The 57,671-nt window shown below is 34.0% G+C and carries 70 protein-coding genes (1 of these 70 running past the window's edge); 63 read left to right on the forward strand and 7 right to left on the reverse strand.

Annotation, left to right across the window (positions count from 1 at the left end; all coding sequences use genetic code 11):
• Positions 1 to 34 precede the first annotated feature (34 nt).
• On the forward strand, positions 35 to 1,678 hold the full coding sequence (locus SJY24_RS00590; RefSeq protein ID WP_377863365.1) for a peptide ABC transporter substrate-binding protein: 1,644 nt from the start codon (positions 35 to 37) through the stop codon (positions 1,676 to 1,678).
• A gap of 103 nt (positions 1,679 to 1,781) precedes the next feature.
• Here the strand turns inward: SJY24_RS00590 and SJY24_RS00595 are convergent, their stop codons facing one another.
• From SJY24_RS00595 to SJY24_RS00625, 7 genes are all read right to left on the reverse strand, one after another.
• Positions 1,782 to 2,111: a hypothetical protein gene (locus SJY24_RS00595; protein WP_016099541.1), complete on the reverse strand. Its 330-nt coding sequence runs from the start codon at positions 2,109 to 2,111 to the stop codon at positions 1,782 to 1,784.
• A gap of 26 nt (positions 2,112 to 2,137) precedes the next feature.
• Complete coding sequence (locus tag SJY24_RS00600; RefSeq protein WP_016099540.1) at positions 2,138 to 2,425, reverse strand: ArsR/SmtB family transcription factor; 288 nt, start codon at positions 2,423 to 2,425, stop codon at positions 2,138 to 2,140.
• A 13-nt stretch (positions 2,426 to 2,438) separates the two neighbouring features.
• Complete coding sequence (locus SJY24_RS00605) at positions 2,439 to 2,642, reverse strand: hypothetical protein (protein WP_016099539.1); 204 nt, start codon at positions 2,640 to 2,642, stop codon at positions 2,439 to 2,441.
• A 30-nt stretch (positions 2,643 to 2,672) separates the two neighbouring features.
• A complete protein-coding gene (locus SJY24_RS00610; protein WP_377863366.1) occupies positions 2,673 to 2,900 on the reverse strand; it encodes a hypothetical protein in 228 nt (75 codons plus the stop codon).
• Positions 2,901 to 2,926: 26 nt separating this feature from the next.
• Complete coding sequence (locus SJY24_RS00615) at positions 2,927 to 3,154, reverse strand: hypothetical protein (protein WP_085313462.1); 228 nt, start codon at positions 3,152 to 3,154, stop codon at positions 2,927 to 2,929.
• Positions 3,155 to 3,351: 197 nt separating this feature from the next.
• Positions 3,352 to 3,732: a hypothetical protein gene (locus tag SJY24_RS00620; RefSeq protein WP_377863367.1), complete on the reverse strand. Its 381-nt coding sequence runs from the start codon at positions 3,730 to 3,732 to the stop codon at positions 3,352 to 3,354.
• Positions 3,725 to 4,591, reverse strand: a complete 867-nt coding sequence (locus tag SJY24_RS00625; RefSeq protein WP_016099536.1) for a ParA family protein — start codon at positions 4,589 to 4,591, stop codon at positions 3,725 to 3,727. The genes SJY24_RS00620 and SJY24_RS00625 overlap by 8 nt, the downstream gene beginning before the upstream one ends.
• Before the next feature lie 916 nt (positions 4,592 to 5,507).
• Here SJY24_RS00625 and repS point away from each other — a divergent pair.
• From repS to SJY24_RS00935, 62 genes are all read left to right on the forward strand, one after another.
• Complete coding sequence (repS, locus tag SJY24_RS00630) at positions 5,508 to 7,049, forward strand: replication initiation protein RepS (protein WP_377863368.1); 1,542 nt, start codon at positions 5,508 to 5,510, stop codon at positions 7,047 to 7,049.
• Positions 7,050 to 7,252: 203 nt separating this feature from the next.
• The gene (locus SJY24_RS00635; protein ID WP_016099534.1) at positions 7,253 to 8,011 is read left to right on the forward strand and encodes a hypothetical protein; all 759 of its coding nucleotides are present in this window, start codon (positions 7,253 to 7,255) and stop codon (positions 8,009 to 8,011) included.
• A gap of 203 nt (positions 8,012 to 8,214) precedes the next feature.
• Positions 8,215 to 9,432 (forward strand): AimR family lysis-lysogeny pheromone receptor, encoded by a 1,218-nt coding sequence (locus tag SJY24_RS00640; RefSeq protein ID WP_377863369.1) that lies wholly within the window; start codon positions 8,215 to 8,217, stop codon positions 9,430 to 9,432.
• Complete coding sequence (locus SJY24_RS00645) at positions 9,429 to 9,584, forward strand: hypothetical protein (RefSeq protein ID WP_377863370.1); 156 nt, start codon at positions 9,429 to 9,431, stop codon at positions 9,582 to 9,584. Before SJY24_RS00640 ends, SJY24_RS00645 begins: the two co-directional genes overlap by 4 nt.
• An 879-nt stretch (positions 9,585 to 10,463) precedes the next feature.
• On the forward strand, positions 10,464 to 10,766 hold the full coding sequence (locus tag SJY24_RS00650; protein WP_016099531.1) for a hypothetical protein: 303 nt from the start codon (positions 10,464 to 10,466) through the stop codon (positions 10,764 to 10,766).
• A gap of 485 nt (positions 10,767 to 11,251) precedes the next feature.
• Positions 11,252 to 11,776, forward strand: a complete 525-nt coding sequence (locus SJY24_RS00655; RefSeq protein WP_377863371.1) for a hypothetical protein — start codon at positions 11,252 to 11,254, stop codon at positions 11,774 to 11,776.
• On the forward strand, positions 11,766 to 11,954 hold the full coding sequence (locus SJY24_RS00660; protein ID WP_016099529.1) for a hypothetical protein: 189 nt from the start codon (positions 11,766 to 11,768) through the stop codon (positions 11,952 to 11,954). Before SJY24_RS00655 ends, SJY24_RS00660 begins: the two co-directional genes overlap by 11 nt.
• Before the next feature lie 98 nt (positions 11,955 to 12,052).
• A complete protein-coding gene (locus tag SJY24_RS00665; RefSeq protein ID WP_016099528.1) occupies positions 12,053 to 12,544 on the forward strand; it encodes a DUF5512 family protein in 492 nt (163 codons plus the stop codon).
• Between the two features lie 381 nt (positions 12,545 to 12,925).
• Positions 12,926 to 13,168 (forward strand): hypothetical protein, encoded by a 243-nt coding sequence (locus SJY24_RS00670; RefSeq protein ID WP_016099526.1) that lies wholly within the window; start codon positions 12,926 to 12,928, stop codon positions 13,166 to 13,168.
• Between the two features lie 146 nt (positions 13,169 to 13,314).
• Positions 13,315 to 14,151 (forward strand): type IV secretory system conjugative DNA transfer family protein, encoded by an 837-nt coding sequence (locus tag SJY24_RS00675; RefSeq protein WP_377863372.1) that lies wholly within the window; start codon positions 13,315 to 13,317, stop codon positions 14,149 to 14,151.
• 187 nt (positions 14,152 to 14,338) lie between these two features.
• Positions 14,339 to 14,509 carry a hypothetical protein gene (locus SJY24_RS00680; protein WP_377863373.1) on the forward strand — a complete coding sequence of 57 codons (171 nt, stop codon included), beginning with the start codon at positions 14,339 to 14,341 and terminating at the stop codon, positions 14,507 to 14,509.
• Positions 14,496 to 14,648, forward strand: a complete 153-nt coding sequence (locus tag SJY24_RS00685) for a hypothetical protein (protein WP_377863374.1) — start codon at positions 14,496 to 14,498, stop codon at positions 14,646 to 14,648. Before SJY24_RS00680 ends, SJY24_RS00685 begins: the two co-directional genes overlap by 14 nt.
• Positions 14,649 to 14,651: 3 nt before the next feature.
• Positions 14,652 to 15,080, forward strand: a complete 429-nt coding sequence (locus SJY24_RS00690; protein WP_377863375.1) for a hypothetical protein — start codon at positions 14,652 to 14,654, stop codon at positions 15,078 to 15,080.
• A gap of 66 nt (positions 15,081 to 15,146) precedes the next feature.
• Entirely contained in the window at positions 15,147 to 15,284 is a 138-nt protein-coding gene (locus SJY24_RS00695) for a hypothetical protein (protein ID WP_377863376.1), read from the forward strand.
• A gap of 16 nt (positions 15,285 to 15,300) precedes the next feature.
• Positions 15,301 to 15,969, forward strand: coding sequence for a hypothetical protein (locus SJY24_RS00700; protein ID WP_377863377.1), 669 nt, complete (start codon positions 15,301 to 15,303; stop codon positions 15,967 to 15,969).
• 189 nt (positions 15,970 to 16,158) lie between these two features.
• Positions 16,159 to 16,560: a hypothetical protein gene (locus SJY24_RS00705; RefSeq protein WP_377863378.1), complete on the forward strand. Its 402-nt coding sequence runs from the start codon at positions 16,159 to 16,161 to the stop codon at positions 16,558 to 16,560.
• 9 nt (positions 16,561 to 16,569) lie between these two features.
• Positions 16,570 to 16,956, forward strand: a complete 387-nt coding sequence (locus SJY24_RS00710; RefSeq protein WP_377863379.1) for a hypothetical protein — start codon at positions 16,570 to 16,572, stop codon at positions 16,954 to 16,956.
• A gap of 105 nt (positions 16,957 to 17,061) precedes the next feature.
• The gene (locus SJY24_RS00715; protein ID WP_265176846.1) at positions 17,062 to 17,187 is read left to right on the forward strand and encodes a hypothetical protein; all 126 of its coding nucleotides are present in this window, start codon (positions 17,062 to 17,064) and stop codon (positions 17,185 to 17,187) included.
• A gap of 1 nt (position 17,188) precedes the next feature.
• Complete coding sequence (locus SJY24_RS00720) at positions 17,189 to 17,638, forward strand: hypothetical protein (RefSeq protein WP_377863380.1); 450 nt, start codon at positions 17,189 to 17,191, stop codon at positions 17,636 to 17,638.
• A gap of 1 nt (position 17,639) precedes the next feature.
• Positions 17,640 to 17,909, forward strand: coding sequence for a DUF6440 family protein (locus tag SJY24_RS00725; RefSeq protein WP_377863381.1), 270 nt, complete (start codon positions 17,640 to 17,642; stop codon positions 17,907 to 17,909).
• Positions 17,910 to 17,924: 15 nt separating this feature from the next.
• Entirely contained in the window at positions 17,925 to 18,146 is a 222-nt protein-coding gene (locus tag SJY24_RS00730) for a hypothetical protein (RefSeq protein ID WP_377863382.1), read from the forward strand.
• Between the two features lie 68 nt (positions 18,147 to 18,214).
• Positions 18,215 to 18,790, forward strand: coding sequence for a hypothetical protein (locus SJY24_RS00735; RefSeq protein ID WP_377863383.1), 576 nt, complete (start codon positions 18,215 to 18,217; stop codon positions 18,788 to 18,790).
• A 69-nt stretch (positions 18,791 to 18,859) separates the two neighbouring features.
• A complete protein-coding gene (locus SJY24_RS00740; RefSeq protein ID WP_377863384.1) occupies positions 18,860 to 19,072 on the forward strand; it encodes a DUF8088 domain-containing protein in 213 nt (70 codons plus the stop codon).
• A gap of 115 nt (positions 19,073 to 19,187) precedes the next feature.
• Positions 19,188 to 23,441 carry a fusion protein (includes pXO2-28-29-30) gene (locus SJY24_RS00745; protein ID WP_377863386.1) on the forward strand — a complete coding sequence of 1,418 codons (4,254 nt, stop codon included), beginning with the start codon at positions 19,188 to 19,190 and terminating at the stop codon, positions 23,439 to 23,441.
• A gap of 18 nt (positions 23,442 to 23,459) precedes the next feature.
• Positions 23,460 to 23,834, forward strand: coding sequence for a hypothetical protein (locus SJY24_RS00750; protein WP_137057409.1), 375 nt, complete (start codon positions 23,460 to 23,462; stop codon positions 23,832 to 23,834).
• An 89-nt stretch (positions 23,835 to 23,923) separates the two neighbouring features.
• Positions 23,924 to 24,073, forward strand: a complete 150-nt coding sequence (locus SJY24_RS00755) for a hypothetical protein (RefSeq protein ID WP_002198600.1) — start codon at positions 23,924 to 23,926, stop codon at positions 24,071 to 24,073.
• A gap of 40 nt (positions 24,074 to 24,113) precedes the next feature.
• Positions 24,114 to 24,263 (forward strand): hypothetical protein, encoded by a 150-nt coding sequence (locus SJY24_RS00760; RefSeq protein WP_002198600.1) that lies wholly within the window; start codon positions 24,114 to 24,116, stop codon positions 24,261 to 24,263.
• A gap of 87 nt (positions 24,264 to 24,350) precedes the next feature.
• Positions 24,351 to 24,734: a hypothetical protein gene (locus SJY24_RS00765; RefSeq protein WP_264541488.1), complete on the forward strand. Its 384-nt coding sequence runs from the start codon at positions 24,351 to 24,353 to the stop codon at positions 24,732 to 24,734.
• Positions 24,735 to 24,750: 16 nt separating this feature from the next.
• Positions 24,751 to 26,094: an ATPase, T2SS/T4P/T4SS family gene (locus SJY24_RS00770; RefSeq protein WP_377863387.1), complete on the forward strand. Its 1,344-nt coding sequence runs from the start codon at positions 24,751 to 24,753 to the stop codon at positions 26,092 to 26,094.
• Between the two features lie 34 nt (positions 26,095 to 26,128).
• Positions 26,129 to 26,962: a hypothetical protein gene (locus tag SJY24_RS00775; RefSeq protein ID WP_377863388.1), complete on the forward strand. Its 834-nt coding sequence runs from the start codon at positions 26,129 to 26,131 to the stop codon at positions 26,960 to 26,962.
• Complete coding sequence (locus SJY24_RS00780) at positions 26,959 to 27,708, forward strand: hypothetical protein (protein ID WP_137057405.1); 750 nt, start codon at positions 26,959 to 26,961, stop codon at positions 27,706 to 27,708. The genes SJY24_RS00775 and SJY24_RS00780 overlap by 4 nt, the downstream gene beginning before the upstream one ends.
• A gap of 41 nt (positions 27,709 to 27,749) precedes the next feature.
• The gene (locus SJY24_RS00785; protein ID WP_137057404.1) at positions 27,750 to 28,112 is read left to right on the forward strand and encodes a hypothetical protein; all 363 of its coding nucleotides are present in this window, start codon (positions 27,750 to 27,752) and stop codon (positions 28,110 to 28,112) included.
• An 18-nt stretch (positions 28,113 to 28,130) separates the two neighbouring features.
• A complete protein-coding gene (locus SJY24_RS00790; RefSeq protein ID WP_377863389.1) occupies positions 28,131 to 28,277 on the forward strand; it encodes a hypothetical protein in 147 nt (48 codons plus the stop codon).
• A gap of 19 nt (positions 28,278 to 28,296) precedes the next feature.
• Complete coding sequence (locus tag SJY24_RS00795; RefSeq protein WP_377863390.1) at positions 28,297 to 28,572, forward strand: hypothetical protein; 276 nt, start codon at positions 28,297 to 28,299, stop codon at positions 28,570 to 28,572.
• 65 nt (positions 28,573 to 28,637) lie between these two features.
• A complete protein-coding gene (locus tag SJY24_RS00800) occupies positions 28,638 to 28,916 on the forward strand; it encodes a TrbC/VirB2 family protein (RefSeq protein WP_377863391.1) in 279 nt (92 codons plus the stop codon).
• 84 nt (positions 28,917 to 29,000) lie between these two features.
• Entirely contained in the window at positions 29,001 to 30,929 is a 1,929-nt protein-coding gene (locus SJY24_RS00805) for a coiled-coil domain-containing protein (RefSeq protein ID WP_377863392.1), read from the forward strand.
• A 26-nt stretch (positions 30,930 to 30,955) separates the two neighbouring features.
• Positions 30,956 to 33,580, forward strand: a complete 2,625-nt coding sequence (locus SJY24_RS00810; protein WP_377863393.1) for a VirD4-like conjugal transfer protein, CD1115 family — start codon at positions 30,956 to 30,958, stop codon at positions 33,578 to 33,580.
• A 34-nt stretch (positions 33,581 to 33,614) separates the two neighbouring features.
• Positions 33,615 to 37,076, forward strand: a complete 3,462-nt coding sequence (locus tag SJY24_RS00815; protein ID WP_377863394.1) for a pLS20_p028 family conjugation system transmembrane protein — start codon at positions 33,615 to 33,617, stop codon at positions 37,074 to 37,076.
• Positions 37,073 to 37,351 (forward strand): hypothetical protein, encoded by a 279-nt coding sequence (locus tag SJY24_RS00820; RefSeq protein WP_085313522.1) that lies wholly within the window; start codon positions 37,073 to 37,075, stop codon positions 37,349 to 37,351. The genes SJY24_RS00815 and SJY24_RS00820 overlap by 4 nt, the downstream gene beginning before the upstream one ends.
• 111 nt (positions 37,352 to 37,462) lie before the next feature.
• Positions 37,463 to 38,227 (forward strand): hypothetical protein, encoded by a 765-nt coding sequence (locus SJY24_RS00825; RefSeq protein WP_000939229.1) that lies wholly within the window; start codon positions 37,463 to 37,465, stop codon positions 38,225 to 38,227.
• Positions 38,228 to 38,289: 62 nt separating this feature from the next.
• Positions 38,290 to 38,604, forward strand: coding sequence for a DUF5592 family protein (locus tag SJY24_RS00830; protein ID WP_085313519.1), 315 nt, complete (start codon positions 38,290 to 38,292; stop codon positions 38,602 to 38,604).
• A gap of 64 nt (positions 38,605 to 38,668) precedes the next feature.
• The gene (locus tag SJY24_RS00835; RefSeq protein ID WP_085313525.1) at positions 38,669 to 39,337 is read left to right on the forward strand and encodes a hypothetical protein; all 669 of its coding nucleotides are present in this window, start codon (positions 38,669 to 38,671) and stop codon (positions 39,335 to 39,337) included.
• Positions 39,338 to 39,353: 16 nt separating this feature from the next.
• Positions 39,354 to 41,288: a VirB4 family type IV secretion system protein gene (locus SJY24_RS00840; RefSeq protein ID WP_215596514.1), complete on the forward strand. Its 1,935-nt coding sequence runs from the start codon at positions 39,354 to 39,356 to the stop codon at positions 41,286 to 41,288.
• Between the two features lies 1 nt (position 41,289).
• Positions 41,290 to 42,420, forward strand: coding sequence for a bifunctional lytic transglycosylase/C40 family peptidase (locus SJY24_RS00845; protein WP_377863395.1), 1,131 nt, complete (start codon positions 41,290 to 41,292; stop codon positions 42,418 to 42,420).
• Positions 42,421 to 42,443: 23 nt separating this feature from the next.
• On the forward strand, positions 42,444 to 43,052 hold the full coding sequence (locus SJY24_RS00850) for a hypothetical protein (protein WP_377863396.1): 609 nt from the start codon (positions 42,444 to 42,446) through the stop codon (positions 43,050 to 43,052).
• A gap of 88 nt (positions 43,053 to 43,140) precedes the next feature.
• Positions 43,141 to 43,416, forward strand: a complete 276-nt coding sequence (locus SJY24_RS00855) for a DUF5513 family protein (protein WP_000926960.1) — start codon at positions 43,141 to 43,143, stop codon at positions 43,414 to 43,416.
• Positions 43,413 to 44,270: a hypothetical protein gene (locus tag SJY24_RS00860; RefSeq protein ID WP_001010349.1), complete on the forward strand. Its 858-nt coding sequence runs from the start codon at positions 43,413 to 43,415 to the stop codon at positions 44,268 to 44,270. Before SJY24_RS00855 ends, SJY24_RS00860 begins: the two co-directional genes overlap by 4 nt.
• Positions 44,271 to 44,545: 275 nt before the next feature.
• A complete protein-coding gene (locus SJY24_RS00865; RefSeq protein WP_377863397.1) occupies positions 44,546 to 44,833 on the forward strand; it encodes a hypothetical protein in 288 nt (95 codons plus the stop codon).
• 11 nt (positions 44,834 to 44,844) lie between these two features.
• Positions 44,845 to 45,441, forward strand: a complete 597-nt coding sequence (locus tag SJY24_RS00870; RefSeq protein ID WP_377863398.1) for a hypothetical protein — start codon at positions 44,845 to 44,847, stop codon at positions 45,439 to 45,441.
• Between the two features lie 18 nt (positions 45,442 to 45,459).
• Complete coding sequence (gene mobP2, locus SJY24_RS00875) at positions 45,460 to 47,004, forward strand: MobP2 family relaxase (protein WP_377863399.1); 1,545 nt, start codon at positions 45,460 to 45,462, stop codon at positions 47,002 to 47,004.
• A 69-nt stretch (positions 47,005 to 47,073) separates the two neighbouring features.
• On the forward strand, positions 47,074 to 47,550 hold the full coding sequence (locus SJY24_RS00880) for a hypothetical protein (RefSeq protein WP_377863400.1): 477 nt from the start codon (positions 47,074 to 47,076) through the stop codon (positions 47,548 to 47,550).
• 19 nt (positions 47,551 to 47,569) lie between these two features.
• Complete coding sequence (locus tag SJY24_RS00885) at positions 47,570 to 47,998, forward strand: DUF5514 family protein (RefSeq protein ID WP_085313513.1); 429 nt, start codon at positions 47,570 to 47,572, stop codon at positions 47,996 to 47,998.
• 48 nt (positions 47,999 to 48,046) lie between these two features.
• Positions 48,047 to 48,703 (forward strand): hypothetical protein, encoded by a 657-nt coding sequence (locus SJY24_RS00890; protein WP_377863401.1) that lies wholly within the window; start codon positions 48,047 to 48,049, stop codon positions 48,701 to 48,703.
• Positions 48,704 to 48,739: 36 nt separating this feature from the next.
• Entirely contained in the window at positions 48,740 to 48,949 is a 210-nt protein-coding gene (locus SJY24_RS00895) for a DUF5511 family protein (RefSeq protein WP_085313511.1), read from the forward strand.
• Complete coding sequence (locus SJY24_RS00900) at positions 48,946 to 50,118, forward strand: ArdC-like ssDNA-binding domain-containing protein (protein ID WP_377863402.1); 1,173 nt, start codon at positions 48,946 to 48,948, stop codon at positions 50,116 to 50,118. Before SJY24_RS00895 ends, SJY24_RS00900 begins: the two co-directional genes overlap by 4 nt.
• Positions 50,119 to 50,182: 64 nt before the next feature.
• Positions 50,183 to 51,814, forward strand: coding sequence for an ArdC-like ssDNA-binding domain-containing protein (locus SJY24_RS00905; RefSeq protein WP_377863403.1), 1,632 nt, complete (start codon positions 50,183 to 50,185; stop codon positions 51,812 to 51,814).
• Between the two features lie 63 nt (positions 51,815 to 51,877).
• Positions 51,878 to 52,864, forward strand: a complete 987-nt coding sequence (locus SJY24_RS00910; protein WP_377863404.1) for a hypothetical protein — start codon at positions 51,878 to 51,880, stop codon at positions 52,862 to 52,864.
• Positions 52,865 to 52,885: 21 nt separating this feature from the next.
• A complete protein-coding gene (locus SJY24_RS00915; protein ID WP_377863405.1) occupies positions 52,886 to 53,437 on the forward strand; it encodes a metal-dependent hydrolase in 552 nt (183 codons plus the stop codon).
• 81 nt (positions 53,438 to 53,518) lie between these two features.
• The gene (locus SJY24_RS00920) at positions 53,519 to 54,544 is read left to right on the forward strand and encodes a DUF3991 domain-containing protein (RefSeq protein WP_377863406.1); all 1,026 of its coding nucleotides are present in this window, start codon (positions 53,519 to 53,521) and stop codon (positions 54,542 to 54,544) included.
• 255 nt (positions 54,545 to 54,799) lie between these two features.
• Positions 54,800 to 55,411 (forward strand): hypothetical protein, encoded by a 612-nt coding sequence (locus SJY24_RS00925; RefSeq protein ID WP_377863407.1) that lies wholly within the window; start codon positions 54,800 to 54,802, stop codon positions 55,409 to 55,411.
• Positions 55,412 to 55,554: 143 nt separating this feature from the next.
• Entirely contained in the window at positions 55,555 to 55,926 is a 372-nt protein-coding gene (locus SJY24_RS00930; RefSeq protein ID WP_377863408.1) for a hypothetical protein, read from the forward strand.
• 131 nt (positions 55,927 to 56,057) lie between these two features.
• Positions 56,058 to 57,671, forward strand: partial view of a type IA DNA topoisomerase gene (locus SJY24_RS00935; protein ID WP_377863409.1) — the 5' portion only. 531 nt of this gene lie beyond the right edge of the window; only the first 1,614 of its 2,145 coding nucleotides appear in the window; it begins with the start codon at positions 56,058 to 56,060; its stop codon lies beyond the right edge, outside the window.

Below are 57,671 nucleotides of genomic sequence, written 5' to 3' on the forward strand. Positions count from 1 at the left end.
ATGAATCCGTACATTTAGAGAGGAAGAAAGTAAGATGTTTAAAAAAGTTAAACCAGTTATGGCTTCTATTATAGGAGCTAGTCTTTTACTATCAGCTTGTAGTAGTGGGGGGGAAGAGACTGGAAATACAGCGAAGGCAACTGACAAGAATGAAAGAAATCAATCCATTAATTTACCGTATATAGCGGAGATCCCAACAATGGATGTAACAAAGGCAACTGATAGTGAATCAATGAATGTAATGCGTAATGTGTTTGAAGGTCTGTATACGCTAGGGGAAGATAACAAAGTAATTCCTGGTGTGGCGAAATCTTATGATGTGAGTGAGGATAAAAAAACGTACACATTTCATTTGAGAGAATCGAAATGGTCAAACGGAACGCCTGTAACAGCTGAAGACTTCGTGTTTGCTTGGAAAAGAGCTGTGAATCCTGATGCGGCAGCAGAATACTCGTTTTTATTTTTTGATATAAAGAATGCAAAGAAAATAAATAGCAAAGAGTTACCTGTAGGTCAGTTAGGGGTAAAAGCAGTAGATAATAAAACATTAGAAGTACAATTAGAACAACCAGTTCCTTACTTTATAAATTTGACAACGTTTCCAACGTTTTTACCAATAAACGAGAAGTATTTTAAATCAAAAGGGAATCAATATGGTCTAGAAGCGGATCAGTTAATTTATAATGGAGCATTTACGTTAGAAAATTGGAAGCATGAGCAAGGTTTTCAATTTAGGAAGAATAAATCCTATTGGGATGCTCAAACAGTTAAATTAGACGAAATTAACTTTGATATTATAAAAGATAAGTCTACAGAAGTGAATTTATATGAATCGGGTCAAATAGACCGTGTAGGGTTAACAGGAGATTTTGTAGACAAATATAGAAATAGTCCTGATTTCAAGGAGCGCCCTGAAGTAACTATGCAGTTTTTACGTTTGAACCAAAAGAATGAAGTGTTAAAAAATAAATACGCAAGATTGGCAATCAGTAAATCGTTTGATAAAAAGGCTTTTACAGAAACAGTTCTAAACAATGGCTCGCTTCCAGCGGAAGGGATTGTACCGCTTAATTTTGCAAAAGGATCGGACGGAAAAGACTTCCGGAAAGAGAATGGGAACTTAGTGAAGTATGATGTGGATGCAGCGAAGGAAGACTGGAAAAAAGCCAAGCAAGAGTTAGGGAGAGAAGAAGTAACATTAGAATTGCTAACTAGTGATAATGCATTAGCAAAGAGAAATGCAGAGTATTTAAAAGGTGAGCTTGAAAAGAATTTGAATGGATTAACTGTGAATGTTAAACCGCAGCCACGTAAACAACAAATTGAATTGCTGTTAAGTAGCGATTATGACATAGGTGTTGATGTATGGGGGCCAGACATCCCTGATCCTATTACGTTCTTAGATTTATTTACGACAGATAGTACATATAACTTTGATAAGTATTCAAACAAACAATATGATGAACTTATTCATAAAGTGAAAACGGATTTAGCTAGTGATGAAAAGGAACGTTGGAAAGCGATGAAACAAGCAGAGAAAATCTTATTAGAAGATGGAGCGGTCGCACCTTTCTATCAGCAGGGGCGCTCTTATTTACAACGTTCTTCAGTCAAAGGAATAGTGACAAATGATTTTGGTGGGGAATTTAACTATAAGTGGGCTGAAGTTAAGAAATAGGTAAAAAAAGGAGTCGATATATATCGACTCCTTTTTGTTACAAGTTATATAGGATTATAGTATAATTTATTTGGGTATATTGCGTTAGAGATCTCCATATTCTTTAATTGCAATGAATGACAGATTGTAGGGGTAGGATCTTACAGTCTGTTTTTTTATGGTTTCCTATAAGCCTTCTTATGTAGTCGGATGCAATTTGCATTAAGCAGATACTTAGGTCTTGATTTAAGTAATTGTAAAGTTGCAGCTGTCTTCTGATATAATCCTGGTCTTTCTGTGTGAAATTTTTGATCATATCAATAACAGTATCGTGTTCGAAAATGAAATATTTTTCGTTTGCTTCAATAACAAATACATCATTTTCTATAGGGTGATTTTTAAAAAATAAATCAAAGAAAGATATTGGTAATTGATTTTCTTTTACAATGCTCATATTCTGATTCTCCTTTTGCAATAAAATCACTTATCAGTAGATGATAAAATCTCAATGATTTGTGGGACTTTAGGGTTGTTTATGTAGTAGTACACCTCTAAACCTCTTCTATCATATCCTAATATCTTTCCTTTCATTTTAGATAGATGTTGTGAAACTGTTGCTTGTGGCATTTGTAGAATGTTAACGAGTTCTGAGACATTTAATATGGTGTGCTGCATAAGAATTGTTATGATTTGAATACGAGCTGGATGGGATAGCGTTTTTAACATTTCAACATTCTCGTTAGATATAACTATTTGTGTGTGATTCATTTTGTAATTCTCCTTATATATATGTATTTTGAGTTGGTGATAAGCTTCTATAGTTATTGCATACTTCTAATGCCCAATTTATATCTTTTTCTAACTTTGTACCTTCAGCCATTATTCGTAGAGTCTCATTGATCCACTCTTGGCAGTCTTGATAGTTTTGAGATACCTGGGCATTAATAGTAGCTTCTAGAATTTGTTTTCTCTTAGGTATTGTCATTCGTGTTCTCCTTTCTCAAGAGCTATAGCGCTATATAGTCATGGAATATAGCCACTTATTCCCTTTTAGTTGATCAGTATCCAATGAATCGTCTATTCGATAATAACGTGTCTCGTTATATGGTGAAGTAATGGCGAAGTACATATAGATATGACCTTTACGAATAAACTCAATTTCCTCACCTCCTCCAACTGAATAAGCTTCAGATAATAATTTTTTACATCTAATAATGGTCTTTAATTCTTCTTTAAGATTCATATAGATCCTCCCAGGGGTTAGATACATTAGATTAGAAAAGCATAAGATATTAAGCAGATAACCAAGATAATTCCAACGATAGTAGTAAATAGTGCCAGGAAGCTAAGAACTATATAATATAGGAAGTAAGCACCAATTAAGAGCGCTATTAAAAGTCCTATTATGAGAGATAATGTTCCGATTGTATGTAGAGAAATTACATTTAAAAATACTAAAGCTATGACAACTAAGCCTATAATACTGAGGGTTCGCATGGTTATCGCTCCTTCCTGATTGTGTACATGTGTATTTGTACACCTGTACACATGTACACAAAAATTAAATTAAAAAAATATGCAGTTTATCACTAAAACACTGATATATAGGGCTTGTATGATTCTATATGTTTTATGTAGATATAACATGTGTAAATGTGTAAAAGACCACATGTACACATTTACACATGTTATTTTTATTTCTTTTGCTGTTTCTTTGCTTCTTTAAGAGCAGCTTTACGTTTGATGTTTTCAAGTTGTGCATGGAATAGTCTAAGCTGTTCAGGAGACAATTTTTCCATAAATAAGTTATGCATTTCTCCAAGTAGTTCATAAGTATATTGATATTCTGAAATCTCAAGTAAAGCATCAAACTCATGTTTAGTCTCTAAAGGCATTCGAATAGTAGCGCGCTTATCACCATTCACTAGTGTTGCTTTAGCGGGTAAGTTAGGATCATAAGGGTTAGAGGGTTGGACATCAGCTTTATAGCCAAGGTCAACTTTCCCTCCTTTTTTTTTATCACCAGGGTTCTCCTCGCTCTCCTTTTTGTTGAAAAATCCTATATCTTTACTCATTTCCTAATTCCTCCATTTTCTTAATTCGTTCTAAAAATTCATCTGCAAATGGTTCAAAAACTTCATTAAATAACTTCTTGTCCCAATATTGATCTTTATTTAAGCCGATACGTGGAATGCTTTGAATTCTTTTAGCGTAAGGTATTAAATTTCTAAATAAATTATTTTCTCCAAAAATTTCTTTTGCATCTTGAAGTACTGTAGCATCAATTTTACCGGAACTATGCAATTGATTTGGTAATATGCCGATTACATCAAGAGGAGCATTAAATTCGGTTACTAATTTGGTTAAGAATCGTGAAATATAATCATTAGCGCCATCTAAACTATCACTTTGTGTTTGGAATGCTACGAGTACATAGTCACTTGCCATTGCAGAGCTTTTTGTATAATAAGATGCTGTAGGTGGACTGTCAATGATAACAAAGTCATAATTTTGTTTTAAAGGTTCTAATAGTTGTCTAAAGTAATTGATCTTATTAGTTTCTACTTGATGATAGTTAGGATCAGAAGGGTCAGTATGACCGAATCTTGATGTTAGTAATGATTCGAAGTTTTCGAAGTCACTATGGGAAGGTAGTAAATCTAAATTCTCCATTATATTCAACTGCATGTCTTCTAAACTAGCATCTTGTACAGCTCTCATTAAGGTTTTGTCGAAAGCGAAGTATTCATCATTAATTCTTTTTCTTGTTACAATCATTGTTTTTGTTGTATTGGCCTGTGGGTCCATATCAACTGTTAGCACTTTATATCCCTTTAAAGCTAAATGATAAGATAAGTGTCTTACAATAGTAGATTTACCAACGCCACCTTTACTGTTTGCTACAGTGATAGTTAACGGTTTTTTTAATTTCATATGTATCCCTCCAAAAAAACTTTTTGTTAAATTTACACAAGTACACATTTACACGAGTTCACATGTGTAAAAAACTTCTTAATGTAATTATACTATCCGCCTAAAAAAATATCAACATAAATTTACACAAGTACACAAGTGTAAATTTACACAAGTTCACAAAAGTTCACAAAAGATGGATAACTGCTGATATATTAGTGTTTTAACAGGTTAGTTTGAATGTTATTTTTACACACTTACACTTGTGGACATGTACACAAGTGTAAGTGTCATTTCGATTTTTTATTTTCTAATTAATAGAACGAAAGAGGAAAAGTGTTATGTACACATGTACACACTTACACTAGTGTACATGTGTACACGGAAGAGGTTTTGTTGAAATTCTTTGTTTACAAACAAAAAAACTTGTTGTAACGTTATAGACAACAAGTTTCTCAACACAATACGATTTAGTTTGATAATATACATAAGAAATTCGTAAGAATTTGTAGAATATATAAGACACATAAAACATAAAAAAAACAAATAAAAAAAGAACGGCTGTCTAATTGAGATTTGGACGTCTCAACCAGACAGAGGAAGTAGATTTGCTTGGACACATCTCTACTTCTTGGTGAATACAATTTGCTGCTAACATCTTGTATTCGATTTACGTCACTGCCAACACAGTGAGTAAACTTCCCAAACCGTTCTAGTTAACTATGCTATTGAGATATAAAATATCTCTTCTTAGTATAGTTAATTAGAGTAGATTTGTAAAGATAGAAACCCTTCTTTAAGTGCATTTTTAAGCATGTTTAAGTATGGATTTTTCTGCCTTTGTATGCAATCTTGGGAAGTCTATTTATTAAGGTGAGCAGTGATATAACTGCTCACCTTTTTTTGTTGTAAAAAATCAGTGGAAAGGAGGTTCAACATGAATACAGTACAAAGCGCTATTGAATTAATACTACATAAAGGATTACGAAAATATAAATCTAAAAACTCTAAAGCTGGATTAGTATCTATTGCAAATCAAGAGAAATTTGAAAGCAAAGTGCTTAATGGTAAGAAGAATAAAAAAGGGTCAATTTTTATTACTCGTAAAAAAGAAGATTTAAGCGCCAAGTTTGGAACTAGAGGCGTAGTATTATCTTCTGAAGAAGCTGTACTGGATCATGTTGGACAGGCTTCACACTGGACACCTAATGTATATAATTTTGGTACATATGGTGAAAATGGTCTTCGTACAATTGTGGGGCATACTGAAAAGAACCTACAACAAATTAACTGCTTTGTTATTGATATTGATTCAAAGTCATTCCCTATGACTGCGATCAATGATGTGGCATTAAATGCAGGTTTTGGTGTACCTACTATGATTCTTGAAACAACAAAGGGTTATCAAGTGTATTATGTGTTAGATCAAGCTGTGTACGTATCAAACAACAAGAACTTTATAGCTATTAAATCAGCGAAACGTATCTCTCAAAACCTAAGAGAAATGTTTGCTGAGAGTTTGCCAAACGTGGATTTAACATGCAATCACTTTGGGTTCTTCAGAATGCCTTCAGTTCAAAATATTGTGATGTTCTTTGAGGAAAATGTGTATACATTCAAGGAGTTACAAGAGTGGAGCAAGCGACAAGACGACAACAAGGGAAATAAGCAGTTTCATAATGTAATAGAGAGTCCTTTTGCTAAAAACGCTCCTGTAGAGCAACCAAAGCAAATGGATGAACTATGGTTCAAACAAGTGATTAGTTGTACAAATGTATCTCCAAAACAAACGAAAGCAGGGCGAAACAATGCGATTTTCACCCTTTCTTTAGCGTGTTTCCAAAGTCAGTACGCTATTAAAGACACAATGGACTTAATGGATCAGTTTAATAGTAACCTAGAGCAACCGCTAGATCATACTGAAGTTAGAGGGATTGTTATGTCTGCGTACTCTGGAAAGTATCAGGCAGCAAATAAAGATTACATAGAGCGTTTATTACAAACATACGGCATGGGTGGACAAGCTTCAGCGTTCCGTGCACCTTCAGTACTTTGGAAAAAACATAAGAAACAACGTAAGGATCGTGTACGTAGTCATTGGCACGAGTGGGAAGCTGACATTATCACATTCTTATCAATGAATTCGAATAATAAACCTGTGCTATACTTTACACAATCAGAACTATGCGAAGCGCTTAACATTCCCCGCAGCACATTAAACACAGTTCTAAAAAAGAGTACAAAAATCTATAAAACGGTTGAGGGAAAAGGAAAAACAGCAAAAACAGGATTATCCACACTAGGAATGCTAATTGCATTTGCTTTAAAAGAAAACGGGAAAAGAAGAGAGAGCTATTTAAACTACTTACAAGGGCTATTCCCTCAAATGGGCAATATTCTTGGACAAGCAAAAACAAGCAGCGCCATAGCGGAAGAAGAAACACTATACGGCATATTAGAAGGGCTACCAGCTGGTTGATTTTTAATTGTCCACTCTGCCAATACATAAATATATCTACGATACATGGTCTGGTCAGCCTGCTATAGCGTTACAGCATTACATAGTTTATGTTTCTCTTCTTCTTGGAGTTTTAGTCTTACACTACTAGGGTTATATACTCCTTATGGTATGTGAAATTTATAGAGTTTTACTAGAAAATTAGAATATTGGTGGTGTTTCATTTGGGTAAAAATTATCCTATTGATCGTGATAGTAGAGGACGCTACAGACACTCTTATGTATTTATGAGGGGGGCTGCTGTAGATATAAAGCTACTAAATCATGATGAATTGTTAAAAGGTAAGATTTCAACAATAGAAGAGTATTATTGTGTTCTTGATGTGGAGGGGAACGGTGATAAGTTTCAAGTAACAGTTAATTTTTCTGAAGTTAAATATATAAGGCATGAAGAGTTTCCAACTGTTGAAGAAAGATCTCCTAAGTTTAGCGAGGGGGATAAGAAAACATCATTTGTATTTGAGATTGGTGAAATGATAGGTTGTGTATTTAAAGATGGTAAGGGGATAAAAGGGACTTTATTGTCTGAGGATGCTTATTATCTTTATGTGAAAACTGATAAAGATAATTACTATACAATCATGAAGGGCGCTTTATCTTATGTTACACATGTGAAGCATGATCCATTACTTGGAACGAATGATTTCTATACGGAGGAAATGAAACTAGCTAATTATCAAAAGCCTACGGAGTATGTATTTTCTGTGGGGGATACAATTAGGGTTTATTTTCCTAGTGGGAAGAATGTATCAGGTGTTGTGTTGGATGAAAGTAAGTATTGGATACTGTTGCAGACTGAGAAGCGTCAAATAACAGTTTTAAAGGGCAGTTATACATATTTTAAACATCAGCCTTATGAGACAAAAGCCTATTTGTATGTGGGGAATAGGCAGTTAAGAAAGCAGTTAAGAAACGAAGGATAACTAAAAATTAGAGTGCAAAAGAGAGCTTTGGTTTTATTACTGAAGTTCTCTTTTTTGAAATATGCATTATTTCATATTTGATAAGCATGGTTAATCGACATTTTCCGACAAAAATTCTAATACTATTATGCTAAGATACTATATGCTAACATTCCGTTTAAAGAATATTAGCAGGGGAATCCTTACATTAAGGGGCAATTTGTATGAATTTAAAGCAGAATGAAAATGTAGAATCCGAAAAAACACTAGGTAAATTTTTAGGTATCCTTATAGATACAATTGATTTCCAAAGAAGAAGTCAGGGTGCTCTTGCAAAGGAAATGGGTGTTACCGGCGGTACACTTTCAAAAAACTTAACAGGTAAAACTCAATTTGGTTTTTGGACTTTAGTTAAGTTACTCAACATTTTGTATGATGATACAAATAAAAGACAAGAAATGCTATATAACTTTTGTTCTGTTACCACAAGCAAGATAAATTTACGAATCGCTATGGAATACGCCAATGCTAAAGGTCATCTTGGGCTATTAAAATTAGTCGTTGATAGTGAGAAAAAGTCATCGTTAGCAATGAATAGGGAATGGGCTTTTGCATATGAACTAGTATGGATGCGTAGTAGTGGTATTCTTCAAGGAAAAGCGTTATTAGACGAACTTGAGGAACGTAAAAAGCGTAAAATTATTAAGACGGAAGAAATTAAAGTCTTATATGGGATATTAACTTTCTATACGATGTATGATTTAGAAAAATTTAATTCCCTTTTTGATTATGCGGAAGTAATTCAGCCCAATATTGAACTGATTACAGATGAATTTATTCGAGCAGCTTACAGCGGAAGAATTAAAGAGGGGCTATCTTATGCGTATTTAATGCAAGATAAGGTTGATAAGGCGAGGGAACTGTGCCATGAAATACTGAACTTAGAGGATTATAAAGATTGTTTCTCGCTTTTAAGAGCTTCAGCTCTGGTATATCTTGCAGAATCATATACGTTTGAAAGTTATGAAAGAGCGACTTGGTATATAAATAAGTCATTAGATATGCTGGATTTATGTAAATCAGAGAGAGCAAACAAAAGAAGAGAAAACGTCTTTAATACTTATGCGTTTATTAAGCTAGTTAATAAACAAGGCTTAGATAATATTAAGATATATAATGTGTGCGAAAAAGCCTTTTATCAAGCACTAATCGGAAAACTTGATGTAGCAATTAAACTTTTGAAGGACTGCGAAATAAAAGATGGGAAGTTAAGTCCTATGAAAAAATGTATTTTAGGTTATGCGTTGAGAGACACTAAGTTGATAGAAGAGTCAATAGTGGATTTCGAGTGCGAAGGTAACAGATTCTATAGCAAGCTCCCGAAAAAAATGTTGGTTAAATTCACTAAAAATGGTACAATGTGTGAGGGTGGTGTCATATGAAAAAAATTATACTTGCAATAACAACTATTGCTTTAGTAGCGGGAATTGCTTTTACTGCTACTGGTAGTAAAGAACAGTCAAACAATATAGTCAAAAAAGATTCAGAACAATTATATGCTAGAATGGGAGATCCAGGTGGCGGAATGGGTTAACCCTTAAAATATTAAGAATGCGATTGTCTCAATAGAGGCAATCGCATTCGTTGTTTTACGGGAAGTTTCCCAAATATCAAATTTGATATAAGAGAAACGAGTGTGAAATATTTCACAAACTATCACTCTGAATGCAGAAATATATTTTTATTGTTGTTTATTACGATTTATGTTTACAAAGCTAAAAATAAGTACTAAAATTAGAACAAACGTTCTACGCATTTCCACAATTTGTAATTAAAAAAAGTCCAAAAAAAAATCCCAGTTATCTAATCCGTTGATAACACTGGGTTTTCCGAAGACTTTTGATATGTAGTTTGGTTAGATATAGCAGTTTTTGAGAAATTATGGATTGACGATACTAAACAATCGTTGTAATCTTAATTTTGACAGATGTTTATTAGCATCTAAATTGTGAACTACTAACAATTACATAGTTACATGGGCTGAAAATAAAAAGAGCTACCAACTCTTGATATTTTCGACCTTCTTAAAACACTGAGACTGTTTTAGAAAGGCTGCCCACTTGATGAAGCATAACGAGATGCAACATCAATAATATTATACTGTTTCGTGTATTTATACAAGGTATGCAAGGGTATACTTACACGTGATTCTTAGCAATATTATTGATGTCGTGCGGTTATCCTTCTTAAAAGTGGTTCTTCGGATTGAAGAAAAAGGCGTAGACTAAAACATTAGTTTACGCCTTTTTTGTATTCTGTAAGAAACCCATTGGCTAAATGAAAATTTTATAATGCTCACCTTTATATTTGTAGTTGTTTATGTGGATAGGGTTGAGTTAAGAAACTTGTAACGATCTAGATCGTGAGAAAGTCTAGATACAAACTTAATTTTTATAGATTGGAGAGAAGAACCTTGAGAGAAAAAGAGTTTAGCAAAGGTACACACAGGCTTAAAGTAACAAAAGAAATGGATATTGGCACTCTATTAAACAGAGCGCACAAAGTTAGTACATTTGATGGCAAAAATTTAGTCGTTCTTGACAATGGCAATCTATACGATCAGATGGGAAGAAGAGAAGTTCCAGTAACAAATATGTTTAGGTATATCAAATGTGTAAGAAATAGCGATGGTATCATCATTGCAAAGAAGAATAAACCATGCGGAAAATTAATGCAGGTTATTTTTGAGAGAAAAGCAAAGCAAAAAGTGAAGTAGTAATATATTTGATCGATTTAATTGTGCAAGAAATACAGCACATTTGGGGTTCATAGCTTGAGAAGATAAATCTTGTATGTTCCCCATCCTGTTCTTTGAAAACTTCATATAGTTGCTGGGGGAAGGGCAAATCATCGCATGCCAATCCATTTCGTGAATCTAGGAGATGCAAGACATGAATAAACCCTTAGGGACAATAAGTCCGCTTGAAAATAGCAATCGATGTTGGTCTATCTGTAGCAAGCCTACAGACTACTTAAAGGGCTGTACACATAACGCCATGACGGAGAAATACCAGAGCGATATATTTGTACAAGCATTCCTTTAACGAGAGGGCGTAACGAGACTAAACGCCCCTGTTACAAATGGAGATACTCCTTTTTTCGCATTTGTATCCGACTGAATATAGACCGTTTATTTTTAAAAAATCAAGAATACAAAATATTTTTTGTAGAATTAAACAGATCAAATAGGAGTAAAAAATTATGAGTATGGAATGCCGAGAAAAGTATATTAGGCAGATAGCAAATATCCTTACAAGTAAAACAAAGCATACGACAGGCTGCCTAATTGAAGGCGAAGGCGATGTATGCTTAGAGTTTCAAAAAGAGCTAATAAACGCACTACAAGATAATCATGCACTTGTTTGTCATATAGATTTTAAAGATTATACAAGCGAAACTGACTGCATTGCAGCGTTGAAAAGGGTACGTAAACAACTTAGTTCAAATAGGCAAGATGGGAAATCGTTATTTCTTATTCTTACTTCCTTTGAACGTGTAGAGAAAAAAACAATGGATGCAGTAAAAGTGTTAATCGGAAGCCGATCACTAGGCATAAATTTGCTAGTTAGTGCAAATAAGAGATTTGTCCATTTAGTAGGGTTAACAGAATACTTGGTTACATTGAACAAATCAAATGCAGTGTTTTCTGAGCTGTACCGCTATAGCACTCAAAAGGTACTGACTTCCCTAAAAAATGATTCATGGGGGGAAGCTGATGAATCATAAAATCGAGAAGATATTGAGAACAAAGAGCATTCATGTAGATCTGTTTGAGCTTAATGAAAAATATGATCTTGGACAAAGGATAGATGTTAGTTGTAAAAAAATGAATGTGATGCATACTTTTAAAGTATTTAACATCACTTTGCTAAGAGGTAATCATTGGCTCGTTCATTTGCAGTAAAGCTTAGATGTATAGCGCTATAAAAGTAGTGGGGTCTCAAATGTTCATATGTTAATATATTAATGTAGTGAATATAAATGGAATGGAGTGTAGAGACCATGTTAAAAAGGTTTAAGTTTTTATCAGCTATATCGGCTTTATTTATATCTATAACAGTATTACTTGCAGGCTGTGGAGGTTCTTCAGTCCCTTATAAGAAGGGTGATACTTATAAAAATAGTAAAGACAATTTCGTTACTATTACAGCTGACAACGAATGGAGAGTTAAAGGGTATCAAAATCGTGAAGCTATTTATAAGGTGGAGCCGACGGAATATAAAGCTGGTTCGTATTCAGTTGTATCAATTTCTGTAAAAGAAAAAATAAATGGTCGAGATCCTTTGCAGGTTGTAAATGATTATGAATATTACATACTTGCAACTAAAGAAAAAGGCTTTAATTCTGTGTATATTGGTTCTTCGCATCCAAATGATACTAAATGGAAAGAAATCAAGAAAGAATTAGAAAGCTCTAGTGATAAAGAAGATCTTTTGAAAAAAGAGTATGAGAATAATAAGAAGACTCTAAAGAAATTTGAAAAGACAAACTAGAACTTATAAATAACTGTAAGAGCAGAATCATATTAATGGTTCTGCTCTTTTTTATTGTCAAAATCAAGTAGGGGAATGGGAGGTAAGGGGATATGATCGGCCGAGATCAATTAATATTGCCAGCGATGATAAGTTATATGGTTTTAATGATTTTATTATTTAATGCATCACTTTCATTCATCATGATCCTTACAGGAAAGATAATGTAGTAATGGAAAACATCAAAGCAGCTATAAAAGATGCCTGTTTATGGTTGTTGGTTTTGGTCTTAATAACTTTATCTTGGTTGGGGATTCAGAAAGTGATTATTAAAATGGTGTTAGGCTGAATATATATTTTTCTTGCAAACTCTTTTTGCATAAATTGAAGGAGGGAAAGGTAATGGGTATTGTAGCGACATTTCATTTTGTAAGTGGTTTGAAGAGGTCAACTATTATCAAAGCGAAAGATGTAGATGAAGCAAGTCTAATAATTAGTAATAAATTCTATCAGCGTGTTGGACACGCAGTATTTGAATTAATGAAAAAAGAAGAAGGAGATAATTTTGAAAAAATTAGTGATAAAGTAGAGCTGTTTGAAGTGTTTTGTGATCATGTGATGTTTATTGATTATGAGGTGCAATAATTTTATGTGAAAGAGCAGATCCCAGGGGGCTGCTCTTTTTTGTTTGCAGAGATTAGCAATAAACAAAGCATATTGAGTACCCTTGGTATGTTTTGTATGTAATTAATCGATTAATTACAGGTTGAATAAAAGGTGGAGGTGTTAATATGACGAAACTTGGCAAAATTGAAAAGGCTGTTGAAATTGTGAGTGCGGAGTTATATGAAGAAGGGAATGTAAACACTGCTGTTGTTGGTGCTACGGGAACTGGGAAAGATTTTTCTGTTATAATACCTAACATTTTACTAGAGGAAGAAAAAAATTTAGTAGTAATAGATCCTTTAAATCAAATATCGAATGTATATACCTTTAAAGAGAAACAAGGGTATCATATTTTAAGATATGACTTAGAGAAAGAAGGAGCACTGCAGCAGTTACAAACTGATTTGTTAAATCAACCTGAGGGAAAAGTATTAATTCATGCATATTTCCCTAATACGTTTATTGGAAATAAGGAACGATATAGCCAACTTGTTTGGGAGTTTCTAAAAATAGTGAAAGAAAAACAAGATGTAGAGTGGAGAAAAGAAAAATCATTACACCTTTTCCTTATGGATTATGAATGGTATAGTTCTGAAAAGTTTCATAATATCTTACAAACGTGGTGTGGTTATAGAATTAGTACTACATTTAGTGTGCAGCATTTAAGGGTTTTAGATGATACTATTCGAGATAATTGTCATTATATTCTTTATAAAAGGATAACTGATCTTGAAACAGCTGAATGGATTGCATATAAATTGAAGTATCATCATGTAGAATTTTATTCGGAATTACTAAGTACAGACTTATTATATTTACCATTAACGGCTGGCATGCTAATGGATTTACCACTTGGTGCAGGATTCTTACAAAAAAACAAGGGAAAAGATCGATGGCTAAAAATTGTAGAAACGTATAATGCAGAGGATATTTTGGGTAGACCATTATATACTACAGTGTAATAATACTAAAATATATAGTAGATAAAAGAGCAGATTCTTAGTGGCTGCTCTTTTTTACTAGTTGCATATAAAAGTAGAGATAACAGTTATATGATTCCTCCGTTCCCCATTACTCAAATGGTATAACGTAGTTATCTCTACTTTTATGTACATCTAAAATTGTTTTAAAGGGAAGGAGGAGTTTGGAATGAAAAAAGATGAAAAATTAATATTTGGAACATTAAGTAATGAAAAGTCAAGTGCGGCCAGTGAACAAAGGATCTTGAAGGATTTAGAAAAACAACGGGAGAAAGGTCATAGCATACATCCACTTTATATCGATCCACCAAATGGAGGCGGTTCAAATGAAGAAAAATAAGAAGTGTAAGAAGTGCCAGGGCAAAGGTTTCATATTCGGTGAAAATTACATAATAAAAGAGGGTTCGTTTGGTTATGAAATGCAGGAGTTTGGTATTAAAGTAACCTGTACTAACTGTTATGGGAAAGGGGTGAAATGATTAATGCCTGCCTATTTATATATTATTCTAATAGTTTTACTTCTTACAGGTGTAACATATCTAGCGCTAAATCCGAATAGGGTTTGGGAAAAACGAGAATATGTTATTTTAGTAAGTTTACTGCTCATAGCTTTTACAGTTGTGAAAAGTCTTGGAAGTGATATTAGTACAAGTATAGAAAAAAACAATAAACAGATTAAACATAATGTCAAGATGATGGAAGAATTGTTAGTCAGTGAATTTAATATCCCAGCTGAAAAAATTTATTTAGAAGAAAAGACAAAATATTATAAGGTAACAACTAACACGGGTATCTATAAGGTCACATTTAAGTATGATTCTCAAAAAAATATAATTGGTATTCAGAAAATAGATCCTATACTTTCCATAGCGAATGAGGGAGGAAATCATGAACAAGGAAGTCATAATTAAAATTAATAAAAAAGGTTGGGAAATGCTCGTTCAAGTTGGGGGAACTTATATGAAGAGAAAGGTGTTATGCAGAAGTTAAATGATGCTTTAAATGTAAAAGGTGTGTTAGACGAGGATGCTGAATGGATGTCAGATTCTTTGTTTCAAATACTTAGTGAAAACTTCTTTTGCTATCAGATAGCAAATGCATTAATAAAAAGCTAGTAAGAGGGTGAATGTTTTGAATGCAGCAGAAAGAGAACGTAGGATAGGAAAACTGGAAGAAGAAATTAATGGCATATGGCTATCTTTATTTATAGGATGTATTATGTATTTGGCGTCATGGTTGGGGGTAGAACCGATGATAAGAACTGTACTAGATGGGGAGAATTTTCCAACTTCTCTTATCGATATTATTTTTAATTATATTATTGGTGCTGCTTTCTGGATAGGGTACATCATTGGAATTATAACTATTTTGAAGAAAAAGAAAGAAATTAGGAGATATAAAAAAGAAAAAACTTCTCCTTCAAAAATTAATATACAAAAAGATGATATAAATCAGAATCCTGTTTATGTGATTGATCATAGCAAGGATACACTAAATCAATATGAAAAAGGGGATAGAGATATGATGAAGCGGGTATTTAACCAAAAAAACATTGTTTCTACTAATTTAGGTAAACAAAACACTAATAAAACGAGAAGTAAAGGAAGTCCAACACGTTCATATAATGGATCTACTCGCCCTTCTAATAGTACAGAAAGTAATGATATTGCTTTAGGTGTTGCGTTAGAAAGTTCAACTTATTCAACAGGGCAGGATAATGATTGCTCTTCTTCCAACAATTCAGGCTATAGTATTTCTAGTTCGGATTCTTCATCAGACGGTGGTTCAAGCTGTGATTAGTTCCTAGTGAAGATTAACAAAGTATAAAACTTGTACTAAAAAGAGCAGCTCCTTAAATGGCTGCTCTTTTTTTATTGGTACAGATTAGCTATAAACAAAGCATATTAGGTATAAAACAGTATGTTTTGTTTGTAATTAATCTCAAAAAAGAAAGGTAATTCAAGAAATATGGGGAGTGGGGATGGAGATATGAATAAAAGAAAAGCATTAATTAGTTTGGCGTACGCTATGGCGCTATATAGCTTAGTAGGTTGTTCGAATTCTACTAATACAGGTACTAAGGCAGCGGAGAAAGAAAAGCCTGCTACAAGTGAAAATAAAGAAGTTACAAATGCTGAAGAGAATTATGAATTAGGCGAAATTAAGATTACGAATAAAGAAAGAAATAAGGAATCAAGGATTGAAGTTTTAGAAGCTCATATCGTAGATGATGGCGTAAGGGGAACTGATCCCCGAAATACAGCCTTACAAGAAGTAATCATTTTACATGATAAGGTACAAGATTGTAATTATCTTTATACATATAGCTCCAGCAGTACGGGATCGGGCTCAGCGACAATGAAAAAGTTAGAGTGCGGCAAGAAAGAGTAAGGTGATTCTATGAAGAAGCTAATAAAAATGATATTTAGTATAGAGTGTCTTGTAATAATACTGATGATAGGGTTTTTGAGTATGGTTTTTATAGGAATGCTTAATACAGCAAAAGAGGATAAAGTAAAATCCCAACAAACTTATGAAAATATTAAAATAGCAGAAGAGTTAATTGCAAAGGAACTAAATAAGGATATTAAAAATATTAAGTTATTTGATAATAGAAATGGCATAGAACTAAATGATCAAAAATGGGTAGAAGAGGACATGAATTGTAATGTCAAAACGGATGATGGAAAGTATAAAGTGTATTTTAATGTCAAAAAAATAATTGATAAAGAAACGAATATCGAAATGTATGCCCCTGAAAATATTGAAAAATTAGTAAGGGAGTAACTTAAAATGGTCAACATTGTTATCATTTCAGGAATTGTTTTTCTAATATTAGTATGCCTGGTTATTTATATCCATTGGCTTGTAAATTAAAGGGAGAGAAGAAGTATGAAAATCAAAGAAACAGATTGTAAATATACGTATTGGGAAGAATCAATAAAACTATTCTATAAAAAACAAGAATTGCAGCGGAGAAGAGATCTAGCTAATAAAGAAAAACGAGAAGGTAAGTAGCATGGAGTCGCAAACAAAGAAGAATACAAGATCAATAACAGGGTTAGTTAAAGTAATAAGCATAATTATCTTTATTGTTGGAGGTCTAGTGTATATAGGAATTAGTTTGGAGGATTATCTTGATAAGAGCAATAAAGAGCATGCTATAAAGATAGAACAAACTCATGAAAATATAAAAATAGCAGAAGGGATGATAGAAAAAGAATTAAATGTTAGTAGCAAATATTTCAAAATGCTTGGTACACGCATTCTTTTATTTGTACCAGAAGATGCAGAACTAAACACTAATACGGATGCATATTGGGTAAGTAAAGATATAACATGTAAAGTGCAAGCTAATGGTGAGAATTATAGCGTTACTTTTGAAACTCAAAAAGTAGATAGTGAAAATGAAGAATTAGAAATGTATGAACCAGTAAAAATTAACAAGATCATAAAGGAGCAGATATAATATGAAAAAATTCTTACTAGGATTTGCTCTTATAGGGCTTGTTGGTTGTGTAGATGTTGATAAGCCGGTAGCAGGGGATTCTGAAGCTGTACAAAAGATTTCAAGTGATAAAGAAGGTATTAAGGTTTTTGTAGATAAAGAGACAGGGTGTGAGTATTTATATAGAAATAGATTTGTTGGAAATGTTACATATGGTGGAATGACAATTAGACTAGATGAACAGGGTAAACCGAAAGGGTGTAAAAAAATCTCTGAGCAAAATTACAACTAAATATGGAGGGTTACAATGTCAGCTTGTATTGAAGGAATTCATGAGAATTATACTTATGGATTCCTTTTTTATTCTAAAAATAAAAGAATTGTTTTGGATGATGGAGTTCAAGAGTACCCAGTAGATGCAGCAGAGGTACTCCTGGAAAAGGACTATGTGTTTGTAGAAGAATTACGGAAACTTGATCCATTAAAAATGCCTGGGCTAAGAGCAAGAATTAAATTACAAATGAATTAAATAGAAATCAAAAGTCTATCAAATTTATGGTAGGCTTTTTAGTTTTATTTAAAAAGGAGTGGTTAAGAGTGCAATATGCAGTAATGGCAATTAGTGACGATTTAAATATATTAGTTGATGCAGTAGAGGTAAGTGCTTTAGATAACTATGCTCAAAAGGAAGATGAAGTTAAAGTTTGTCCTTTAGAAGATGAGGTACAACAATTAAAAGTTGTTTATGGCGTATTTATGCCGCAACCTGATTCTAAAAAAGAAACGATAATTAAACAGGTGAAAGAATCCGTTGGTTATATTATTAGTCATATTGAATTGGAAGAGGAATCTTGCAAAATCGTAGATATGGAGCTAGTAGACATTGAATTATATGAACAGTATGGGAAGGGTACTTATAATCCAAGAGGACAATACATTCCTTTTGCGGCACTAATTCGTACAAATTGTACAATACCACAATTGAAACAGCGAGCTATTACATCATTTTTAAGGTATGGAAATATGGGAGCATTGACCAATGTTTTAAATCGATTCGGTATTTTTTCCATCCGTGATGAGGAAAGAAGAATAAGAAAAAAAGTGACTGTAGAGGGATGGAAAGAGTTTATAGATGAATCCCGTGTTATAAAAATTTTAAATACTCCTAAATGATTTTTTTAGATAAATAAAGCCTTATAGCGCTATGTTGTTATTACTCATATAGACAAGGAGAGATGAAATGTGAACAAGGTGACTATTGAGTTTGGAGAGGGAACAGAGGCTTGGAAGGATATGCAAAAGGTTACAGGGATTTTGATAGAAAGAGGGTATACAGTTGAACCCTATGAGGAAATTGGAACTGTAATATTAACTAAAGAGATTGTCGATGAAAAGTCTGAAGAAGATGAGAGTTCAAAAACATTCAATAAGATTACCAGCAATACACCACTTTAAATAAAGCGCTATGTTACAAGGAGGTTTCTATGGAAGAAAGAGCAAGAAGTCCAACTGATTACTCTCTCTTATATGAGGATAGATCCTCATGGTTGTAAAGAGAGGAGGAATATGATTGTGGTTTAGAAGATCATTTAGTTTATTATTTGTTGTTATGCTACTTTTTGGAAGCTTGGCCGACTTCGTATCAATTGGACATGCAGAAAGCACATCGGATAAGAAACAGGCTCAAGAGAAAAAAACTGAAGATGTGACCGTGCTGCAAGAAAAATCAGATATGGAAAGTATGGGACTTGCTCCAGGTGAAGTAGTTGTAGCAAATGGGAAAAAGGGTAGTGATTTACTTGATTTTGAAGCGTTCATTAAGCCTTCTGACATTGTAGATGGTACAGAACCTTTTGATCCTAACAATGATGCAGGTAATGATGTTAGTCCTAATAACGGTGTTGTAAGAACCTTTGATACTGTAACTTATCCATTAAAGGTAACGATCAACCCGAAAAAACATGACAAGCTGAAAGATATTAAGCTGAGAATCACCGGTACACTGGAAAATGGAATTACCAACAAACGTGTAAATGCAAAATTTGCTGTTGGTGGTAAAGAGGACTTGGAAAGTGGTGTTGTTTCTTTTGATATGGAATACACGTTAAAAGAAACGGGTAACTCTTTAATGATTCCTGTTACTGTTGAAGTACAAGGTGCGGAGCATGGCTTGAAATTGAAGCCTAATATCAATATTCAGGTTGTAAATGTCGATGGGAAAGATATTACAAATGAGGGTATATCACAATCATTTGATGATATTAGTCCTGTTACTACTTCAGGAAAAGTTAATGTGAAGGCTCGTTTTACTGCTTCTTATGGAGGATTACCTAGATTAGATTATAAGGTTTATGATTCAAATGCTAAAAAGGATGACCGTTCTATAATGTATCCAGTTGCATTAGATCTATTTGTTGATAATCTGCCTAATCGTAATGATTTAAGAGGAGCTACATTCCCTATTGGAAAAATTAATTATCATTTTAATTTTTCGGGAAAGGTTGATTGGGATGAAAAATCATTGGGGCAAGAAACACTAGATTTTGAAGGAAGAGATATGCCAATCAAAATCTTTAACTATCAAGCTATTGATAAAATAGTTGATAAAGTACCGCAAGAAAATACGGAAAGTTTTGAGCTTGGTATGAAAGGCTATAAAGATCCTCGTACTGAAACAGCCAATAGCCCAAAATCTTATATACCAAAAGATAAATGGAATGCAAGTGATATTGATAAATACACGATTGATAGTGTATGGGATAGTGGTATAGTACGTCTGAATAAACCTGAAATTACTAAGAATCGTATAGGATATGCGGGAAGTATTGATGATTACGTTATAGGTAGAACATTCCCAACAATGATGTCAAGACCAAACTATCCAGTGATTCCTACATTTGGGAAGAATCAAAAGGCTTTTTCAAGCACACGTTTTTTAATTCATTCGCCAAATGAATATTATTCGTTTGGAAAAAATAATAAACAAAATTTACCTAATAACGTATATTACTATTTGGAATTTGTGATTGATTCTTATGAAGATGGAAAAGGAAATACAATCCCTTACAATACGGTAGGAAGATATACACTTACAGAAAGAAATAATCCAAAGGGATCGTATTCGCTGCAAACTACATTCCACACACCTGAAGGGAAAGAACTTGGTACACCAAACGTTGGGTATAGCGCAGTTTCAAAAGGTGATCCAACTGTTATAGTAGGGCAAAAAGTGAAAATTATAAGCCACTTAAATGTTCGTGCTGTTACTGAGGGTGGAACGACTATGGTTTATAAGTGGAATACAGATTCCTTTGATTTAACAAAAAACGGTGCGGATATTGCCAAGAAAGATATGTTATATCAAGGGTATCCCAACACTACTGGTGGAAGAGATAAAGATGTTAATAAACAAAAAATTTATTTTGGAGTTTCTAAAAAGAATGATAATTCTTTTGAAAAAATAACACAAAATAAAGATGAGGATTATGATTGGTATAGCACATATGATGAAGCTAAAACACATGGTGAAGTAGGAGCTATAAAAAATGATATTCATGCTCTCATGGGTGATGGTGAAGTTGTAGCATATAATATTCCGCTTGATGTTAAAACAAAGACAGTTGGTAGTGTTAACGAAAAAGGTACACCGAACATAGCGGTTACTGATTCGGTTGTATATCCTACAGCTGATAGAAAAGTAGGATATCGTGTACGAGGTGAAGGTAAATATAACAATTTCACTGAATACGATGAAAAAGGAAATGTAACAAAACTTCAGTCTCCTGTAGGAAGTACAGTCAATTTTGAAACGCTAGGCATTATGAACGGTGAAACAAGTAGTGAGGTGAAAACAACCAAAAATACTTATTACAGTTCCGATAATGTTAATGTAACAGTTGATAATTTAGTAAGGCTGCCTGAAGCAATGGACTTTACTTCCCTTGATGAAAAAGTAGAAATGAGAGTGAAAATACCAAAAGGTCTTGATTATGTAGTTGGATCTGCTAAGTACGGTGATCAATATATTGAGCCTAAGATAGAGCAACAAAATGATGGAAGTAATCATTTGATTTGGTATGACACATTGACTCGTGGTAATAAAGCACTAAAAAAAATCAACTTTGAGACTCGTATTAATCCAGTGTTGCTGCCGCAGGGAAACCAGGTAGGACTAGAAATTCAAAATGTAATGAGTAGTTCTATGGATACTAGATTAGAGAAATTTCGAACAAGCTCTAAGAATATTTCAGTTGTGAAAATTGGTATGGTTGGTGTCAGTGAAACAATAGAGAAAGTAACAGGGAAAAAGAACAGTGACTATGTGGTCGGTGTTCAACCATATACCACAATCAAAGATGAGTCACATATAAAGGCACTTACATATGTTCCTAAAAATAAGGATGAAAATGGATCTGCTTTTAACGGTGTTACTTTCTTGAAACAACTAACATTAGAAAATGCCAATAATAAAAACGTTGAAATATGGCTCAATAACAGCTTTGTTGAATCAAATAATCCAAACAAAATTGATTTGAAATCAAATGGTTGGTACAGGTATACAGGAGAGATGGATCTATCAAAAGTGGTCTCTATTTTGCTGTATGTAAATGATTCATTAAGCAGCAGTGATGTGGTAAAAATGAACCTTGTTTACGGAACACATAAAAATGAATTTGGAGATTTTTATGTGAGTAAGACAGTGGTAAACACTTCTGTTGATTACAAATTATCTCCTGTTTCTAACCAGGTAAAATACACAATTGTAGCGGATGCGAACTTGGGACTTAGAAAGATAAGAATTGATACTGCACCTGCTGAGATTGGACTTCCAGTAACCGTACGGTTAGATAAAGATATTGTGTATGAAGATTCAAATAAGAGTGAAGTCGCTGTTAACTTGTATGATAAAGCTGATAAAAAGCTTGTTGGTAGCCAGTTATTTACCATTGGGGAACTACCTGAAGAAATTAAATTCAAAGTAGATCCAAAGTTTTTAAAGAAAAATAATAAGAGAAACTATGAAGTCAGATTTGAAAAAGTAAATAAAGAATCTGTTCATGTTTTAGATGGGAAAGGCAAAGTAGATACAGACGGTTATACCTCTTCTGAAGAAAGTATTAAGGTAAATGCGAAAGAATCTACTGAGTTGAAATATAAAGGCGTTATTATGACGGAGCGTGAAGTCGGAAAAGAGATGGAAATCTTTAATGAAACACTTACAATTCCATTAAAACAGCTGCCTAAACAAAAAACTGGTTATGGTTTTGAGTTAAAACCATTAGTTAGTTATAGCAATGAATTAGCAGTCGCTTATGATGTTAAGGCAAATGCTTTAGTAGATAAGAGATTAATTGATTCTCATTTGAATTATGAGAAAAAAGGAGATCAAATGGTTGTTCCGTTAGAAGAAGCTGAGAAAACAGGCAGCACGGATAAGAAGAACACCGATTTTCTTTTTGAATTGCCACATATTAATGTGGAACAAAAAACGGGTAATTTATTTACAAATCAGCAAGTAAAAGACCATGATCCACGTATTAAGAATGCAATAAAAGATGGAAAGAGAAAGTTATATGTTCCAATTTGGGCAGACCTGGGAGAATATAATGTTTTAATAGCATCAGGAATCCCTATAGGCGCTAATAAGGTTAACTTTGAGGTAACACAACCACTAAATTTATATGCATATATGTACGGAACAATTGGATCTAAAACGCTGAAAGATGATGAATTACTATTAGAACCTGTTGATCCCAAAAATCCTTTCTCAAATGGCAAACCTCCTGGTTGGTCAGATGAAGATGTTGCTTGGTTAAAGCAATAGGAAAGGAGTTGAAAATGTGTGAATGTCCTAACTTATAACTCGGCCAAGAAACAAATTATCTTTATGGCGCTATACTTCGTAATTACAGGAATTGTAATTCGTTTGATTGGATATTCGTTGCAAGGAAGCCTTTCCGCTTTTACACAAGCAGGTATCGGGAATTTATTTTCAGGTAATTTATCACTAGGTGATTTGTTCCACTTTGATTTTAAATTTGATACGAGTCAATTTGATGGATTTAGCTTAAATATGTGGATTGTCTTTGTAAAAGACAAGATCCATAGTGTTGTAAATGATATGATGCCTACTACATTCGGGGCGGTTAACATGCTTATGTTGAACAAATACCTAACGGTAGAACGGGCTATTAAATTAGGAATTAGATTGTATTAAAAAAATAATTAGGTAGAAAAAGAGACGTAATTTAACTATTACGTCTCTTTTTTATATACAAAAATGAAAAATCGAGAGGATTTTGAAAAATGTTAGATCAAAATACGGATCGTAGTTGGTGGATGATTGGAGCAGTAATGTTAGGAGCGGCGATGGTAGGGATAACGATGGTTGCCTTCCCAGAGTTAGGGAACTCGGTAATTGATTTCTTCAAGCAAAAATTAGCATCAGCAAAATAATTTTAAATAAAAAAATGGTTAATGAGAGGGAGATGTAAAGATGTTAGATCAAAATACAGATCGTAGTTGGTGGATGATTGGAGCAGTAATGTTAGGAGCAGCAATGGTAGGAATAACGATGGTTGCCTTCCCAGAGCTGGGGAACTCAGTAATTGATTTCTTCAAACAAAAACTGGCGTCAGCAAAATAACTCTTTAATATGTGGATGTGAAACTATTATCCAGCAAATTAGGGAGAGAAACTTCTCCCTTTATTTGATTGGAAAGGAGTGAAAGAAGTGAAAGAACATCCTTTCATCCTAATGATAATAGTCGTTGGGCTATTTTTAGTCTCTATAGGTGGATATTACTATAGAGAGAATTTTGCTACTGATTCAGTAATGCAAGGGATTACTGAGACGGTCCGAGCAAGTACTATATCCAACATGGATAATAGCTCTCGTATTCAAAATGGAGAGTTATTTCTTTCAAAGGATGATTTTGAAAAAGATTTTAAAAAACGCATTGAATCAAATAAACTTGTGAAAATCAGCGGTAATGCAAAATATGAGTTTAAATATCTAGATAACAAAAACGGATCTGTTAAAGCGATTCGGACTATTATTCAAGATGGTGAAAATACGTATCAAGCGACTTACAAAGTAAGTATTGCAGCATCTTAAAGGGAAGGAGAAAAATATGTTAGAAAAGTTTAAGAACGTAACAGGAAAAACGAAAAAAAATCATTTCGATTTCAACTCTAAAAATTTCCAAAAATCTGTAGAAACTATTCGAAATGATTTAAAAAACAGTAAGGCTGAATTAGTTATAGATGCCATGTTAATAGAAGAAGCAAGACTAGAAATCAAAAAAATCATAAAAAATAATTATGAAGCTCACTTTATGGATTGTGATGAAAACGGTCTGGATGAGGTTTATGAGTATGTTGTATCTGAGATTGTAGGTACGGGTGTTATTGAGAGATTAATTAAAGAGAGACCAGATATTACGGATATATCATACAATGGCAGCCATTTAATTGTAGAATCAAGTGATTATAAAGAAATTTATAAAAATGCTGATCATCAAATTACAGAGCAGTATATAACAAGATTAATTCAGAAATTTGCACATGCAGTTGGAAAGGAGTTTACTCCTAAAAATCCTATTTTTGATGGTGTTTATGGTTCAATTCGTATAAATGCGGTGCATTCGCAAAATACAACGGGTAATTCTACAATGTCATTGAGGATTGTCCGTCCAAAGTTAGCATTAAACGAAAATAATTTTGAAATGTTTGCTCCGAAATTTATATATGACTTTTTTAAAGTAGTCATAGAAAGTAGAAATAATGTCCTTATTTCAGGAGAAACTGGGACGGGAAAAACAGAACTGTTAAAACTATTATTTTCTTTTGTTCGATTTGAACATAAAGCGATTATGATTGAGGATGTACCTGAGACACATGTGAAGTCATTGTTTCCCGATAAAGATGTTTTCAGTTGGCTAACAGGAAATGGAGTTAGTGTTACTGATGAAATAATAGCTGGTCTGCGTAACAATCCACGATGGATTATGATTTCTGAGTTGCGTGGGAGAGAAGCTTATGAAACGATACAAGCGGTATTATCAGGACACCATGTTTTAACTTCCTTGCATTCTGTAGATGCTGAAACATCGCCTAAAAGACTTGTTAACATGTCTAAGATTGGATATCAGGTAGATGAAAAGTCTCTTGAAGAAGATATTATGCGTTACTTTAATTTTGGTTTTCATATTAAACGTATCGTAGTGAAAACAAGAGACAAAGAGGGAAAGCTGATTAATCGAGTGATTCGCTATTTAGCGAAAATAGTAGAATATTCAGTTGAAGGATGCCAGATGGTATTTGAGCAAAAGTATAGAAATGGTAAGTTTACATTCTCTACAGGGGAATTATCAGATGAATTTCATGAGAAATTAGCGGAAGTTGATTTGAGTTATGAACTTCCAAAGTATACAGATGAAATAGCATTTAAAAAGGATCTAGTAATAAGTAGATAAAGGATGTAAAACTTTGAGGAAGGAGGTATAAAGTGTGAAAATCTCCACTTTAAATGCGAAAACACGGAAAAAGAAATTTGTGAATGCTGAAGAGATTAATGCATTCAAGGTAGCATATGGAAAACCTTTAAATAAAAAGGATTATCTTAGACATGCTGCTATTCCAGGTCTAGTTACGGGGGTATTTTCTTTTCTCTTACTCTATATATGGTGGCTTTCGTTGATTTTAGGATTGCTAGGTGCTGTATATGGGCTGAAAGTATTGATGCCTAAGATAATTCAAAGGGCATATGAAAAAGATTCTTTTAGAGAAAGAAATAAGTTTGTCAATAATATGACTTCTCTTTTAGCAAACGAAAGCCAAACGATATTAACATCTTTAAATCGGGCTAGTGATCGGGCGCAAGGGGAACTGAGGGAAGATTTAAAAATATTAATGGCAAATATTTTGGGGGCGGATCAAACACAGGTAATTCAGGCTTTTAAACAATTATCAAATAAATATCGTGAAGATATTACATTTGATCAGTATTTAGAGCAACTTGAAACGTGTGTTTTAGAGGGGAGAACGAACCTGGAAACCTTGAAAGATATTAAAACTCATCATAATGAAACGAAAGAGAAAAAGGATGATTATGATCGTAAAAAAACGGGGCATCTAAAAGATATGAAGATGTTATGTGGTGTAATAGTTGTCTTTGTCCTGGCTATTACTTTCTCTTTTGGTTTTGATACGTATATAACGGCATTTGCTAAGCATCCTATTGGATGGATCACGAGTGGTATTTATATGAGTTTAATGTTTTTATTCTTTAAATCCTTTACTACATACCTTTTTGATGACTCAATAATGGAGGTCAAAGCATGAGGGTAGTAACAGCTAAAAGTAGTAAAAAAAATCGTTATAATCGATTGCTGGCGGAAGAAGATTTATATAGCATATTGGAAGAGATGGGTAATACCAAAAAAATGATTGATAAATTCCAAAAGAAACGCTTTGTACAATCATTTGCTGTGGGGATTTTTGGATTTCTACTAGGATTATTTTTCTCTAGCTGGTGTTATCTATTAGCAATTGGATTACCGGTCTATATGTATCGTTCAAAATATACGCATGTTATGAAGATGTATAATGCTTTTAAATTTGAAAGGCATTTGAATTTCTCTAAATTTACAAGATTATTAATTCCCTATTTAAAGGAATCTGGTGGTTCAGCGAGTTTATATCAAGTGTTTCGAAAGATATTGAATCGGATGGAAAATCCAGTTGATAAAAATTCATTGGCTAAATTAATGTCAGAAATGACAGATAAGCCAAATGATATACAACCTTTCACCGATTATGCTATGCGTTCAAGTGGAAGCGATATGTCAATAAATATCATGCAAACTATTTATGATTTTCAACAAAATTCAAGTGATACGAATGTTATAAATGAGTTAGGACAAATGGCAAGTGCTGAGTTGCAACGAGCAATTGATGAAATTATTGCGTTTAAGTTAAAGCGATTTAATTTCTTCCCTACGAAAATGGTCATGAGTTCATTTATATTGGTAGTAGGATTTGCGGCAGCGGTGTTGGTTCATCACCTATCATCTATTAATCTTTCGTAAATAACAAAGGAGGGTGAAATAAAAATGAGATGGTGTAAATTATGCTAGATGGCGCAATTATGACAATTACAAAATGGTTTATAGGGTTAATGTTAATCATGTTAATGGTTGCAGTAGCCCTTTTTTGTATTCAATTGAGTGATGTAAATTCCTATAAGCAGCAAGTAAATTACCAAATTGAAAGACATGGAGGATTAACAAAAGAATCCGTTCAAAATTTAAAAGAGTACAGTGATAAGCAGTATAAAGGTGCTTTTACTGTCAAAAGCGATCAATTAAATAAAAAAGTAGAATTTGGTGATGTTGTTGATTATCAGGTAGTAGCAAACTTGAAGGTTCTGCTCTTTAATTTACCTGACAAAGAAATGAAATTTAATGGTTCCGCGATCTCGCAAGTACGATAGAGAGTGGGTGTTTAAGTAATGCTTGAAAACAATGTGTTTCGTTTAATGATTTTTATGGGTGGTGTAATGGTGCTCATTGCAATCGTTACGATTTTTTCAGATGGAATACCTGATGTTGAAGAGGCATTCCGACATTTCATCTCTCAAAAAAATACAAAGTATTAAGTAAAGGAGTCAGTTATATATGGCTAAAAGGACTGGTAAAAATGAAAAAGCACCTCATCAGGATGCTGTTGCAGTAGTTTTGAAAAAACAGGGCAAGACATACGAAGAGTGGTCACTAAAAATTGTGAGTGATAAGTGCGTATCTTTACTACAAGGTGGAGAGCCTGAGTGGAGAAATAAGATGTTAGAAGAAGCTGCGGTGGAAGAAATCGCGGCTTTTATTGTTAAACAGGAAAATAACAGGCAATCATCAGGTGGATCTCATGTGAGTTCTGATACTCAAACACGTTCTTAAAGTAACTAACCTGGTTAAAACACTTAAACTATCAAACAACATATAAAAGAAAGAAGGAATTTCAAATGGATTTATTTACTGCGTTTTATATCAAACTATTAACTTACAATGATTTCTTTGACTCTGTGAGTTCTGCTTTAACAAGTTGGTCTGGAAAGTTACAAGGACTTGGTATAGCGGTTATTATATTCTGTGTATGTATTATTGCCTTCATGTTCATGTTCGGCGAAGGGCCGAGCCGTACAGCGAAAAAATGGTTAATGTACATTGTTGTTGGTGGTGTTCTTTTATGGGGAGCAGGAACTTTCGCAAGTACAGTTCAAGGCGTTACATCTGGTTTCTAAGAAAGACACTGAAAGAGAAGCTTACTAATTGTGGGCTTCTCTTTTGTTTTTAAAAAATCCTATACATGAAATGAGGTTAAGAGAGTGTATATTGTAGAGTTTTTACAAAAAGAACAATCAAAAGCTTTCAAAAAGTTTTTAAGGAAGAATAAAGCAGGGAACGGAAAACAACTAGGGTTAAAGGTAGCAGAAGTGTTAATTCAAAGATATATTGAACAAAATCAACAATCTGATCAAGTGCTACTGTTATTGCAAGATATTGAGAATGAAAAGGCGTATGAATTTGAATTACCGGTACAAGTAGGAAGTGAATTTTCTTTACTCAATGCTATTTCAAAAGACCTTGAAAAAGGAACAGATTTTAACTTAGGAATGGAAATTAAACAAGGTATATATGAAAGTTACAGAGCTGAAGAAGGTGGAGCAGTTATAGAACATGAGGAAGGAGCACCTAAAAAGAAAAAAGGTGGCTTGTTCGCTAAATTATTTGGGAAAAAGGAAGAAGTACCACCACATGGTGATAATGAAGTGAAAAAAGAGTTTGCAGGTGTAGAGGAAAATCCTTTTGAAGAAATGCCTATGCATGAATTAAAAAGTAGGGGAACACATCATTTTGAGGATGAAGATATTCAGGGGCTACAAGAACACGCTGCTGCTTTAGTTCAAAAAGAAGATGATGATCCATTTACAATTGAAGAAGAACAAGATGAATTACCTGCAGGAGTGAACTTGGAAAAAGTGGCTGAAGAACTACCATTTCCTACAAATGAAGTTGATTCAGTTCAAAGTATAGAAAAAGAGCTATTTAGTAACGGTTCAGACGTTCAGAAAACAAATCAAGAGCCTGTAATTGAAGCTCAGAACCAAGGTGTAACATTCCCTGATTATGAAGAATATCTGAACCTTAGTGAAGTTGAGACAAAGCAAGAAAGATATGATTCACGATTTACTATCAAGCACTTATTAAGTCGGTTTGGTATGAGTGAGGAAGCAACTACAGGGCTTGAAAAGAAAAAATTACAATATACAAAAAACGTGTTAAGCGGAAAAGATTTTTTGCTAATTCAAGATAAATATTACCAAGAAGTAAATAATTTGAGAGATGAAATCCGTTTGGCTCTTGAAAATATTTATAAAGAAGTCATGATGCGTGATTATCAAAAAGAAGCTGAAGAAAGGCTGCAAGATATTTTTGAACAAGGTTTTCAAACGAGATTAGCAGAGTTAAATGAGTTTGAGAATAAAGAAATGCAAGAAATGCAAAAAAAATTATCTGCATTTACTGAAAAACAAAGACTAGCATTAGAATCTTTTAAATTGCAACAAGAAGCAGAATTGACGGCATATCAAACGGAATTAGAAGGGCGTAAGTACACGTTAGTAAGTGCTTGTGAAGAAGAATTAAAGAAAGAGAATGAAATTGAAAAGAGAAAAGCAACTTTAGAGAAAGTGTATGAGTTGAAAGTAGAAGGCAAAAAAGAGCTGATCGATAAAAAGAACGAGTATTTATCTGATTCTATAGAAATGACAGAACGGATTATGAACGCTGCCAATGAACAACAAGAAGTGGGGTTTGCGGTTTTAGAGGATAAAATTAAGCAGTTAATTCCTGAATGGAAAGAAGAAATTCAAGCAGAGCATGATAAAGAAATGAAAGAACGTCAATTAAAAATAGAAGAAGAAAAGAACAGAATTGAAATAGAAGCGCTAAACTTACAACAAAGAAAAGAGGAAGCGAAAGAAGTAAGAAGCAATGATAGAGAACAGAAGCTATTGAATATCATAGAAGATTTAAAAGAAAAATTATTAAAAGCTCATGCTAACCCAGAACAACAGCCGCCACAACAACCAGTGATGATGTATCCGCAACCTGTACAACAGCCAGTATATATGTATCAACATCCAGTACAACAAGCTCCAATGCAGCCACAGCAACCTGTAATGCAACAACAAACAAAAGTGTCTAAAAAAAAACGGAGAACATTTTTAGCTAGATTAATTGATTCTGAATAGGTGGTTAGTAAGGAGGAAATGCGAACATGGCACTATTAAAATTCAAGCGGAATAAGTACCTTCATCATAATTATAAAATTGATGGTGAAGACCTGCCACAAGAAAAGAATAGGATAAATAAAAAAGCACTCGCAATTTCTTCACTTGCGGTGCTTTTTCCTTTAGGTGGATTGAATTTTGTAGCAGGTACGTACTACGCCATTGTAAATGAATTATCAAAAACAGTTGAAAAGCCAACTATTTTTGATGTGTTTGGTACGGATTGGGAGAAAGGTATTTCAATTAAAAATGTTTTTCTTCCTGTTCTGCCTACAAATATGTACTTGTTTGGCTTATTAGCTTCTACGGTGATGGGTTTTTTGGTGTATTCAAAGGTTAATTATCGAAGTGACGAAAATGTAGCTTATGGTCAAAAGGGGGATAGCCGTTTTACTACAATTGAAGAAATTCAAGAACAGTATAGAGAAATTCCCGAAAAGACGGAAACGTTTGAGGGGTATGGCGGTGTTCCTGTATCACATTATAAGAATAAATATTATGTCGATACAGATACAGTCAATACAGCAATACTAGGGGTTTCTCGTTCAGGTAAAGGGGAAACGATTGTCGTACCAATGATTGATAATTTGAGTAGAGCAAAAAATCAATCAAGTATGGTTGTAAATGATCCGAAAGGAGAATTGTATAGTGCATCTAAAGAGACATTAGAAAAACGTGGGTATGATGTTCAAGTTTTGAATATCTCAGAACCCTTACAAGGAATGTCGTATAACCCTTTGCAGTTAGTCATTGATGCATGGGTGAATGGCGATGACCAAGAAGCGGCTAAACGAGCGAATACATTAACATTCTCTCTTTATAACAATCCGAATGCGGGTGATAATGCGTTCTTTAATACATCTGCACAAAATGCGATTAACGGTATTATTCTCGCTATCGTGGACTATTGTGTGAAGAATAACTGTATTGAAAAGATTACAATGCACAATGTATCTCAAATGCTGAATGAATTAGGTACTTTTTATTATAAAGAGAATCCTGATGATTTTACCGAAAAGAGCGCATTAGATGAATATTTTAAGAACTTACCGCAAGGTAATGTCGCAAAGATGCAGTATGGATCAACTAGCTTTGCAGGAGAAAAAGCAAAGGGGTCTATTCTAGCAACAGCCAATCAAGGGTTACAAACTTTTGCGGATAAAATGTTTGCAAAAATGACTTCGAAATCAAGCTTGGATTTAAAACAAGTAGGTTTTCCTAAAAACCTATTTTTTCAGTTGGATGAAAGATTTTTGAATAAACGTGTAACGGTATCGTTTCATAAGAATAACCGAGAAAAAACGGAAATTTTAAGCTATGAAATTAAGGTGAAAGCCTTAGGTATGTGTAACATGAACTTTGATGAATCCCTAGAAGATGGGGATTTATTACTAATTCGTTATCAAGATGCAGAAAACCCAAAAAAGAAGTACAGATTATTTTATAGCTTACAGTTTGAAAAACTGCTAGATGAAAAGGGGCAAGTTGTTTATCAAAAGAAAGAGGGATGCGGACATAAACCCGAGTATCAGCGTCAAGTCACACTGATTTTAAAAGCTAATACTTTTCCTTTACAACCGAAAGCGAAGTTATCGTATTCCAATAAGCCTACAGCTGTATTTATGATCGTCCCCGACTACGATAAGTCGAATCACGCATTAGCAAGTATTTTTGTTAAGCAGCTGTATACAGAATTATCTATGAATTGTAATGATACAAAGGGTAAAAAGTGTTATAGGCGTGTCCATTTCTTACTAGATGAGTTTGGTAATATGCCACCTATTGATGATATGGGTGGGGTATTAACGGTTTGTGCAGGACGGAATATGTTGTTTAATTTGGTGCTTCAGTCCTATTCGCAAATCGAAAAACTATATGATAAGCAAGCGAAAGAGATCAAACAAAACTGTCAAAATCATCTTTATATTATTTCGACAGATCCTGAAACAATTGAAGAAATTTCAAAACGTGCTGGACATGAAACTATTATTGGAAAATCTTCGAATGAAAGTCATTTGGATGCAGATAACAAGGTAACGAAAAATGCGGACCAACAACGTATCATCTCTCCAGATAGACTATCACAATTTCTAGAGGGAGAAACATTAGTTATTCGTGCACTTCATCGACAAGATTTAAATAGAAAAAAAGTACGTCCGTATCCAATTTTCAATACACAAGAAATGGCGATGCCTTATCGTTGGCAATTTCTATCGAGCTGGTTTGATACTTCAAATGATTTAAATGAAATTGATATTCCTTCCTTACATACAGGATTAGATTTAACAGAGCTATACCTAAACTTCTTGGATTTTATATTAAATCCAGTTGCGAAAAAGGAATATATTAAAAAGCAACAAGCTAATCCTGTAGTGAAAAAAGAGCAAACAGACATTAATGAAGCTATTAAATCACTCATTGGTCTTGTGAAAGAGAAAAGAAATAGAAACGATACAGAAGATATTCAGAAACGACTTGTACAAATGTTATTAGATTACGCAAAACATACCATCGTTCCAAAGACGGAAGAAGTGAAATTTTTAAAAGAACATTCTTCAGATGATGAAATCAAGATGTATTTAGAAAAAATAATGGACATGTTGGAAAAATAATTGATTTGAAATCAAGCAGAAAAGTAGAAAGGTAATGGCTACTATGAAAATGAAAGAATGGATTTTACGAAGTAAGAAAGCTTTAGGTATAGGGGTTTTAGCAGTCGCAATGCTATTTGGAAGTTTCACGTTCACACCGATTGCGTATGCTTTTGATTGGTACAAATTTCTTGGTCTGAAAGATGTGGATACAGAAAAAGCAATTGCCTTTTTAAAAAATGAGTGGATACAATATGCTGATTTTTTAGGTTCTATTTGGCAAACAATTCAAGGAGGGATAATAAAGACATTACTCTATATCGTATCAGCGCTAGAAGGACTAATTCCTGACACTTTTTCCTTTTTCGATGTGCTAAAAGATGCAGGGTTAAATGACTTTGCATCATCTATTATAAAGGGTTTATTCTATGCCTTATTCGTATTAGTTGTCGTATGGCTAGGGATTAGAACAATCATTCAGCATAAGCCCCCACGTTTTAAATCAGTAGGAGTTAACATTATTGTAATGATTGGCTTACTAGGTGGATTAAATGAGTTGATGGCGGATATGCAGAAGATATCCACTGATTTCTTTTCGGAAACGACAAACACTAGTAAAACAAAAGATGGATTAGCTTGGGATTTAGTCAAGCAGAATACAGCTGATCTTATTTATTTAAGTAAAACAGGATTCGATCCAATACGAGGGGAAAAGGAAAATGAACCAGCAATTTCATCTACAGATAATAAACCAAAAAATGGAATGGGAAAGGAAGTCTTCCTTCAAGCAAATTTGGGGGATATAGTAACACCAGAGTCTATAGAAGATTTATCAAAACAGGATGGAATTCCTGAAGAAACGAAATTTTTATCCTATAAAATTACAAATGATGGAGATAAAGAAGTAATAGAAGAAATAAAGAATAGTGTGTTTAATCCATTTAAAGATAAATTTCCAGGGGGCTATGTTCGTTATCCAATGAACTTCGGGACTATATTTTGGGGGTTATTAGCTCTAGGAGTTGCTTATTTATTTACAGTTTTCGTATTTGTGATGACGATATTTGAAATTGCCATGAAGAAAATTATTGCGCCAATTGTATTCGTTACAGATATTGAAACGGGCGAAAAAACAAAAATGGTCATGCAGGATATCTTTAAAGGCTTCTTAGTATTTGCTTTTACAGGTTTAAATTTAAGGTTCTATACAATTATCGTTAACTATTTAGCGGAAAAAAACATCAATGCATTTTTATATATCGTAGCAATGGTTTGTTTAACTGTCGCATTAATTAAAGGATCAGAATCTATCTTAAAATACTTTGGTGTTGATGTTGGATTAAAAGAAGGAAAGAATCACTTAATGGGTATGGTTGGCGGAGCTATGGCAGCCAAAGGAGCTGTAAAGGGCGCTGGTCGTATGTTTAGTGGTGCGAAGAATCTAATGAGTGGTGGAAGTGGACAAACACGAGAGGATACGCCTAAACGCTCTGAAATGGATTCTAATCATGAGGGCGCTGATTCACAAGGAGAACAGAAGAATACTGCTAAAGGCGGCGGTATGCAGACGAAGAAACTTGCTAGAAATACGGGTGCTGCCATGAGTTATGCGGCGAACCGTGGGGTTGGCGGCATGATGAGTGATGCAGGAAATAAAGTGGCTGAGACTGTTGGTGGCGCTGTTGATAAAGGGAAAGAAAAGGTATCAGGCGTTGCGAAAGGTGTATCAGACAGTGTGAAAGGGACTGTATCTGAATTTAAGAGTGGTCAAGCTGAAGGGAAAGAAAAGGCACAAGGAAATGCCGATCGTCAAACGTTAAATACAATAGGTAAAGGTATTCAAAATAACGCAAATGCAGGTATAGAGCCATCTGCTAGCCCTAAGATGGCTAATCGTCCGAATGTAGCTTCTATTTCTAATGAAGGGCAGCAAGGCAATGTAAAAGGCGAAAGACAAACAGCGGAACGAGAGATTGAATTACAAAACAAATTACGAAATATAGGAAGAGAAGAAGCGCAGCAAGGCAATGTAAAAGGTGAAAGACAAACAGCAGAGCGAGAAATCGAATTGCAGAGCAAATTACGAAATACAGGAAGAGAAGAAGCGCAGCAAGGCAATGTAAAAGGCGAAAGACAAACAGCGGAACGAGAAATCGAATTGCAAAACAAACTAAGAAATACAGGAAGAGAAGAAACACAGCAAGGCAATGTAAAAGGCGAAAGACAAACAGCGGAACGAGAAATCGAATTGCAAAACAAACTAAGAAATACAGGAAGAGAAGAAACACAGCAAGGCAATGTAAAAGGTGAAAGACAAACAGCAGAGCGAGAAATCGAATTGCAGAGCAAATTACGAAATACAGGAAGAGAAGAAGCGCAGCAAGGCAATGTAAAAGGCGAAAGACAAACAGCGGAACGAGAAATCGAATTGCAAAACAAACTAAGAAATACAGGAAGAGAAGAAACACAGCAAGGCAATGTAAAAGGTGAAAGACAAACGGCAGAGCGAGAAATCGAAATACAAAATAAATTAAGAAATACGGGAGGTACTGAAGCATCGCAAGGAAATATGAAATCAGGGACACAAACAGTACAGCGTGATGTGAACGTTCAAGATACATTAAGAAATACAGGTGGAACAGGATCAATCAATAGTGATACAAAAGCAGGTGTAGCAACGGTACAGAGAGACGTAAATGTACAAAACAATGTAAGAGGGAGCGAAGCAGTAGATAATACTGTAAGAGCAGGTGCAGCAACAGTACAGCGTGATGTAAATGTACAAAATAATGTAAGAGGTAGCAATGAAGCGACATCAGATGTAAAAGTGGGAGCAACGACGGTACAGCGTGATGTGAATGTGCAAAATAATGTAAGAGGTAGCAATGAAGCGACATCAGATGTAAAAGTGGGAGCAACGACGGTACAGCGTGATGTGAATGTGCAAAATAATGTAAGAGGTAGCAATGAAGCAACATCAGATGTAAAAGTGGGAGCAACGACGGTACAGCGTGATGTGAATGTACAAAACAATGTACGAGGTAGCAATGAAGCGACATCAGATGTAAAAGTGGGAGCAACGACGGTACAGCGTGATGTGAATGTACAAAACAATGTAAGAGGAAGTGAAGCAGTAGATCATACTGTAAGAGCAGGAGCAACGACAGTACAGAGAGATGTAAATGTGCAAAACAATGTAAGAGGAAGTGAAGCAGTAGATCATACTGTAAGAGCAGGAGCAACGACAGTACAGAGAGATGTAAATGTTCAAAACAATGTAAGAGGAAGCGAAGCGGTAGAAAATACTGTAAGAGCAGGAGCAACGACAGTACAGAGAGATGTAAATGTTCAAAACAATGTAAGAGGAAGCGAAGCGGTAGAAAATACTGTAAGAGCAGGCTCAACCACAGTACAACGTGATGTGAATGTACAAGAAAATATAGTAGAAAGAACAAGATCAGGATTAAGACAAAGAGGAAGTAAACAAAATCGGACAGATCAATTACGTAGAAAATGAGATTAGGAGGGTTAGATGTGAAAGTAATTGATATTGCGAAAAAAAGAAGAATTTATTTTGAAATGAAGCAGCAAGAATTACAGGCTAGTATCTTAATAATAATAGCAGGATTTTTTGCTGCCGTTGTTATACTGGTTTTTCAAATAAGTTTTGAATTAGGTCATTTATATCATTACATTGTTACTTTTTCCTTTCTAACTTATTTTTCTCTCCATCTGTACTCGAACAACAAGTTACCAAAAAATAGAGAGAAAGCAAAAGGGATTTTAAGATGAATAACTGGATATTTGCTATCTTGATGTTAGGAGTTGCGATCGTGTTAAGCATGATCGCAACTTTTTTTAAACAGATTTTTAGGTTGTTATTTAGAAGGGGGAGAAACAAAGTTGTTACAAATAGAAGAGATTCAATCACCTAGAGAAAAAATCTTAAGTTTAATAGCTGAAGAAGGGATAAAAATAAAAGAAAGTTTTACTTTTTCCTTAGTACATCCATTTACAGGGGGATGTTTAAATGGGATACATGATTTTGAAGGAATGCAGAGGAATTGTAAGGGTGAAAGAAGGCCCTATACATTAATCGTACCTCAATTCACTGATTTAGATGAAAAAGAGCAAGCGATAGATTTAGCTTATTTATGGGGACAGTACCTTCTTATGAAAGATAAGCCATGGTGGCTAGAGATTTTTCATTCAGACTCATACTTGGTGAAAAAACTAGGATGGAGAAAGGCAAAAGAAATTTGTCTTAAACAGGAGATTATAGAAGCGCCACGAAAATGTTTTAAATTCTTTGAAGTAAACGATCAAGAATTTGAAAAAAGAAGGAAACTTTCATTAAGTGGATCAAATCGACCATTGCTTGATGGAATAAAGATAATAGGGAAATTTTCAGGTTTGTTATTCAATATTTATCTCCGTATCCTAATGATCCTCTTAGTTATTTGGGGATTACAATTTTCAGGAGCTATGCAGTATATTCCTTTCAAATCATTTGTTTTTAGTGAAAAATTATTTGGAATAGGAAATGAACATTATGTATTAAGTGGACAAGAAATTATTAGTGTTTCAAGTAGTTTATACCTCGTAGTACTAATGTGTTATATGATTTTCGAAGGATTTAAGGCTCTTGGAAGTAAACCGTATAAATAACTTTTGTAAGGATAAGAAATGAGTGAATATAGTATGGAATTATAAAATGGAGGTGAACACCAATGGAAATGATGCGTAATCCTAAAAATACAAAGCAAGAAATTAAATTAGCCTTCTTTTATATCGTTGATGGAGCAATCATAGTTCTAATGTTAGTTCTAGCAAGTTATATGCCGAAGGTTGTTCCAGTCGGAGGATTTGGAAGAATTATGTTTTATGTGCTGTTTGGGGCGTTTGGGTTGTTCTTATGTATTAAACCTCATAACAGTCCTACAAACAGAAATATATTTGTGATTTTGGATATGTTGAAGATGGACAATAAAAACTATCATCCAATTGAAGTAAATACCATAAGTAGCGAAACAAAAAAGAAATAGGAATGAAAGGAGAGTGCAGATATAGTGCTCTCTTTTTTTATATCTCATGAAAGGAAAGATGAAGATGAAAGTTGCGACAGTTGAATCTAAAAAAGTAAACCGAAAGAGACAAGTTGAGTCAGAGAAGAGTAATGGAAAACAAAGTTTTATTTCAACGATCTTTGCTTCTTTTAAAAATACGGATGCATCAATTGTTGATGTTGCACCCTATAAACGACTGGAACAAAAAACAGGAGTCTTAGTGGATCATAGAGACAATTTGCAGGTGTATTTAAAGGTAAAGACAACGGACTTACTTTCTATGAACCAAGATGATTTAAAACGATTTATGAATCAGTTAACTAGTTTATGTCGTGTGTATCATGAGCCATTCAAGGTTTTGTCTCTAACGTATTCTACGGAAACAACAGAACAACAGGTGTACTGGAAGCGCATGGCGCTACGATTTCAAGGGAGAATGAGTCAGGATGTGTCAGAAAAGAAGGAAGAACACTTATGGTATCAACGTTACAGTTTAGCAATTGAAAATTTAAATCGGGTACTGTGGGTAGAAAAGAATTTAAAGGAATTGGCGTTCTTCATTGTTGTGTATGCAAAAAATGAAACAGAGTTAGTGAAGAATGTGAAGGACATGAAGCGCTATGGTGGACGTCAATTTAATATGCAGAATATGAAAGCAAAAGAAGTTGAGAAGCTGATCTTTAAGCTACAAAACATGAATTCAGAAATGTAAAAGGGGGAAACGAATAATGGTGAAGTTAGGAAAAAAAGAACAACAAAAATATCGTAATGAAGGATATAATCTAGATTTTATTCAGAGGGTGCAGCCGCAAGGTGGCATTAAATTTAATGAGAAGTACATAGCACAAGGCGATTGCTATGTCGCGTGTTTACATGTGTACTCTTTTGCTGAAGATATTCCTCCACTATGGTTAACGGCACTCATGAACAATAAAGATACCGTTTCAAGTGTAGACATAGCGACCGCAAATAAAGAAGAAGTAGTAAAAGACATTAACCGTTCTATTACTGAATTAAAAGACCGTATGACGTCAGAACGTCGCTCTACTGACCGTGATGATGCACATTGGGAACTACAAAATTTAACTGACTTTGCTCGTTCTATTACGCAGCAAGGTGAAATTGTTAAACTCATACAGTTGCGTATCTTCATATATGATCCAGTGCTAGAACAATTGGAGAAAAGAATTGGAGATATTAAGAAAGAAATTGCAGGGCAGGACTATAAGGCGCAAGTGTACGTCTTTAAACAAAAAGTAGAGTGGCAAACATTGTTTGCCAGCTATGACGATCAAATAGAATACTTGGGAGTAAAAAGTGGTTATCCATTACCTTCAAAAAATATTGGCTTTGGTATTCCGTTTCATCATCAAGATTTAAAAGACCCAAGAGGAATTTATCTAGGTCAAACTTCTACAGGTGGAGCATTTATTTTAGACCCGTTTTTCTCTACAGGTACTAGAACATCATTTAGTGGTTTTATCTTTGGTAAGATGGGTGCTGGTAAATCAACACTACTTAAACAAATAGAAGAGGGATTGGTTGCGAAAGATTGCTTCATTCGTGGTTTTGATAAAGCAAGAGATTATTACACAATTGTGCAGCAACAAGGTGGTAAAATTATAGATTTAAGTGGGGTTCAAGATTCAGAAGAAGTAGAAACAGGAATGATAAACCCCTTAGAAGTATTCGCAACAAAAATCACAAATACAGGTGCAGTTGATGAGAAAGGTTCATTCATTCAACATATTTCTAAAGTCACAAATATGGTTCGATTCTTAAATTCAGAATTTGATGATACGGTGATTCAAGAGTTTCGTAAACATTTGTATGCTTTCTATATTGAATGGGGACTGGTTCCTCAAAAGGGAAGTGATAGCCCTTATAAAGTAACTGGATTTCCACCTAATCATTACCCGATCTTAGAAGACTTTTATAAATATTTAAATAGACTGAAGCTAGAAGTAGGAGCAACACCACAACGTCACCGTGATTTAGAAGCAATAAAATTGCAGGTGGAGGATATGATTACGGTGTACGGTGACATGTTTAACGGTCATACAACACTTAAAAACTTTGAAAATGAACAGATTGTTTTCTTTGATATTGATGGGATTTCAAAATACGATAAATCAGTTTTTAACTGTCAATTGTTTACCGCATTAACATTGATTTGGAGTCATGCGCTTAAAAATGGTCGTCAAATGAAGTATTTACGAGAAGAAAAAAACTTATCAATAGAAGACGTTAAGTATTTCATGGTCTTTCTCGATGAGTGTCATAACATTATCAATTCGCAAAATGAATTTGCCAATCGTTATGTGCTAGAGTTCGAACGTGAGATGCGAAAATTCTTTGCAGGTATATTTTTTGCGACACAATCACCGCAAGAAATGTTACCACCACCGGGAAGTACGATTGATGTGTCTACGATGAAAGCTATCTTTGAGCTGACTCAATATAAAATATTTTTGAACATGGATAATTCCGTGTTAGAGACTTTAAAAAGTGTTCTAGGTGAGAGTTTAACAGAGTCGGAGTTTCGTATCTTGCCTGAATTAAAACGTGGGGAAGCAATTGTACAAGTAAGCTCTACTGAGACATATAACGTGATGTTTGATCCTGACGAGAAACAATTAGAACGTTTTAAAGGTGGTCAGTAAGATGGCAGCCACACAAGAAACAGCAATAGAAAAGTATAAGAAAGTAAAAAGAGTAAAATGGTTAGTTGGTTTATTAGGTGGTTCTACAGGAGTAATAATTGCGGCAATCATTACGATTCTTTTAATTGTTAGTATGGCGATTTTGGGTGGAGAAAGCTCTACAGGTACACCGAATGGTGGCATAAGTGGGAATGCTTCAGTACAAAATTTACCACCTGAGGTCATGAGGTGGCAAGCAATGGTGGAACAGGAATGTGCAGCGCAAGGTGTACCAGAGCTAGTTCCATATGTACTAGCAATTATTATGGTAGAGAGCAATGGTATTTCAGAAAAACTACCTGATATTATGCAGTCTTCAGAGTCACAAGGTTGGGCAATGAATACAATTTCTAACCCAAAAGATTCTATTTACTACGGTGTTATGCATTTAAAAGGCGCATTTGATGATGCGAAAATGCTAGGGATTAATGATTTGTTAGCCATTGTACAAACATACAACTTTGGTCGTAATTATGTGCATTGGTTAGCGACAAATAGTAAAACGCATTCTTTACAAACGGCTGATTATTATTCTTTAACAGTTGTTGCTCCTGCTGGTGGTAATAAAAATGGAACAACAATTGGATATAGTCAAGCAGTAGCAATTGCTTACAACGGTGGTTATCGCTATATCAATGGCGGTAACTTTTATTATGCAGAAATGGTGAAACAATATTTAAGTTTTAATAACGGGACCGCACCAGTAAATGGATCAGAAACATTTAAAGTCATGATGGATGAAGTGCTGAAGTACAACGGTAATCCGTATGTATGGGGTGGAAAGAGTTCTTCGCAAGGATTCGATTGTAGCGGTTTAACCTATTGGGCATATAAAACGGCAGGTATTACGATCCCTATATCGGCAGCAACGCAATACGACTTTACTGTAGAAGTTGATCCGAAGGATGCACAACCAGGCGATTTAGTTTTCTTCAGAGGGACATACGGTGGGCCGAATCATGTCAGTCACGTGGGTATCTATGTAGATGCAAATACAATGTATGACTCGAACGGTAGCGGTGTTGGATACCATCAATTTACCTCATCATACTGGCAACAACACTATGCAGGGATTAGAAGAGTACCAAGATAAAAAAGAAATGGAGTGCAAAATAAATGAATAATCTATCAAAGATTTTAAGTGGAGCGTTGGTTTTATCACTGGCGTTTAACGGAATATGGGCATATAACACAACGAAAGAGTTTGATAAGAAAGATAAAAAGTATCGTGTGACTGTATCGGAAAAAGAGAAACAAATTGGAGATTTACAAGTGAAGTTGGAGCAGGAAAGTAAAAAAGTAAATGAGGGTGCAGCGGACGAAAATAAAAAAGAAATTAACCCAACAGTAGATTTACAAAACAAATATAGAGAAGTTGCGAATCAATTTGTACATGCTTATTTAGATTACTCGGTACAAAATAAGGGCGAGAGACGAAACAACTTGTTAAAAATAACGGACAAAAAGGTAGTAGATGTAGTAGCGCCTAATACAGACGATTTAGGCGATCCAAACTTCAAATCACATGTAAATAAGGCTGCAATATACATTAATTCAGAAGGTGATATTTCTAAGAAATGTACGGCTTTACTCGATGTGGAGTACACAATTGAGGGATTAGAAAATAAAAAAACAACGATCAACAGTGTTGTAAAGATAACGCTAGAAAAGCAAGGAGAAGAAATTAAAGTTGTAGAGTATAATCCGTATCCAGTGAAACGATGAATAGAAAATGATGTAAACGAAAATCCCCTTACTAACTAGTATGGGGATTTTCGTTTAACAAATAAATCTAACAGGAAGGAGTAACATCATGCTTTTGAGTGAACTAAAACCCAATCATGATTATGTAAAAGAAGGTAGGTATTTAATTTTAAGTCTACGAAAAAAGAAGGGTATTCGAAAAGATAAGTTTATTGAAATCCCGATAACATGGTTTGATTATAACTTTGGGGAAAAAGTGGAATGGCTCATTGTACGTGAATATCAGTCTAGTGTTAATGGGAAAGAAAAGTATACAAATTATAAACTTGAAAACATTCACGCTCAAGTGAGCGTAGTAAATGTGAAAGGAGAAACAACAAAATGAATTTTAATTTTGGAATGAATAAGGAAGGTAGAAAGCCTGCAAATACAAAAAGGAAGGCGTATTTATTTACTTTAGGAAGCTTTTTCACAGTGTTTTTTGTACTTTGTATTTCTCCTGTTTTTAGTGGAGCGACATACAAATTTGAAGAAATGAAAATAGGTGAGTATCAGAGTTTGTCCTCCACGGTAAAGATTTCAGTTGCGAAAAAAGAATACAATCCATTCAATCAAACGCTACGAATTGATTATGAGTTAAGGGCAGATAATGACTCTCAAATTCTAAGTAATATGAAATACAAAGTAGAGAATAAATACATTAAACAAAAAGATAATAGCGTGAAAACGAAGGTTTATCGGGCAAGTGATAATTACATTGTGGTAATTAGTGAAAATGTTCCTGAAGAATTTGGCGTTGTATCTTCGGTTGTGAAGCCTGAATATATTCATCCTGAATTGCAAACGGACGTGGATGATCTAAAGGAACGGAGCTTGAAAACGTACGTTTTAGAAAATGAAAAATTGATTAACAAAGAATTGAAAAAGGAATCGAAAGATTTCTATGAAAAAGAGTATCTTGCATTTTCACAACAGGGATTGAGAAAAGAAATGAAAGAAATGGAGAAGAAAATTGATGATAAAGCTTCAGCTATGAAGCAATTAAAAATCAAAAATGAAAAGTTAACAAAAGAAATGGAGTACCAAACAGAGGGCGAAAAAGTAAAAACCAAAAACACCATAAATTCAAATGAGTCTACTATTAACAATCATCAAAAAGAAATTGATGTGTTAAAAGAAGACATCAAAATGAAAGAAAAGAAAATTCAATTGTTGAGTGAAAAGAAAAAAACGATATAAAAAGGTGCATTTTAGACGCATACAAAGCGCATACAGACACATACAAAACGCATACGAAGTGCTAAAAAACGCATGCAAAACACATACAAATAGGTCTGAGGAGATATCAATGAAGAATGTATAGAAACCTAATAGGCACAGCCTATTTAAGCGCTTTGTTTACAAAGCGATATCAGGTTTCCTTATGCTCTTTTAATCACTGTCTTTAATGTTTAACTAGAAAGGAAGAAATGCGACTATTTTAGTTATGCATTAAAGAGAAAGGACGTAATAAAATGGACATTTTATTAAGAGATATTGATCGTAAGTATATAAAAGATATTGATAAGAGATGTGAATTACTAAGTGTGAAATTGAACAGGAAGTATACTCGTGCAGAATATTTGAGAAATCTAATTCAAAACGATGTAGAACATTCTTTGCTTCAGTTTAAGCAAGATAAATTTGATGAAGCAGTCGGCAATGTTACCGTGTCATTAGAAAGACAAGAGAATAAGTTACAAGAGTATATAGATGTTACACATGAACTTGTGGCTGCAATGATAAAGCTGAAAGAAGAGTAGAGGTGTTATAAATGACTTATGTAAAGTTATTTCAATTTAGAGGAAATCAAATACATGTTGATATCGTACAAGACTTTCTTAAGCAGTACCCAGAGTATCCTAAGGAAGCAGATGTATTGCGACATGCCATTGTATTATTAGATGAAAAAATGAGAGAAGGAAAAGGTGAGGATGATGTATCACTTTTGAAAAAAGAAGTGAAAGGTTTAACGCAATCTGTTAATACAATGAAACAACAAATGGATGTATTAATTAAGTTAAACATGGAACTTATCTCACGATCAGGGAGCGATTTAAGTTTAGAAGAATTGCAGCGAGAAGTTAAAAGTGAAATTGCATCTGCTGTTACAAAGAAGTCGGAAGGTAAGTTCTCTCGAACTGTTAAACGTGAACCGATAGAAGTAAACATGCAAGAGCAGGAACACTTACAGCGAGAAGTTAAAACACCGTCTTTTGCAAATAAAACATTACCGATGATTACGGATGATGTACAAATTGTCATGAAAAAAGGTAAACCACATAAGGCAATTTCTAGATTAGGACAGACCATGTATGAGGAAATTGAGTGGGAACAAATCCCCGAACATAGACGACAAGAATTAGAATAATTTGAAGGAGAATGATGTATGGGGAAATCACCAAGTATCATATTAACATCTCAATATACCATTCCAAACCAAAAGAGTTTTACAACGTATGTAGATTATTGCATGAGGCAAAAAGCACTTTTGAAAGATGGACATACATTAACAAATACAGAATTAACCGAACTGAGTCGATTGCAAAATGCAATTGACTCTTTTGATATGGAGAGGGGAAGTCCTCATTCTAATCAAAAGAAAGTGAGTGTATCTGAAAAAGAAGCTGAAGCAAAAGTGCTTTTAACTTCTCCAAACAGTTTTAATACTACGACTGATTTTGAAAAGTATGTTAGCTATATGGGAAGAAAATATGCGCTAGAAAGCAAAAAGAAAATGACCAAAACGGAAGAAGAAGAGATGTCATTGCTTAATAAACATATAGAAGATTTGTCTCCTGAACAAATGCAGGAGAAGATAAAAGCAGAAGGGATTTTGTCAGGTGTCTTTTCGAAAGATAAAAATGTAATTACCTCCAATGATTTAAATGAAATAAAAGAGTTGGTGGGAAAAGCACAAAATAAAGGTTCGGTTTATTATCAAGATGTTATCTCATTCGATACAGAATTTTTAATAGAACAGAAACTATATGATCCTGTAACGGATATATTAGATGAAAATCGGATTCGAAATGCAAGTCATAAAATGATGGAACAGTTATTCAAGGATGAACAAATTGAAGAGAATAACGGCTTTTGGTTTGCATCTATTCATCGGAATACAGAACACATTCACATTCACTACGGAACAGTAGAAAAAGAAAATAGAAGGAAGCTAGTCGAAGTTAAAGTGGATGGAGAAACTTTTTATGAGCCAAAAGGGAAACGGAAACAAAGTACACTAGATCATATGAAAACAACTTTTGCGAACTCTCTCGTAGATCGTACAAGTGAGTTGAGTCGAATATCTAATCTAAGAAATAACTTAGTGCAAGAAGTCAAAAAGGAGTATCTACAATCAAAAGAAAAACAACCAAATAGGGAAGTTACTTTATTACAAGAGATATACAACGGGTTACCTAGTAACAAAAAAGATTGGACATATGGCAGCAAAAGAATGCCGAATGAAACAAGAAATAAAATTGATGAACTGACAGGTTTGTTGATGAAAGACAATCCGATTTTTAATGAATATAAGGAAGCTGTAGACAAAGAATCTAGCTTTCAAAAAGGTTTATATGGGGAGTCGGAAAGGGAAGATAAGGATTACGCAAAGAATCAAATGAAAGATATGCAGAAGCGTATGGGTAATTCCTTACTAAAAGAATTAAAGAAAAAGAACCCTTATGAAGATAATCCGCTGTATCAATTTCAGCAAAAAAATGAACAGATTAAAAAGAAATATGAAAGGGGGCGGTCAGAAAAAAGAAGAGAGTACCCCACATATTCTCAATACAAACCGCCATTAATTCGCAAAAAAGATGTCCGAAATATTGAAGCAGCGTTGAATGATGATTTAACAAAATGGCGCGCAGAACAAGAGTATGAGCGAGTACAAGAACGAATTGCACGACAACAAGAAATGGAATATTAGTTTTGAAAAGTAGGTGTGATATGTGCATCTGCTTTTTTAGGTTTATAAAAAATAGTTGAGGTGATAGCAATGGAAAAGAATAATATTCAAACGGAAAACGTATTGTTGGTCACTCCTTTGGAGTGGAATATGATTTTAAATAGAGAGAAATGGGTTGTGTTTCAAAATGAAATTAGTGAAAAACTAAAACAAGAAATTAATGATGATTTTCCTAATAGCAAAGCGGCTTGTATAGATGAAACGTTTTATTTAAAGGATAAAGAAACAGGAGAGATATTAGGCGAAGCGAATGGATATGAAGTTTATTATTTACTTTATAATGTCGAAAAAGAAAATGGATATGGTAATAGTTCTATTTTTGAGGGAATAGTAAAAGCTCGTTATTATGCAGTAAAAAATCTGTATTATCAATGGTGTTCTACGAAATCGTTAAAGCCTAATCCGAATGAGGGATGGTTTAAATCGAAGAAGTTTAATAAATACCTTAATCAGATTGGTTGGGGCGATAACTATGCTGTATTTATAAATGAAGTAATAAAATACTAATATAAAAGGCGGTTTTTAAATGAGTAACAAAGTTTATTATTCAATCGTTTCAAGTACAAGATTTAGCCGTAACGAAGAAAATAGAACCATTATAGAAGAGAAGATAAAGAAAGGAGAAAATCATTTTCTAATCAGAAAAGATGATTATGGTGAGTGTTTTGAGGTGGATTTTGAGAAGCAGATAACTGAAGAAAAAAATGAAAATTGGTTACTGGAAACGGTTATTGATTTTGCTAAAAAATATAAAATTACAGAATTTGAGTTGTGGAAAAAACATGAGGATGATTCTACATATGATAAAGGATTTGGAATTGTGATAGTGGGTTCGATGGATAATCCGATTCTAAAATTTAAAGAAGTTTATTCAGGCTCATTAGATGATTGGAATATAACTTGGGGCAAAGGAAAACAAACTTATGAAAAGGTTTATTTTAAATTAGCACTGTAATAGAAAGCGGTATGTGTAATCTATTATGTGAAAAGGAGAAGTTAGGACATGAAAATGATATATAAAACATTAACCGTTAGTGAATTGAAAGAGAATTTGGAATCAATGTTACCTGAAAAAAAGGAATTTGAAATAGAATTTTCAATGGATGGTAATTCACCAGCGACACTTTATACAGGTGTGGAGGTAATGAGTCTAGATAATATTCTTGAGCTAGTTGAGCAACAAGGTTTTAAAGTTAATGATATTGACGGTCTGTATTCAGGGGGAGCGACCAGAAAATGTATAGGAATCACTTTAAATAAACCTTTCATTCATGACAAAACAAAGGAAAGTATAGAAGCATTATTCATTTTAGGTGATGCTTATGATCGGAAAATAAAAGGGGTTTTGTACAGTTTCTTAATTCGTGTAGAAAAAACTTATTCTAATTTTTCTAGATCTATTGATTGCTCAATTGATGTTGTGGCGGAAAATATAGAGACTGCCAAATCTTATTTTTTTGAAAAAATAGATTCCTTTAAACACTTGTCAAAGACAAACATCACTTTCATTCCAGTGACTTACGATGGAGAGTGGGTAGAAATGGAGCCAGAAGAGGACGATGATGAAATAAGGTTTCAAATTGAGGATTTAACTTTAGAAAGAATAGATAAAATGTTTTTAACGCTAGAAAAAATAGATGGGATTTTTAAGGATCAATAGATTAAATCACTCTTTAATAGAAAGGTAGTGTGTATTATGTCTCAAAACAATTTTTATATGATTGCTCATGTGGATCAAGTAAAGAATGAGGTTCATCTAAGTAAATATTTATTTAATAAACAAGTTATCGTAAAAGTTTCTGAAGAAGAAGCGGCAGCCTATGTCGAGTTTATGCATGGAGCAGCGGAACATGATAGTTTACCATTTGTTAAATATGATGAAGAACGAGGAGTAATTTGCGAATGACTTACACAAAAAAGAAATATACACCTAAGACAAAAGAGCAAATTAAAGAAGAAACACAAGAAATTATGGACAAGGTTCTTACTGATATTACGAAGTATTATAAGTCTACAGAAGACATGCTAGAGTTAGCTGAATTTATGGCGAAGTTTAGTAATTATTCTCCTAGAAACATGCAGTTGATTAGTTCGCAATTTATAAATGCTTATGCATGTGCAAATTTTAAAACGTTTAAAGATGCAGGGTTTCATGTGAATAAGGGTGAAAAAGCAATGAAGGTTTTTCATCCTTATGTAAAAGAATTTGTAAGAGATCCAAAAACAAAATTAGCAATTCCATTAACTAAATTAACAGTGGAACAAAAGAAACAAGTGGATAATGGTGAGTTGAAAGTGGAGAAGCAAACAAATTATTACTTGAAAGCAACAGCATTTGATATTTCGCAAACAAATGCTAAACCTGAGGATTTGCCTAAAATATTCCCTAATCGTCAGTTTGATTTTGAAGTAAATGAAGAAAATAAAGGGTTGTTAAAGATTGGTATCCATGCACTGGCTGAGAAAGAAAATATTAAAATTAAAGATATGGGACAAGGCGCATTGATTAAAGAATTAGGGAATACACATGGTGCATTTGTTGAAGTTGCGGGTTCATCCTATGCTCAAATTGTGATGAATACAAGGAACACTGAGACGAATGAGTTGTCAGTTGCAATCCATGAATTAGCTCATGCGAAGTTACACAATAATAAGGTTTCTTCACTAGAACATGCCCCTACACAAGAGTTTGAAGCGGAGCTAACATCTTATATTGTGTGTAAACATTATGGTATGGATACAAGCGAAGCAGCAGTACCTTATATCGCTCAATGGACAAACAATGGACAGGATGTAGAAGAGAAAGATAAATCCATTATGCGTGTTCATGAAACGGCAAGTGGCTTTATAAATACAATTGATAAGAAAATTTCTGAATTGCAAAGAGAGAGCGAAAAGAATAGGGAACAAGATAAAGGGGACATAAAAGGTCAATCTCATTCTGAGGAACAGCAGAATAAGGTTGATCTTTTTTTATCTAATGAAACAGAAAAAACTGAAGATGCAGCCGCTATAAAACAGCAAGAAGCGAGAAGGATGGCACGTATGGCATACATGCAACAAATGGAGAGATAAAAGGACACTTTAACGGGTGTTCTTTTTTATTAGAAATTTTAACTGATAAGGAGAAGAGAAAACGATGATATTTTATGATGATATTGGAATAAGTACGGAAGAAACAAAGCGATTTATGGGGACGGTGCTTGAAGACTTAGAACACTATTATCATTCAGAGGAAGGGGTTTTGGAATTAGCTGAGTTTATGTCTAGATTTAGCAATTATTCAGGTAGAAATATGCAAGTGATTAAATCACAATTCCCTGATGCGTATGCATGTGCGAATTTCAAAACTTACAACAAGGCTGGCTTTTCTTTGAAAGATGGAGAAAAGGAAATGAAGATTTTTCATCCTCATATCAAAGAATATGTAAGAAATCCACAATCTAAAAAAGAAGTTCTTGTAAAAGATTTAACAGCAGAACAGAAGGGACAGGTTAAGAAAGGCGATTTAAAAATAAAGAAAGACATAACTTACTATTTAAAGAAATCAGCATTAGATATTTCACAAACCAATGCTACTAGTGACGATTTGAAAAAGATATTCCCCAATCGTCAATTTGATTTTGAGGTATCAGAAGAAAATAAAAACATGTTAATTTCTGGAATCCATGTTGTAGCTGAGAAAGAAGAAATTGAAAGTAATGCACTTGAAGAAAATGAAAATGCCTTAGAAATAAAGCAAATACCTGAATTGATTTACGAATTGATTCGTGAAAAATTACAAGGTAAAAAAGGGAAAGGGAGTAAAGATGAAGTAGCAGGAGAGTTTGAAACACGAATGGCTACGCATATTGTTTGTACACATTACGGGATGGATACGAGTGAAAATACAGTGCCTTATATTAGTAAATGGGTTCAAAGTGATCAAGATTTAAAAGAAAAAGATTCTTCTATAATAAACATTCACGATACAGCAAGAACGTTTATTAATGTAATGGATCAGGAAATCTCTGAATTACAAAGGGGAACAGAAAAGGAACTACAGAAACACAATCCAGTAATAAGTAACGATACAAAAGAACTAAACGAAAAAGATGTAGTAAATGATGAAAAGGAGCAAAAGAAATTCGAGCTTCCTACTTTTCAAAAAAGAGTCCTTAAACGTATTCAGGAAAAAGCGGAACAAGCTGTTTCTGAAAACATTGGATTAAATTTAGGAAGTCATTGGAATGCAGTCTCTCAACAGGCAGAACTAAATTCAAAAAGACGATGGGACGATTATAAAATCAATCTTTCAGAAGATGGTAAGTATATAGAGGATATTCAGCCGAGTATGATTTTGAGTTTGGGCGAATTAGATACAATCGTTAATAAGTTTGGAACTGAAGAAGAAGTAGAGAATTTAAAAATCATAACAGAAGAAATGAAACCACATTATGAAGCTGGCTCAAAAGAAACAGAGTTATTTAATACACATGTTGCTAAAGTATCGGTGGATCAAGATAAAAACATGAAGGTTGAATGTATTTCTGAATATGTATCAGACAGTGACATTGAGTTTGATTTTAACCACTCTGTAGGTGAAGCGATTGATAGTATTAATTCTTCTATTACAAAAGCGCACAAAGAAGTAATGAGCGAAGACATTGAACATCAAGGAAGTAATCAAGAATTGAGTACAAGGCAAAAAAATGAAGATGTAACCTTTATGAAACAGCAAGAAGCAAGAAGGATGGCACGTATGGCATACATGCAACAAATGGAGAGATAAGAGCACACCTTAATAGGTGTTCTTTTTTATTTTAAATTTCAACTAATAAGGAGAAGAGAAAAAATGATGGATAACCATGAAGTGTTAACAGGTATTCAGCAAAATACAGCTCTAGAGATTAATGAGAAATTAGGTATTGATTTAGATAAGCATTGGGAGAATTACGAAATTCAACTGTCTGAAGACAATCGAGTAATCGAAGAAATTCGTCCTGATATGCGTTTGAGTTTAGGTGAATTATTATCTGTTGTAAATAGGTGTGGAACGGAAAAAGAAATGGAAAGCTTTAATCAAATTGCAGATTACCTTGAACCGTATTATGAAGCTGAGCTAATTCAAGGAGAATTTTATGAGACGCCGATTGCAAAAGTAACAACAGATCGGCAGCAGAATGTGAAAGTGGAGTGCCTATCTGAATATGTATCAGACAGTGATATTGAGTTTGATTTTAACCATTCTGTATCTGAAGCTGTTAATCATATTAGTCATTCGGTTACTAAATCACACAAAGAAATCATGAATGGCGATGTGGAGTATCAAGGTCTTTATCCAGTAAATGAAGATATGGTTATTTATTGTGAATCGACAGGGAAACCATTGCAACAGCATGAAGCGGCCTACCATTTTGAAGGCTATGGATATGTGGTGGCAGAAGATGTGAGCCCTGAAGAGATAGAGGGAAAAGATGCTTATTATACAACAATTGGTTATGAAGATGTTGAAGAAAAACGACTTGCTCCTATTCGTTTTATGGAGGAACAGAAGATTGAAGATGGAGAAATTCATTTCAATCCAGTAGAAGAGATTGTAAATGACCGTAAAACCCAAACAGAAGAAGTCTTTCAAATGGAATCCGCTAAAACGGTTGGATCGGTGAAGAAAGAACATGGCGCTATAGAAGTGAAAGAATCAAAAACCATCCCTGAAGTCGGAATGCGATATGTTGGGAAAGATACAGTCCATGAGGAAGAACAACAGCAAGTATCGCAAAAAAGAGAGCAGGCAAGAAAACAGCATATGATGAGGCTTATGGGCGGTCGGGATTATTAATAAAAGAAAGGAGGATAACAAATGAAGTATAAAACGCATCTTACAACAAGCCTAGCGGTCGCCCTGCCTGTCTTGGCATCAACGGGCAACCTCACGGTTGGAAATGTTATAGCGGTTAGTTTTGGGGCATTATTGCCTGATATAGATGAACAGCATTCATGGATTGGCAGGAGAACTCGTGGAGTATCGGACTTGATGAATATGGTATTTGGTCATAGGGGAATCACTCATTCACTATTTGGGTTAGTGCTTGTGTTGATTCCTATTTTATTTGCAGTCGGGATGACACCATTGTCCTTTACTAATGGCATGTGCATCCTTGCAGGATACTTTCTACATCTAGTGGAAGACAGTTTCTCTAAAAAAGGGATTAAGTGGCTGCTGCCATTATCCAATAGAAATTTCCAAAGCGGATTCCATGTTTTTTACTACAGCTATAACGGTATAGCGGAAAAAATGATTCTAATGATTAGTACGATCGTAGTTATTTATGAACTGTATTTGTATGGAATGGCAAGTTTTCAACTTGGTGCTTCAGGTATTTTAGAATCCTTTAAAGCGTTATTTAGTTAAGGCAGAACAAATACAAATATAAATAAATCGAAAAAGACCATGTAAAAAAATGCATGGTCTTTTTTTAATGGAGGAATTTTCGTGGAACAACAAAAGAAGAATACCAAAAGATATACGGAAGAAGAAATTGAAAAGGCAGCATCTCTTGATATTGTGGATTATTGTATGCAAAACGATATACCCGTAAAGTCTGACAGTGAACGTTATTACCGTTTAGCGGAACACGATAGCTTAATCATCGATAGGAAGAAAAATCAGTTCTACTGGAACAGTAGAGGGGTTAACGGGAATATTATTAAGTTTGTGCAGGAGGTAGAAGATGCTTCGTTCCCTGGGGCGATGCAGCGATTACTGGACGGAGAACAGGACTATGAAAAAGCTTCAGAGGTTACATTTGTGAGTGAGCCTTATGATTGCGACTATTTTGCAAAAAAAGAAGTACCTCAATTCGATAGAGCAAGGGAGTATCTAATTGAGGAAAGAAAGGTTGATCCGCAAGTTGTAGATGCTTTGCATAAAAAAGGACTGATTAAACAAGATAAGTACAACAACGTACTATTTTTATGGAAAGACCGTGAAACGGGAGCGGTAATGGGTGGTTCAGAGCAAGGTGTAGTTAAATCAGATAAATACAAACGTGGGGCATGGAAAAGTATCCAAAAAAACTCTACGGCTAATTATGGTTTTAATGTATTAAATGGTGAACCACGCAATTTAAAGTTCTTTGAATCATCAATTGATTTATTAAGCTACGCATCGCTACATAAACATGACCTCAAAGATACACATTTAGTTAGTATGGAAGGATTAAAACCGCAGGTTATATTTAATTATTATATGAAGAGTCAAGAGCGAATTGGTGATGTTCCTGATAGTCTTTCATTATGTGTAGATAATGATAAAGCAGGTAAAGCTTTTGCGGAACGATTGATACATTTTCGATATGAAAAAAATGATGGAAGCATAGTTGCGTTTAAACCTGAATATCCGCAAGCACCGTCTGAAGAACAAAAATGGGATTGGAACGATGAATGTAAGCGAGTAGCCAATCAGCGAGAGCAAGGAAGACGAACTGCTTACTTGCAACAACGAGGGATGGAAAGATAAAAAGAAAAATATACCAAAAGGATTATTGATATTTAAATAAGAATAGTCTATAATAAATATAGTAATTGAGCGGAGTTCTTTTCTGATTCACCTCCGCAATGACATAAATGAAAAGAACAGGCACATATTCAGCGGAGTTCTTACTCGTTCACCTCCGCAATGATACAAATGAAAAGAACGATGATTAAATTTAATGTATTACAGTTTAAAGGCAACCAATGTGGTTGCCTTTTTTTGTTGAAGGGGAAAAGCACAATGACTAAAAAAATAGACGTTGTACATTTAAATAGAAAATATTTTGAAGAAAATAGTCATTTCAAAAACATGTTAGATGAAAATAACGTTCCAAAACAGGTGAAAAGACCTTATGTATATATGAAAGTAAGGGTTGAAGATAAAGATTTCTTATTACCATTAAGATCAAACTTGAATCATCCTAACGGATTTCATGCACCTTCAAGTAAATCAGATAATGCAGGAATTGATTATTCTCATGCTTTGATACTTCCTGATCGTTCTTACATAAAGGATCGGACACATTTAGATAGAGAACAGTATAACTACATCAGAGATAATTATGAAACGATTAAAAATGGATTTGGTTTATATTTAAAGGATTATATTCGTAAAGAAAAGCAAGGGGTCGCTCATAAAATAGGGAAATTTAAAAATTCTACTCTGGTGAACTTTAATGAAGAACTGGGATTAGTGAAAAAACAGGAATTCTCAAAAGAAAATACAAAGTTACCAGGTAAAGAAGATATTAAAGAGGAATCTGAATTACAAGATCAAAAAGAGATTCAAAATAAACAGACGGAACGAGCAAGAAGGCTTGCATATATGCGCCAAATGGGGCGTGAGAGATAAAAAGGACAATATGTGCTATGTTGCTTTTAAGTGTGATGTGTACATGTACACAAATATACAAATACACATGTACACATTTTTAGGAGTAGCATAGTCCATGCTGCTCCTTTTTTGTATACAACATTTTAAAGGTGGAGATATGAATGGAGAAGATAGAAATTGCTAAAGAACTACTAGAAAATAGCACAGGCAGTATAAAAGGATTTATAGAAAAGTATCTTTTAAACTTTAAATTACTGGAGCAAGAAATATATAGAAATGAAGATGATAAATCATTAGTGCGTCTTCATGATTGTATTTCTTATATTAAAGAAGAAGATTTTGATATTACAGGGTGGCAGCTGTGGGAAGTTCCAATTTTTTATTCACACTGTTTTTTTAATAAGCAGACTAATGAACAGTTTGATCTAGCAGTATGGGATTTAGGGGAAGTAATTCCACGATATATAAATGATTATTCTAACGAAGAGGATGCAAAGAGCATAGAAGAAGCGATAAAAAAATATAGTTTTTAACCCAATTATAATAAATGTGTAAATGTACACGAATACACATTTACACATGTTCACAATATTTTCAGGAGTAGCATAGTCCATGCTGCTCCTTTTTGTATATAAAATTTTAATAATGAGAGGAAGTTAAAAACATGTCCGTATTAATCCTAGCAGAGAAACCGAATCAGGCAAAAGCATATAGTGAGGCATTCCCGAAAGTTGAAAAGAGAGATGGTCACTTTTATGTTCCACCATGTTCTTTATTACCAAATGGAGGAAATATCACATGGGCTTATGGACATCTAGTAGAATTGAAGTCTCCTCAAGAATATAAACAGGAATGGGAGAAATGGGATTTATCACAATTACCAATTTTACCATCACACTATGAATATAAAGTATCGGCTGACAAGAAAAAGCAATTTAATATTATAAAGAAATTAATGAAGGAAGCGGAAATAATACAAATTTCGACAGATATCGACAGGGAAGGAGAGGCGATTGCAAGATTAATCATCCAAGAAGCAGGATGTACTCATAAAAAAATTAAGCGTTTATGGATCAACAGTTTAGAAGTAGATGAAATTAAAAAAGGTTTCCAAAACTTAAAACCAGGAGAAGATTTTGAAAGTATGTTTGAGGAAGCGCAAGCACGTCAACTTAGTGACTGGATTGTGGGCATGAATGCTAGTAGGTTATATACACTTCTTTTACGGCAGAAAGGCGTTCAAGGGGTCTACAGTGTGGGACGATGTCAAACGCCAGCATTATGCTTAATAAACAAGCGACAACAGGAAATTAAAAACTTTAAGCCAACGCCTTTCTTTGATTTGGAAGCGCAATTTACTTCTCCAAACGGTGTATACAGGGGACGTTATAAAGAGAGATTTGCTACTAAAGGAGAATTAATGACCTTGCTGCAGCAACATAATATTTCTGAAAATAGTAGTCAACAAGGCATGATTAAATCTGTAGAAGTAAAACCAAAACAACAAGAAGCACCAAAATTATTCTCTCTGTCTTCTATGCAAGCTTTGGCCAACAAAAAATATAAGTATTCACCAGCTGACGTTTTAAAAGGGATTCAGGAGTTATATGAAGCGAAATTAGTAACATATCCTCGTACAGACTGCAATTACATTACAGAGGGTGAATTTGAGTATTTAAAGAATAATTTAAGCGGTTATCAGTCTATTATAGGTTTGAATTTTCAACCACATTCATTAACCGCAAACAAGCGCTATGTCGATAATAAAAAAGTTCAGGAACACTATGCAATTGTATTAACTAAAAATGTTCCTTCAAAAGAAACAATCGCAAAACTGACGGATAAACAGAGAAATTTATATATGGAAGTTTTAAAAAGTGTATTAAGCATGTTCCATTCGCCTTATATGTATGAAGAGACAGTTATAACAAGTGATTTAAACGGTTTGTTGTTCACCACAAAAGGAAAGGCAGAAAAGTCATTAGGATGGAAAGAGTTGTATTTGACGGATAAAATTGAGGAAGATGACGATCAAGAGAAAGCATCAATTTTACCTGTTGTTAAACAAGGTGAATTAGTCCAGGGTTTAGTAAAATCGAAAGAAGGTGTGACTACGCCACCTAAACCATATACAGAGGGTCAATTGATTACTATGATGAAGACGTGTGGTTCTTTAGTAGAAGATGAGGAAAGTAAAGATATTCTTAAAGAAGTAGAAGGATTGGGTACAGAAGCAACTCGTGCCGGTATTATAGAAACACTAAAAAATCAAGGTTAT

Origin of the sequence: Bacillus sp. R86525 (genome assembly GCF_042466195.1) — a bacterium.
Classification (GTDB): Bacteria; Bacillota; Bacilli; order Bacillales; family Bacillaceae_G; genus Bacillus_A; species Bacillus_A nitratireducens.

Coding starts and splice junctions, on each gene's coding strand:
- SJY24_RS00590 (WP_377863365.1), top strand. CDS start 35: ATGTTTAAAAAAGTTAAACCAGTTATGGCTTCTATTATAGGAGCTAGT.
- SJY24_RS00890 (WP_377863401.1), top strand. CDS start 48,047: ATGAAAATGATATATAAAACATTAACCGTTAGTGAATTGAAAGAGAAT.
- SJY24_RS00655 (WP_377863371.1), top strand. CDS start 11,252: ATGAGTATGGAATGCCGAGAAAAGTATATTAGGCAGATAGCAAATATC.
- SJY24_RS00625 (WP_016099536.1), bottom strand. CDS start 4,591: ATGAAATTAAAAAAACCGTTAACTATCACTGTAGCAAACAGTAAAGGT.
- SJY24_RS00620 (WP_377863367.1), bottom strand. CDS start 3,732: ATGAGTAAAGATATAGGATTTTTCAACAAAAAGGAGAGCGAGGAGAAC.
- SJY24_RS00845 (WP_377863395.1), top strand. CDS start 41,290: ATGGCAGCCACACAAGAAACAGCAATAGAAAAGTATAAGAAAGTAAAA.
- SJY24_RS00870 (WP_377863398.1), top strand. CDS start 44,845: ATGACTTATGTAAAGTTATTTCAATTTAGAGGAAATCAAATACATGTT.
- SJY24_RS00850 (WP_377863396.1), top strand. CDS start 42,444: ATGAATAATCTATCAAAGATTTTAAGTGGAGCGTTGGTTTTATCACTG.
- SJY24_RS00820 (WP_085313522.1), top strand. CDS start 37,073: ATGAGATTAGGAGGGTTAGATGTGAAAGTAATTGATATTGCGAAAAAA.
- SJY24_RS00835 (WP_085313525.1), top strand. CDS start 38,669: ATGAAAGTTGCGACAGTTGAATCTAAAAAAGTAAACCGAAAGAGACAA.
- SJY24_RS00660 (WP_016099529.1), top strand. CDS start 11,766: ATGAATCATAAAATCGAGAAGATATTGAGAACAAAGAGCATTCATGTA.
- SJY24_RS00610 (WP_377863366.1), bottom strand. CDS start 2,900: ATGAATCTTAAAGAAGAATTAAAGACCATTATTAGATGTAAAAAATTA.
- SJY24_RS00710 (WP_377863379.1), top strand. CDS start 16,570: ATGAAGAAGCTAATAAAAATGATATTTAGTATAGAGTGTCTTGTAATA.
- SJY24_RS00615 (WP_085313462.1), bottom strand. CDS start 3,154: ATGCGAACCCTCAGTATTATAGGCTTAGTTGTCATAGCTTTAGTATTT.
- SJY24_RS00715 (WP_265176846.1), top strand. CDS start 17,062: ATGAAAATCAAAGAAACAGATTGTAAATATACGTATTGGGAAGAATCA.
- SJY24_RS00770 (WP_377863387.1), top strand. CDS start 24,751: ATGTTAGAAAAGTTTAAGAACGTAACAGGAAAAACGAAAAAAAATCAT.
- SJY24_RS00685 (WP_377863374.1), top strand. CDS start 14,496: ATGAAGAAAAATAAGAAGTGTAAGAAGTGCCAGGGCAAAGGTTTCATA.
- SJY24_RS00930 (WP_377863408.1), top strand. CDS start 55,555: ATGGAGAAGATAGAAATTGCTAAAGAACTACTAGAAAATAGCACAGGC.
- SJY24_RS00760 (WP_002198600.1), top strand. CDS start 24,114: ATGTTAGATCAAAATACAGATCGTAGTTGGTGGATGATTGGAGCAGTA.
- SJY24_RS00705 (WP_377863378.1), top strand. CDS start 16,159: ATGAATAAAAGAAAAGCATTAATTAGTTTGGCGTACGCTATGGCGCTA.
- SJY24_RS00800 (WP_377863391.1), top strand. CDS start 28,638: ATGGATTTATTTACTGCGTTTTATATCAAACTATTAACTTACAATGAT.
- SJY24_RS00915 (WP_377863405.1), top strand. CDS start 52,886: ATGAAGTATAAAACGCATCTTACAACAAGCCTAGCGGTCGCCCTGCCT.
- SJY24_RS00900 (WP_377863402.1), top strand. CDS start 48,946: ATGACTTACACAAAAAAGAAATATACACCTAAGACAAAAGAGCAAATT.
- SJY24_RS00810 (WP_377863393.1), top strand. CDS start 30,956: ATGGCACTATTAAAATTCAAGCGGAATAAGTACCTTCATCATAATTAT.
- SJY24_RS00670 (WP_016099526.1), top strand. CDS start 12,926: ATGGGTATTGTAGCGACATTTCATTTTGTAAGTGGTTTGAAGAGGTCA.
- SJY24_RS00880 (WP_377863400.1), top strand. CDS start 47,074: ATGGAAAAGAATAATATTCAAACGGAAAACGTATTGTTGGTCACTCCT.
- SJY24_RS00855 (WP_000926960.1), top strand. CDS start 43,141: ATGCTTTTGAGTGAACTAAAACCCAATCATGATTATGTAAAAGAAGGT.
- SJY24_RS00925 (WP_377863407.1), top strand. CDS start 54,800: ATGACTAAAAAAATAGACGTTGTACATTTAAATAGAAAATATTTTGAA.
- SJY24_RS00695 (WP_377863376.1), top strand. CDS start 15,147: ATGCAGAAGTTAAATGATGCTTTAAATGTAAAAGGTGTGTTAGACGAG.
- SJY24_RS00790 (WP_377863389.1), top strand. CDS start 28,131: ATGCTTGAAAACAATGTGTTTCGTTTAATGATTTTTATGGGTGGTGTA.
- SJY24_RS00665 (WP_016099528.1), top strand. CDS start 12,053: ATGTTAAAAAGGTTTAAGTTTTTATCAGCTATATCGGCTTTATTTATA.
- SJY24_RS00885 (WP_085313513.1), top strand. CDS start 47,570: ATGAGTAACAAAGTTTATTATTCAATCGTTTCAAGTACAAGATTTAGC.
- SJY24_RS00895 (WP_085313511.1), top strand. CDS start 48,740: ATGTCTCAAAACAATTTTTATATGATTGCTCATGTGGATCAAGTAAAG.
- SJY24_RS00680 (WP_377863373.1), top strand. CDS start 14,339: ATGAAAAAAGATGAAAAATTAATATTTGGAACATTAAGTAATGAAAAG.
- SJY24_RS00690 (WP_377863375.1), top strand. CDS start 14,652: ATGCCTGCCTATTTATATATTATTCTAATAGTTTTACTTCTTACAGGT.
- SJY24_RS00865 (WP_377863397.1), top strand. CDS start 44,546: ATGGACATTTTATTAAGAGATATTGATCGTAAGTATATAAAAGATATT.
- SJY24_RS00830 (WP_085313519.1), top strand. CDS start 38,290: ATGGAAATGATGCGTAATCCTAAAAATACAAAGCAAGAAATTAAATTA.
- SJY24_RS00720 (WP_377863380.1), top strand. CDS start 17,189: ATGGAGTCGCAAACAAAGAAGAATACAAGATCAATAACAGGGTTAGTT.
- SJY24_RS00730 (WP_377863382.1), top strand. CDS start 17,925: ATGTCAGCTTGTATTGAAGGAATTCATGAGAATTATACTTATGGATTC.
- SJY24_RS00595 (WP_016099541.1), bottom strand. CDS start 2,111: ATGAGCATTGTAAAAGAAAATCAATTACCAATATCTTTCTTTGATTTA.
- SJY24_RS00780 (WP_137057405.1), top strand. CDS start 26,959: ATGAGGGTAGTAACAGCTAAAAGTAGTAAAAAAAATCGTTATAATCGA.
- SJY24_RS00840 (WP_215596514.1), top strand. CDS start 39,354: ATGGTGAAGTTAGGAAAAAAAGAACAACAAAAATATCGTAATGAAGGA.
- SJY24_RS00905 (WP_377863403.1), top strand. CDS start 50,183: ATGATATTTTATGATGATATTGGAATAAGTACGGAAGAAACAAAGCGA.
- SJY24_RS00755 (WP_002198600.1), top strand. CDS start 23,924: ATGTTAGATCAAAATACGGATCGTAGTTGGTGGATGATTGGAGCAGTA.
- SJY24_RS00640 (WP_377863369.1), top strand. CDS start 8,215: ATGAATTTAAAGCAGAATGAAAATGTAGAATCCGAAAAAACACTAGGT.
- SJY24_RS00815 (WP_377863394.1), top strand. CDS start 33,615: ATGGCTACTATGAAAATGAAAGAATGGATTTTACGAAGTAAGAAAGCT.
- repS (WP_377863368.1), top strand. CDS start 5,508: ATGAATACAGTACAAAGCGCTATTGAATTAATACTACATAAAGGATTA.
- SJY24_RS00725 (WP_377863381.1), top strand. CDS start 17,640: ATGAAAAAATTCTTACTAGGATTTGCTCTTATAGGGCTTGTTGGTTGT.
- SJY24_RS00860 (WP_001010349.1), top strand. CDS start 43,413: ATGAATTTTAATTTTGGAATGAATAAGGAAGGTAGAAAGCCTGCAAAT.
- SJY24_RS00910 (WP_377863404.1), top strand. CDS start 51,878: ATGATGGATAACCATGAAGTGTTAACAGGTATTCAGCAAAATACAGCT.
- SJY24_RS00600 (WP_016099540.1), bottom strand. CDS start 2,425: ATGAATCACACACAAATAGTTATATCTAACGAGAATGTTGAAATGTTA.
- SJY24_RS00645 (WP_377863370.1), top strand. CDS start 9,429: ATGAAAAAAATTATACTTGCAATAACAACTATTGCTTTAGTAGCGGGA.
- mobP2 (WP_377863399.1), top strand. CDS start 45,460: ATGGGGAAATCACCAAGTATCATATTAACATCTCAATATACCATTCCA.
- SJY24_RS00795 (WP_377863390.1), top strand. CDS start 28,297: ATGGCTAAAAGGACTGGTAAAAATGAAAAAGCACCTCATCAGGATGCT.
- SJY24_RS00785 (WP_137057404.1), top strand. CDS start 27,750: ATGCTAGATGGCGCAATTATGACAATTACAAAATGGTTTATAGGGTTA.
- SJY24_RS00675 (WP_377863372.1), top strand. CDS start 13,315: ATGACGAAACTTGGCAAAATTGAAAAGGCTGTTGAAATTGTGAGTGCG.
- SJY24_RS00605 (WP_016099539.1), bottom strand. CDS start 2,642: ATGACAATACCTAAGAGAAAACAAATTCTAGAAGCTACTATTAATGCC.